Annotated in this window: 34 protein-coding genes (1 of these 34 running past the window's edge); 19 read left to right on the top strand and 15 right to left on the bottom strand. The window is 44.5% G+C overall.

Annotation, left to right across the window (positions count from 1 at the left end; all coding sequences use genetic code 11):
* Both WR49_RS01805 and WR49_RS01800 read left to right on the top strand, forming a co-directional pair.
* Positions 1-1,059, top strand: partial view of a M4 family metallopeptidase gene (locus WR49_RS01805; protein WP_046222865.1) — the 3' portion only. The gene continues 765 nt to the left of window position 1, outside the view; only the last 1,059 of its 1,824 coding nucleotides appear in the window; the start codon falls outside the window, past its left edge; the stop codon is at positions 1,057-1,059.
* Between the two features lie 488 nt (positions 1,060-1,547).
* Positions 1,548-2,783, top strand: a complete 1,236-nt coding sequence (locus WR49_RS01800; protein ID WP_046222864.1) for a DUF3103 domain-containing protein — start codon at positions 1,548-1,550, stop codon at positions 2,781-2,783.
* A 179-nt stretch (positions 2,784-2,962) separates the two neighbouring features.
* Here WR49_RS01800 and tnaA read toward each other — a convergent pair whose 3' ends face one another.
* The 3 genes from tnaA to WR49_RS01785 all read right to left on the bottom strand — a co-directional run bounded on the left by tnaA (position 2,963) and on the right by WR49_RS01785 (position 7,947).
* Complete coding sequence (gene tnaA / locus WR49_RS01795) at positions 2,963-4,435, bottom strand: tryptophanase (protein WP_017055208.1); 1,473 nt, start codon at positions 4,433-4,435, stop codon at positions 2,963-2,965.
* A 727-nt stretch (positions 4,436-5,162) separates the two neighbouring features.
* Complete coding sequence (locus WR49_RS01790; RefSeq protein WP_046222863.1) at positions 5,163-6,848, bottom strand: GTPase family protein; 1,686 nt, start codon at positions 6,846-6,848, stop codon at positions 5,163-5,165.
* Positions 6,835-7,947, bottom strand: coding sequence for a YcjF family protein (locus WR49_RS01785; protein ID WP_046222862.1), 1,113 nt, complete (start codon positions 7,945-7,947; stop codon positions 6,835-6,837). Before WR49_RS01785 ends, WR49_RS01790 begins: the two co-directional genes overlap by 14 nt.
* A gap of 326 nt (positions 7,948-8,273) precedes the next feature.
* Here WR49_RS01785 and WR49_RS01780 point away from each other — a divergent pair, with 326 nt between their 5' ends.
* Positions 8,274-8,783 carry a peptide-methionine (S)-S-oxide reductase gene (locus tag WR49_RS01780; RefSeq protein ID WP_046222861.1) on the top strand — a complete coding sequence of 170 codons (510 nt, stop codon included), beginning with the start codon at positions 8,274-8,276 and terminating at the stop codon, positions 8,781-8,783.
* Between the two features lie 267 nt (positions 8,784-9,050).
* Here the strand turns inward: WR49_RS01780 and WR49_RS01775 are convergent, their stop codons facing one another.
* The 3 genes from WR49_RS01775 to speA all read right to left on the bottom strand — a co-directional run bounded on the left by WR49_RS01775 (position 9,051) and on the right by speA (position 30,133).
* Complete coding sequence (locus tag WR49_RS01775) at positions 9,051-26,639, bottom strand: retention module-containing protein (protein ID WP_046222860.1); 17,589 nt, start codon at positions 26,637-26,639, stop codon at positions 9,051-9,053.
* 660 nt (positions 26,640-27,299) lie between these two features.
* Positions 27,300-28,226 (bottom strand): agmatinase, encoded by a 927-nt coding sequence (gene speB, locus WR49_RS01770; protein WP_046222859.1) that lies wholly within the window; start codon positions 28,224-28,226, stop codon positions 27,300-27,302.
* Positions 28,226-30,133 (bottom strand): biosynthetic arginine decarboxylase, encoded by a 1,908-nt coding sequence (speA, locus tag WR49_RS01765; RefSeq protein WP_046222898.1) that lies wholly within the window; start codon positions 30,131-30,133, stop codon positions 28,226-28,228. Before speA ends, speB begins: the two co-directional genes overlap by 1 nt.
* Positions 30,134-30,694: 561 nt before the next feature.
* Between speA and WR49_RS01760 the strand changes: the two genes are divergently transcribed.
* From WR49_RS01760 to WR49_RS01745, 4 genes are all read left to right on the top strand, one after another.
* Entirely contained in the window at positions 30,695-32,131 is a 1,437-nt protein-coding gene (locus WR49_RS01760; RefSeq protein WP_046222858.1) for a coniferyl aldehyde dehydrogenase, read from the top strand.
* Entirely contained in the window at positions 32,128-32,706 is a 579-nt protein-coding gene (locus WR49_RS01755) for a TetR/AcrR family transcriptional regulator (RefSeq protein WP_046222857.1), read from the top strand. Before WR49_RS01760 ends, WR49_RS01755 begins: the two co-directional genes overlap by 4 nt.
* 488 nt (positions 32,707-33,194) lie before the next feature.
* Positions 33,195-34,769, top strand: coding sequence for an ABC-F family ATP-binding cassette domain-containing protein (locus WR49_RS01750; protein WP_046222856.1), 1,575 nt, complete (start codon positions 33,195-33,197; stop codon positions 34,767-34,769).
* Between the two features lie 114 nt (positions 34,770-34,883).
* Positions 34,884-36,122 (top strand): leucine-rich repeat-containing protein kinase family protein, encoded by a 1,239-nt coding sequence (locus tag WR49_RS01745; protein WP_046222855.1) that lies wholly within the window; start codon positions 34,884-34,886, stop codon positions 36,120-36,122.
* A 30-nt stretch (positions 36,123-36,152) separates the two neighbouring features.
* On the opposite strand, the gene WR49_RS21275 is transcribed toward WR49_RS01745, so the two are convergent.
* The 6 genes from WR49_RS21275 to thrS form a co-directional block, all read right to left on the bottom strand.
* The gene (locus tag WR49_RS21275) at positions 36,153-36,305 is read right to left on the bottom strand and encodes a hypothetical protein (RefSeq protein ID WP_156155654.1); all 153 of its coding nucleotides are present in this window, start codon (positions 36,303-36,305) and stop codon (positions 36,153-36,155) included.
* A gap of 49 nt (positions 36,306-36,354) precedes the next feature.
* Positions 36,355-36,669: a N(4)-acetylcytidine aminohydrolase gene (gene yqfB / locus WR49_RS01740; protein WP_017055195.1), complete on the bottom strand. Its 315-nt coding sequence runs from the start codon at positions 36,667-36,669 to the stop codon at positions 36,355-36,357.
* A gap of 212 nt (positions 36,670-36,881) precedes the next feature.
* The gene (gene rplT / locus WR49_RS01735) at positions 36,882-37,235 is read right to left on the bottom strand and encodes a 50S ribosomal protein L20 (protein WP_004733517.1); all 354 of its coding nucleotides are present in this window, start codon (positions 37,233-37,235) and stop codon (positions 36,882-36,884) included.
* A gap of 42 nt (positions 37,236-37,277) precedes the next feature.
* Positions 37,278-37,472 carry a 50S ribosomal protein L35 gene (rpmI, locus tag WR49_RS01730; RefSeq protein WP_004738430.1) on the bottom strand — a complete coding sequence of 65 codons (195 nt, stop codon included), beginning with the start codon at positions 37,470-37,472 and terminating at the stop codon, positions 37,278-37,280.
* 104 nt (positions 37,473-37,576) lie between these two features.
* Positions 37,577-38,128 carry a translation initiation factor IF-3 gene (infC, locus tag WR49_RS01725; RefSeq protein WP_077680304.1) on the bottom strand — a complete coding sequence of 184 codons (552 nt, stop codon included), beginning with the start codon at positions 38,126-38,128 and terminating at the stop codon, positions 37,577-37,579.
* A gap of 2 nt (positions 38,129-38,130) precedes the next feature.
* Entirely contained in the window at positions 38,131-40,059 is a 1,929-nt protein-coding gene (thrS, locus tag WR49_RS01720) for a threonine--tRNA ligase (RefSeq protein WP_017055194.1), read from the bottom strand.
* A 361-nt stretch (positions 40,060-40,420) separates the two neighbouring features.
* Here thrS and WR49_RS01715 point away from each other — a divergent pair, with 361 nt between their 5' ends.
* Positions 40,421-41,407 carry a DUF3187 family protein gene (locus WR49_RS01715; RefSeq protein WP_046222854.1) on the top strand — a complete coding sequence of 329 codons (987 nt, stop codon included), beginning with the start codon at positions 40,421-40,423 and terminating at the stop codon, positions 41,405-41,407.
* Between the two features lie 79 nt (positions 41,408-41,486).
* On the opposite strand, the gene WR49_RS01710 is transcribed toward WR49_RS01715, so the two are convergent.
* A complete protein-coding gene (locus tag WR49_RS01710; protein ID WP_046222853.1) occupies positions 41,487-42,230 on the bottom strand; it encodes a sporulation protein in 744 nt (247 codons plus the stop codon).
* 180 nt (positions 42,231-42,410) lie between these two features.
* Here WR49_RS01710 and hutC point away from each other — a divergent pair, with 180 nt between their 5' ends.
* The 6 genes from hutC to WR49_RS01680 all read left to right on the top strand — a co-directional run bounded on the left by hutC (position 42,411) and on the right by WR49_RS01680 (position 49,751).
* Positions 42,411-43,124: a histidine utilization repressor gene (hutC, locus tag WR49_RS01705; protein WP_046222852.1), complete on the top strand. Its 714-nt coding sequence runs from the start codon at positions 42,411-42,413 to the stop codon at positions 43,122-43,124.
* A gap of 113 nt (positions 43,125-43,237) precedes the next feature.
* Positions 43,238-44,488 carry an imidazolonepropionase gene (hutI, locus tag WR49_RS01700; protein WP_046222851.1) on the top strand — a complete coding sequence of 417 codons (1,251 nt, stop codon included), beginning with the start codon at positions 43,238-43,240 and terminating at the stop codon, positions 44,486-44,488.
* A complete protein-coding gene (gene hutG, locus WR49_RS01695; RefSeq protein ID WP_046222850.1) occupies positions 44,475-45,521 on the top strand; it encodes a formimidoylglutamase in 1,047 nt (348 codons plus the stop codon). Before hutI ends, hutG begins: the two co-directional genes overlap by 14 nt.
* A 48-nt stretch (positions 45,522-45,569) precedes the next feature.
* Positions 45,570-47,261 carry a urocanate hydratase gene (hutU, locus tag WR49_RS01690; RefSeq protein WP_046222849.1) on the top strand — a complete coding sequence of 564 codons (1,692 nt, stop codon included), beginning with the start codon at positions 45,570-45,572 and terminating at the stop codon, positions 47,259-47,261.
* A gap of 14 nt (positions 47,262-47,275) precedes the next feature.
* Entirely contained in the window at positions 47,276-48,808 is a 1,533-nt protein-coding gene (gene hutH / locus WR49_RS01685; protein WP_017055187.1) for a histidine ammonia-lyase, read from the top strand.
* Between the two features lie 217 nt (positions 48,809-49,025).
* A complete protein-coding gene (locus WR49_RS01680) occupies positions 49,026-49,751 on the top strand; it encodes a DUF3581 domain-containing protein (RefSeq protein WP_017055186.1) in 726 nt (241 codons plus the stop codon).
* A gap of 131 nt (positions 49,752-49,882) precedes the next feature.
* On the opposite strand, the gene WR49_RS01675 is transcribed toward WR49_RS01680, so the two are convergent.
* Together WR49_RS01675 and ydiJ are read right to left on the bottom strand one after the other, a co-directional pair.
* On the bottom strand, positions 49,883-50,344 hold the full coding sequence (locus WR49_RS01675; RefSeq protein ID WP_046222848.1) for a methyltransferase family protein: 462 nt from the start codon (positions 50,342-50,344) through the stop codon (positions 49,883-49,885).
* A gap of 66 nt (positions 50,345-50,410) precedes the next feature.
* Positions 50,411-53,446, bottom strand: a complete 3,036-nt coding sequence (gene ydiJ, locus WR49_RS01670) for a D-2-hydroxyglutarate dehydrogenase YdiJ (protein WP_046222847.1) — start codon at positions 53,444-53,446, stop codon at positions 50,411-50,413.
* 220 nt (positions 53,447-53,666) lie between these two features.
* Between ydiJ and WR49_RS01665 the strand changes: the two genes are divergently transcribed.
* The 5 genes from WR49_RS01665 (at position 53,667) to WR49_RS01645 (ending at position 57,618) form a co-directional block, all read left to right on the top strand.
* Positions 53,667-54,350, top strand: a complete 684-nt coding sequence (locus tag WR49_RS01665) for a DUF3334 family protein (protein WP_046222846.1) — start codon at positions 53,667-53,669, stop codon at positions 54,348-54,350.
* Between the two features lie 203 nt (positions 54,351-54,553).
* Positions 54,554-55,243, top strand: a complete 690-nt coding sequence (locus tag WR49_RS01660) for a DUF2786 domain-containing protein (RefSeq protein WP_017055181.1) — start codon at positions 54,554-54,556, stop codon at positions 55,241-55,243.
* A 112-nt stretch (positions 55,244-55,355) separates the two neighbouring features.
* Positions 55,356-56,024: an OmpA family protein gene (locus tag WR49_RS01655; RefSeq protein ID WP_017055180.1), complete on the top strand. Its 669-nt coding sequence runs from the start codon at positions 55,356-55,358 to the stop codon at positions 56,022-56,024.
* A 154-nt stretch (positions 56,025-56,178) separates the two neighbouring features.
* On the top strand, positions 56,179-57,261 hold the full coding sequence (locus WR49_RS01650) for a tetratricopeptide repeat protein (RefSeq protein ID WP_046222897.1): 1,083 nt from the start codon (positions 56,179-56,181) through the stop codon (positions 57,259-57,261).
* Positions 57,262-57,429: 168 nt separating this feature from the next.
* On the top strand, positions 57,430-57,618 hold the full coding sequence (locus WR49_RS01645) for a hypothetical protein (RefSeq protein ID WP_004733419.1): 189 nt from the start codon (positions 57,430-57,432) through the stop codon (positions 57,616-57,618).
* Positions 57,619-57,671: the final 53 nt, after the last annotated feature.

Here is a 57,671-nt window from a genome sequence, read left to right as displayed (position 1 = left end):
TGTAGCGACAGCACCAATTACAATGACTATAAATACGTTAACGGCGCCTACTCACCTCTTAACGACGCTCATTATTTCGGTAATGTTGTATTTGATATGTACAAAGATTGGATGAACACGTCTCCCTTAACTTTCCAGCTTACCATGAGAGTGCACTACGGCTCTGATTACGAAAATGCTTTTTGGAACGGTACATCAATGACATTTGGGGATGGTAAAAATACCTTCTATCCGTTAGTCGATATCAACGTGAGTGCCCACGAAGTCAGTCACGGCTTTACTGAACAGAACTCTGGCTTGGTATATAAAAATATGTCGGGAGGGATTAACGAAGCGTTCTCAGACATTGCAGGCGAAGCTGCTGAATACTATCTGCGTGGAAATGTTGACTGGGTTGTCGGTAGCGATATCTTCAAATCAGAAGGTGGGCTACGTTACTTTGATCAACCGTCAAAAGATGGCCGATCTATAGATCACGCTTCTCAATACTACGATGGTTTGAACGTTCATTTATCTAGCGGGGTTTATAACCGTGCCTTTTACCTGTTAGCGAACAAATCTGGCTGGGATGTGCGTAAGGGCTTCGAGGTATTTACGGTTGCAAACCAACTTTATTGGACGGCAAACAGTACCTTTGACGCTGGGGCTTGTGGTGTTGCAAAAGCCGCCGCAGACATGGGTTACGAAGTTTCAGATGTTGAAGCCGCTTTTAGTACTGTCGGTGTCAATGCAAGTTGTGGAACGACGCCTCCAACTGGCAATATCTTAACCAAAGGCACTCCGATTGCGAACCTAAGCGGGAGCCAAAACTCTCAAACCTTCTACACTTTCACCGTTGAGTCAGCATCAAACATAACAGTTTCAATGTCTGGTGGTTCAGGCGACGCGGATCTTTACGTTAAATCGGGAAGCAAGCCGACGACTTCAAGTTACGACTGCCGCCCTTACCGTCCAGGAAACACAGAACAGTGTAATGTGAGTGCACAACCTGATGTAACGTATCATGTGTTATTGCGTGGGTACTCGAACTATTCTGGCCTAACATTGCGTTTAGATTGAGGTTAAAACGTACCGTTGAAGGTCGCAACCAATAACAAAGCCTACTCACATGAGTAGGCTTCATTGCTTATTAAGCAGTTAGATTTATCTAGAGACTTGGTACTTAAATCCAAGACCAACAACAGTCAGTATGTATAAGCGTTGCCGTGCGCTTATAAACATAAAAGGGTTAGCCAAGCGCTAGCCCTTTTTCTTATCTGACTTATACAAGCCAACAGATACCCTCATACCTAAGCGCGCTCTAAATCCCTACAAACCCAGGATATACAGTTAATAATTTTGTTAATTAACTAATGATTGGTTTATAAGTTTGGATATGGCAAGTCAGCACTCACTTAATATTTTATAAATTGTTTAAATTGAGATCCTGTGCTGAACAACGGAATAAAATAAGTTGTCTAACTTTTAAACACATTCATCTTGCTGATAGGTTAATCCTTATAGGGCAAATGCTCTATTAATGATAAAAATTAAAATAAGGATTATTTATGAGACCATCTATTTCTATCAGTATGGTGCTTGCAACGACAGTGGTTGGCTTCCAGTCCTATGCAAACAATATCGACACAATAGACGCACGCTCTCTTTCAGAGAGCTCCTCAGCACAAAAGCAATCTTTGGCGTTGCAAATCAGCGAGCGTTATTCCGATCTTGAGCTTTCTTTAAAGGCTCAAATTTCACAAAAGAGTCTATCCACACCAATAGACAAACTGAACTCTTCTCAGCCCTACTCCGCATTCTCTAACAAGATGCAGAAAGCGGATCTTGGCTATCGCAAGATGAAAGGGATCAATAATTTCAGTGACTCTGTGTTAGAGATTCGCATGGCTGATGAAGCGATGATTGAAGCTTGGAAGAATGGCGAGAACCCGCTGTTTGCATTTGAACCATCAGGCGATGATTCGAATTGGCAATACATTGAAGCGTATGACGTGTACGGACAAGTTCATCAATTAGACGTGTACCAAATGCCAAACGTTCCTGTGTTTGTCGTTGATAGCAATGGTGCTGAAGAACTCAAAGCAGGCCTAATGGCGATGCAGGCCGAGATGAACAAGCTAGGTACTGCAACCCAAATCAATTCTGGATCCAAAAACACTGGCGATAATGAAGACAGTAAAGGGAGTAAAAACAGTAAGTTCCAAAAACAAACGTTTATGGGCAAAGCTAAACGCTCAATGACGATGTCGGAACCTGAGCCGTTGAACACCACGCAGTTAACGAAAATCCATTTGGCTGTCGACCAAGAACCGTGGATCTCTGGCAAAGCTGAAATCTATGCTATCGTCACTGGGGTCGATTCGAGTCGTGTAGAACCACAGATTGATCTCGTTGAGATGCCTTATCTGGATTACGACAAGCAGACCTACTACCCAAATCAAACCGTTATCTTCTGGCCTCGTTACCGTTGGGGAGCAGCAGACATGATTTTGATGGAGCACGATGACGGCACCGACTACAAAGAGCTAGCAAAACTGCTGGTTGAAGCCGCAGAAGAGATACTGAAAATGATTCCTGATCCTGAAGTTCAAGGGTATGCGATCATCCCTCAGATCACTGGCAAGATTATCGATGTGATTCCTGATGGTGTACTCGTGAATGACGATGACTTCGTTGACGTATTCTACACTTTGATGCAAAACACTTCTTATGTTGATCATCCTGGCGCTGGCGGGAATGCTGTCGCGTCGTTCGCACCTGTAATAATTTCACCAACAGAATAATACTTTTTCACGTTGAGGCCTTCATTGTCGTAGCCTTAATGAGTTATTAACTTACACTTCAGCGTATATGCCCTATGTAAATATACATTCGGTATATACGCTTTCTTACCCAGTAAATAGACAAATAAAAAAGGCCCCCAAAAGAGCCTTTCTATTCTGAACTGTTAAATTATTTTATTTTAAAATTCTTCTTCGAGCGTTGGTTCATCCTTAGCTTCTGTTTGCTTCTCCTTGATTTCAACTTCTTTCAAACGAGCAGTAAAGTGTCTTAATACTGTTGGCTCATAGGTAAAATCTAAGCCTTTTACTTGCCCACCATTCCCTTTCACTTTTTCAAACGCTTCAATGATGAAATCCATGTGGGTTTGTGTGTATGTCGCTCTAGGAATGGTAAGACGCAGTAACTCAGCTGGACATGGGTGTTGCTCTCCAGTAGCCGGATCACGTCCTTGCAATAATGAACCAATTTCAACCGCTCTTATGCCCGCCACCTTGTACAACTCGCACGCCAAAGCATGAGCTGGGAACTGACTAGCCGGAATATGAGGGAGCAGTTTACCCGCATCGACAAACGCCGCATGACCGCCCGCTTGCTGACACACCACACCTATCGCTTCCAAGCCATCAACCAGGTATTGGACCTGACCGATGCGATACTCCAACCAATCTTGACGCATTCCATCATACAGGCCAACAGCAAGACGCTCCATCGCGCCACCTTCTAAGCCCCCATAGGTTGGGAAACCTTCTTGAACCACACACAGTGTTCGACATTCTGTGTAAACATCCATGAAGGAATCATCTTTGAAGCATAACAAGCCACCCATTTGTACCATGGCATCTTTCTTGGCAGACATGGCTAAACCATCTGCATATTTGTATGATTCACGTGTGATCTGTTCAATTGTCCAATCTTGATAACCCGCTTCGCGCTGTTGAATAAAGTAAGCATTTTCAGCGTAGCGCGCAGAGTCCATGATCACGGGAATGTCGTACTTTTGAGCGATTTCATAAACGGCTTTTAGATTGGCGATAGACACTGGCTGTCCACCCGCAGAGTTGCAGGTAATTGTGCTTACAATGTATGGAACGTTTGCTGCGCCCGCATCTAAGATAGCTTCTTCCAACTTCACTACATCGAAATTGCCTTTGAAATCAGCATTAACCGAGGTATCAAATGCTTCCTTGGTGTAAACGTTTTTCGCGACACAGCAATTTACCTGGGTGTGACCCTGGGTGGTGTCAAAGAAGTAGTTAGACAAAGCGACCATTTTACCGCGATCAAGCCCTTTCTCCATTTCACGCTTCTTGATAAGAACAGGAATGTAAATCTGTTCTGCGCCACGCCCTTGGTGTGTTGGAATAGTCAGCTCGTAGCCGAAAATATCTTTCACCGCATTCGACAATGCATAGTAACTGCGACTGCCGCTGTAAGCTTCATCACCCATCAACATTGCAGCTTGCATGCGTTGAGTAATAGACCCAGTACCGCTATCGGTCAGCAAATCGATGAACACATCATCACTGTCGAGCAAAAATGGGTTCATACCCGCTTCGACAATGGCTTGTTCACGATAGGCGCGAGTTGTTCTTTTTACTGGCTCTACAACGCGAATACGAAACGGTTCTGGTAGATGTTTGAAGTTTTCCATAATAGTCCCTTTCAACAAATTCAGCCTTAAAGCGAAAAATCTGAATTCATTATTTTAGATGTCACGAGTCATCACCATTAATTTATTTTTACGCACGATCACTCTCGTGGTAATTACGATAAAAATTAATAGCTAAAAATAGATTATTTAATCAATGATGTATTGATTAGGTCCCAATTAATAATAACTAAAAGATAAAGAACCACATGCACAAAACACAAAGAGCGAACGCATGAGTTACGACATTTCTTTAAGACAAAATTAACAGGATTGGGCAAAGCTCAAGGCTCTGCTGGCGCGTGACGCCTAGAGAATACTACTCTGAAGAAAGGTGGAACGAGAGCTGATGATCTAAGGTATACCAAGCTAACAAGGTTAGCCATGTTGTTGATTGCCATTTCAGGTACATGTTCACAATATATCCCTACGTTGAAATCAAGATGAACCGAACGTTAAATATAGTATGATTCTTTTATAAAGACAGATTAAAAAAGTATAAATGTGATCAACCTTTAGAATAGTGATAAAATACGATAACGCATTATATAAACTGTGAATGCCATCGGCTCATATACTATTAAACTAGTTCGGAGAGCTAAATAATATATACTCCCTATTACATTCAATAACCTATAGTAGACTGCGGATGCTACTGAACTCTAACAAGAATGCGTATTAATAAAGCGCAAGCACCTCACTAGAACGTCATTGTAAATTCAGTCCTTAGTTACTTTTTCTTAACCGCTTGCTTGATTGCCATTTCAGCCAATTTTGGTGTCGCTGCTTTCAATGCGCTTGGTGCCACCTTCTTACCGGCATTTACCGCTTGATTCAGTTGACCTTTGACCGATCTCCCTCTTTTGATTGCTTCTAAACGCTGGCGATTTCTCTGAACATTGTTCGCATCGGCTATGCCTTCGATTAGCGTTCGCTTCAGAGCCTCTAATCCAAACTCCACCTTTTCTGGCGCGATAGCGAGTGGTAATACGATATCGGTTTGCAACAACATATGGTTATATTCGAGTGCTTGAGCGATGGTTTTAGCTTTTGTCGATGTAGGATTGCCCAAATCATAAGGAGGCTGCCAGTCATTAACCGGTTTTAATCTATCCACTTGATTCACCACCGATATTACAATAGGTCTCTTACGAGAAATGTTTTTAGGGTCGTCATAGAAAGCATCAAATTTATCTTTCAATTGCTTATCCAATTCACGTGCAGACTGATTGGCTTTAAGCACCCATAGCACAACATCTGCTTGAGTCATCTCCTTAAGCATCAGGACTTCGGTTTTGGCGTTACCATCCAACCCCTGAAGGTCAACAACTCTAACATCATTGTCGTCCACAAACGCGTTGTAGACTGTTGAAGCATCTGTTGATGGTAGAACATCAACTTCGGCGACCAACTCTTGTTTAAGAGCATTAATCAGTGAGGATTTCCCCGAGCTTGTTTGACCCACCAGCACAATTCTTACGGGTTCTAATTCTGGAGCAAAACGCTGTTCGTCCAGTTCAGAAACCTCCGATGTTCTTAATGCTTCATCTTCAATGCTGAAACGTCCGCTATAAAGATCAATTGCCACGGCTGCAACCTCATCTAACAAGGCTTGTTTTGCAGCATACTGCATATCATCGACCACACCTTTGGTCATTGACGATGTTGCTTGCTCTCGGCCTAAATCCGAAACGACTTTCAAAGGGTTCAGGTACAGATTTTTAAGGTGATTTCCCCAGATAGCCGCTTTGACGATCTTCAGCCCTAGCTCGCCATATCGATCATAGGCTTCGTATCCCGCTTTAATATAGGAGACCTTCAGGTACTCAATACCCGGTATATGCTCCCGCACCACCAATTTGTATCTCCGACTGACTTCTTCAAAAAGCTTTAGCCCTTCGGGAATTGAAAAATCGAGTGGTTTTTTATCAAACTTTTCAGCGACGAATTCAAGTATCTCTAAACCAGTTTGATCGAGATTACCCCACTCTACATCGACCATTATTTGTTGGCGTACATAGTGTTTTGATTCATTCCAGATCGACAACTCCTTTTGAGACCAATCAAGAGAAGCCTTAACCAACGCATCGTTAATATCAATATTGTCATGCTTTATCTCTGATTCAGAATCCCCCATGCTATTTTGCTCAGTATTTGAGGGAGACTTGTGAATGACAGACTGTCTATACAAAGCTTGACGTGAAGAACGACTAGAAACATATAAAGGAATAGTAAAAAACAAAGTACTCACAACAATGACAATCGACATTTCCAGTAAGTAACCGTATTTAATCGCCAAGAAAATACCAAAGCCCATCATAATAATACTTGGGAGTACGGCCGAAATCAGAGCAATACCCCAGCGTCCACTCGATAAAACGGCCAGTAATCGAAATAGGTTTCTAATTTTCTTCATAACCCGATGCTGCCTTACCTTTCTTCAGGGATTCTTTGTAGATCTTTTGCATCTCTTGTTCAGAGACTTCTTCGCCTTTGTTTTTATGATAGAAGTAAAAACAAGCCGCTCGACCTAAACCATAACTGGTGCCAAAACTCATAGCTGCAGCAGCAACGGCTCCAACCGTCTGACCATAAACCGGAATCAGCTTTATCAATTGTCGAGAGCCCAGCTTCATTCCGTATTGCAAAGCAAAGCTACTTCCCAACGTACCTATCAACTCACTGAATACTCTCTTGTTCCATTCAACTCCATACTGGTTCGCCAAGCTATGAAGCATTTTTGCTTGAATCGCAGGCACGGACACTAAGCCAACACCCGGAATCAAATCACTGGTCGCAGCACTTCCCGCGTACCAAAGTACCTCATTTTCTACGTGGTCGAAGTTGGCCTCTTCTTGCGTGGAATGCTCTTTGTCGACCACCATCATTCCGACAACAGGCAGGATATTCGCCAACTGTTCAATCAAGGCATCATAATTGTAGATTAAGCCAATGTTGTTGCTCGAGTCATCAGTTTCGAAATCGACCGATATCGATTCAAAGCCCTTCCCCCAAACCCTTTCCACTTGATTGGAATTAAATTGAACTTGTCTTGCGCGGTCTGTTTCACTGGAACAAAGTACTGCTGTATGAACAAGCAACAAGTGCTTAATTTTCTTTTGCTTCTTAATCTGTTTCAAAGCAGCAAACACAGCAGACTGTTCTGGCTCATCGGCTTTCATCACAACCACCAGCGCGTTACCAGCCAGACCTATCTCTTCCAGATCGTCTTTCGGATCGTAATCTGCCTCACCCAGACCTCTGGTATCAAGAAACCGCATCACAGGTTTGTCCTGAGGAAACTCATAAGACATCGCCGTCATGGTACATGGCGCAAAACCATTGCCCACTTCAACCGAAGAATCACCCGTGACTGCTTGAATAAACGATGATTTACCAGCGCCCGTTTTTCCCAACAGCCATAATGTCGGCAGATGCTTACGCTGATATTCATGGGCCGGAGTCAAATCGGGATTTTTACTCGGATTAATGAAGTCTTTTATTTGATCAAACATAGTTAGGCTAACTCTCACTTGTTTTGAGATTCGGGTTGGTGACAAAGCGCTAGGACTTATATAATCACTCTATCGCATTACACTTGCGTTGAAACATTCATGCTAATTTACAATGTTTAGGCGCTAATCTAGATATAAGAACCCATTCTATGCAGGCGATCGTTTTTGGGTGCACGGCTCTATCACGCATTAAAGCATACTCTAATCTATTGATATAATTAAAGCTTAGTAGCCTAGACCATCAATTAGCCACGAACAGTGGTCAACTAACAGTTATAAATAGTCGCTAGCGACCACGAACAAACACTAAGAGTTCAAAGAGAAGTATGGAACAGATTTATTTAGCTGGCGGTTGCTTATGGGGCGTACAGGAGTTTATCAAGTATGTGCCCGGCGTGATCAGCACAGAAGCAGGTCGTGCAAATGGCAGCTCCCAGCCAACAGAGAACAAAACATCAAAAAGCGATAACGCCCAAAACGCTTATGATGGCTACGCAGAGTGTGTGCAGATTGAATTTGACCCGAGCATCACGTCAGTCACAATTTTGATGGAACATCTGTTCGAGATCATTGACCCTTACAGCGTCAATAAACAAGGTGTCGATGTGGGCGAAAAGTATCGCACCGGTGTTTACAGCACCGACGCTCAACACTTAGCGGAAGCCAAGCGCTACATTGCATCTCGTGGTGACGCAGGCCAAATCGTGATCGAAATACTACCGTTAACCAAATACATCGCCAGTGACGATATCCACCAGCATCACCTAAGTCACTTTCCTGAAGATCATCACTTATGTCATATCCCTTGGGATCTGCTGCATAAATACAAATCCTAGCTTTGAGATTAAGTTTAGTTTAGATCGCTACTTTATCTTTTGCCTTCTAGCTTAAAAAGTACCCATCAAAAAACCTCAACAATTATATTTTGTTGAGGTTTTCGTTTTTTCCAGCTAATTCATCGAATCATGATCCACACTACTAACACTTATACTAGCTAGTGCAGTTACATAAAAACAAGATATCCAAACAAGCTAGGTAACATCGTTACAATGAAACCACTAAGTTCATATTTACTCAGTAAGCACCTCACCCGTTTTGATAAGCTACCCATGAGTAATAACGTTCTGTTGCACTAGCGCATCCAAAATATCCGAAGGCATGGTACCACCTAAGGTTAGCTGAGGAGCAAGATCTTCAACAACAATCACTTGTTCCGTGGTGCCTAAATTATCAGACTTGATCGTAAGTTCAATATCATCCCCTTCGACTTTCGCGTCGATCTGTTGCAGTAGCGCCGTCATGTCTGGAGATGTGTTCTTCAACTCTGGTAGTACTTCACGCAAGTCAATCTGGTCTCCTTCAGATAGGCTGAAATCGGTGATGGTATCTTCAACGCCATCTTCGATATTAAGCCATACGAACGAATCCATTCCATTGCCACCCGTAAGGATATCAAAACCACCTCCGCCAATAAGTGTGTCGTTACCGTCACCACCAATAAGAGTGTCATCACCCGATCCACCTTCCAGTCGGTCATCTCCAGAACCCGCAATTAGGTCAGTCGCATTTGTGCCAGCTAACAACTGAACATCATCGGTTTCAGAAGCTAGGTTAATATCGGCCGCGTCAGACACAATGTTCAGGTTAAGGTCTATTGAAGCCGATGTCGCCGTATCGTTGTTGTCAGTCTCTTCAGAAACCGCTTCAACTTTAAGCGTGTAGTTACCTGGAGTTTGAGTAAGCCCGACCGCTTGCAAGCTTTCAATTGCATCCGCCGTTGCAATCCAAACACCGCCGCCAAGATCCGTTACAGAACCAGCAGCACTGGTAATTTGAGCGCCAGCAGGTACATCACTGATATGCAACGTGAGCTCTTCTGTAATGTCCGTTAAGGCCGCGATAATCCCAACCAAAGGAATACCACTCGCACTGACAGACTGACTCGCAGTAATGTTTCTCACGTAGTTAGTCGCAGTATCGATAGACAAGGTTGGCGCGTTCGCAACTGGCGTAACCGCGATATTGTAAACCACAGGTGCCGCCTCTATCGCGATACCTGAAGGGTTACCACTGTCTTTAGCGACCACTTCTAAACCAATGCTATTGGTTGGAGACAGGCTCGCATCAAGGTAAACCCCACTAGGGCTAGTTGGTGTATCAATCAGCGCATTCAGATCGCTCAGAGTACCAACTAAGATGACTGTACCGGTGTTATTACCGTTGACCATCACCGTCGTCATTGCTGGAAGTGATACATTCAATGTGCCGTAATCGACCGTCAGCGTGACTGTCATTAGGTCATTGGCATATGAATCAACATAATCAGGATCACTGACATTGATGCCACTCAATAACTGACCTGCATCCTCATCAATCATAGAGGTGACACTGTCACCATTAATAACAGGTGTATCGTTCACTCCATCGACAATCGCTGTAATCTCAGCCGTATCCGTTAGGAAGTCATTAGTGCCGTTCGTTGTACCGTCATCTTCAACGGTGTAAGTGAACTTAACGTTACCGTTGTATTCATCAGCAGCCGTATATATCCAGTAAGGGCCTGTAATCGTAGCGTCATCAGCACCACCTACGTTCTCAAAGCGCTGTAACTGGCCTTGACCTTCATCGAGCACCAGATTAGTCACGGTAATCGAATCGTTTTCCGGATCGCTCGTCGCGGCAATTAAGTCACCCTCTTTGATGATCAATTGACCTTCTTCAAGCATGGTACCCAAATCAATATCCGATGCCGTTGGTTGGTCGTTAACTTCAGTCACCACAAGACTAATTTCAGCGTTATCAGTTAGGAAGTCATCCACACCGTTGGTGGTACCATCATCAATAATCGAATAACCAAATTTCACATCGCCATTAAAATCATTAGCTGCAGTGAATATCCAGAACGGTCCAGTAATCGCAGGATCATCTGCACCGCCAGTATTTTCAAAGCGTGTTAGCTGACCTTGTCCTTGAGTCAGGGTCACACCCGTGACGGTGAGGTTGTGGTTTTCAAGATCAGAGCTTGCTGCAATTAAGTCACCTTCAACGATAACAAGCTGGCCTTCCTCGGCAATCGAACCTAAATCAACGTCTGTCGCGGCAGGAGCATCGTTCACTTCCGTCACCTTAACGGTGAACGTAGTTTGATTAATTTGAGCAGTACTCGGATCACCCGCGTCAATCAGACCGTTATTACCGCCGTCATCGAGGGTCGCATTGATCGTGACTAAACCACTCTGGTTGAGGTAGTTCTGGTCTGGATCTGGCTTGAACGTCACTGCTCCATTGGTCAATGCAGTATTGATGTCCGCTTCTTTACCCGTAATCACCAATGAGCCGTCAGGTTGCAATACAAACGTCACGTCAGGAGAGCTGGTAAACTCAAACACACCCTGTGCTCCCGGCAGTGTTTGATCGACTTGCAACGTAAGAACATACGGAGCATCTGGATTATCAAAGTTAGCATCAACGTCGTAGATACTAAAATTGTCGATGGCAACACTAATGTCTTCAGATGTTTCAATATTCGTTACGTTTACAAAGATAGGTTGATCGTTAATAGGATCGATCACCAGATCAACATCGAAGCTGGTTGGCATACCCAAATACTCGGTGTTATCTGCGTCAGTATCAACAGAGCGAACGGTAATCTGCAGCGGGCCATTGATGCCTAATACATTACCCGTATCACTATTGTGTTCACCTGAATTGAATACGATCTTATCAAGTGACTGCGCAGCAACATCCAGTGTCCAGATCTGCGTAACTGGATCGTAACTAGCCAACGTGGTGCCGTCTGGATAATAGATAGAAGCATCTTGAGGGACGCCTGCCACTTCGACTCTAAGTGTCTCTGGCGCATTCTCGGTATAAGTGCCGCTGCCCGTTGCAGATAGCTCTTTATCCAAAATCGTCGCATTGATCTCAATATCAATGTTTTGTCCTTCATTGCCTACAACGGAATCTGTTGGATTGGTATCTACATCATCACCAACAGGCACCACATGCAGTTTGAAACTCGGCAAGTTCGCCGCCGCAGTCGGTACACCAAGCAAAGATTCTTGAGTAAAGACTTCCACACCAAACTCAGCAGTACCACTGAAGTTTTTAGGTGGTAATATCGATAACTCACTAAGGTCGAACGAAAGCCCCAAAGCTTGAGGAAGCTTAACACTCCATTCCCCGTTGCCGTTATTCTTGACTGTATATCCAGACCCTGCATCTGCGTTCATCAAAAACCCATCTGGCACACCCGTAAACTTAATCGAAACGAACTGCTCAGAGCCATCGAGGTCGGTCAAAGCTATCGATACAGGTCCGGTCCCTGCTAATGAAATTAACTGATCTTCATTACCTGTTATTTCAATGATATCTGGGTTACTACCTGGCCCCGTGACCTGCACATCATCGACAACGGGGACAACATCAAAGCTCACGCTGGTATTAAATGAATCTGTGTCTGCTGCCGTACCTACCGGTGAGGCAGGATCATTATAAGTTGCGGTATCGGTCACTGTACCGCTGACATTGACTTGTACCTGATTTACATCATTCCCTGTAGGGTAGTTTGTTACTGCCCTAAAGAGCACATTATCTAATGCACCTGCCGCGATTTCAGCCTGATTAAACGTGACAGATGTACCTAATGAGGTACCTGTATTGTCATAAAACGCACCTATAGAAGGGTCGTCCAGCGTTAAGGTAACGGACGTAAACTCTTCTTGACCGCCTTCAACGCCGGAAACCTGATCTGAAATGGTTGAATTGAAGTCAAGCTGGATATAGGTATCTTCATAACCGACCGTATCTTGTCCACTCTGCCCATCGGTATCGACAGGGTTAAACGAATCGTCAAGCGAACCAACGACAGTAACGTCAATATCTGGGTTACCTTCAACATCAGGAGCAACTTTTATAACCACATCGGTCACCAAAGTTTTCTCATCCCCTGAGAGCATATCTTTAGTCACAATGGTGATTGGTAATCTAAAGTCGCCAGAGTAGTCAGCTGGCAAGTTAAGAAACAAACCAGAGAAGTCGGTCGAGCCCCCTTGATCGACGGTAGTCTGGAATACATATTTCCCGTTAACAAAGTCGAGGTCGCTGCTTCCCGATAAACTAATTGGGAAGGTGACTTCGTTCGCCGATCCTGGATTAATGGTCACACTGTCATCAATAATTATGGTCACTTGATCAGTTGAGTCGTCTTCGCCCGAGAACGTAATTAAACCATTCAATGCCGTCCCCAGATCTAACTGGGTGTCCTCAATCGCATCAACAACACTGTCTGGTGTAATATCAATATCGGCTGCGACCTTAGTGCTCCCTGCCACCACTTGAGGGAATGACAGAGTGACTTCTCCGTCCCTACGAGCGGCCGTAGATGACTCAACCTCAGCACCATCACCTCGGTCTATCACAGTGCTAAAGATGTCCATCTTGATGTCATTGAACCCTCCAGCCCCGCTGTTTCCTGAAGGAAGAACAAGGCCGTTCGGTGCACTTATGCTAAATATGTCTTCATTCGTTACAACCCAGCGCCCATTGCCTTCATAAGCAGCGCCAATAACGAGCAGTTGATTGAGTACAGCATCTGATAGAGCCGAGTCGTCCACATTTGTTAATTGAATAACTAACTGATCCACTTCTTCGATAGCGGACGAAACATCTGTTTCTTGATATCGAATGACGAACTCATCCGTAACCGATGTATTATCGCTATTGGTAGTGAACTTAAGCACGCCAGTGTTTGCATCAGCAACTACGGTTGCTAGTGCTCCAGTTCCCAGCACATCATCGACGATAAGCTTGTTGCTAGCATCTTGCGGCTCAACGACTGGACGTACGACAACATCAATCGAGCCCGTGATTGTCGCGGTAGCGATGCCCTGACCAGGATCAGTCGCATCAACATACTCATGATCTCGCTCTTCGATCATGGCAACCGTATTAAGCGTAAAGTCGGTGCTCGAGTCTTGTTCGGGTGTGATCTGAATAAAATTATTGTTCAGTGCAATTTGAGTAAACTCTTCTGCCGTCTGTCCACTCTTCGGCGTAATGGTTAAAGTGCCTGCTGAAGCATCGTAAACCCAAGTTACATCGCCATTAACCACAACACTTTCAACATCTGTCGGAATGGCACTGATCACAATAGAAGTGAAATGCTCATCATCATCAATATAATCAGTACCCTCTGGGTGCCAATCAATACTGATCGCCGTATCTTCATCGCCATTAGTGACTGTGCTGTACGTCGCTGAGGTATCGATTCTAGGTTCGACTAACACTCGCACTTCTTGGTCAAACGTAAGCGTATGACCGTCATTCTCAGTCACGATCACTTTACCCTGAATATGAATGTTCTCGGTTGAAGAATCGACAGGTCTGATGCGGATTCCTGAGGTTTTACCTGCGTCAGTGATGTTCGCTTCGTAGATAGGTTTAGAAAGATCGGGGCTACCACCCGGACCGGTTTCGTAACCGACAAAGTTAAGGTCAATAATGGTACCGTCACCGTCTTCCAGAATAACGCCATCAGGAATACCCGAGAGGATAACGGTTATGGATTCTGAACCGTCGTCAGGTAATGGGGTTTGATCTACTGCTGCAAGATCAGGTCTTCTCTCTCCCGACAACACGGTGAAATCAAGCTCGGCGTAGCTGTCTCCATTCTGGCTCTCTTGGATCGTGGTTTGAACACCAGATGTTGTGCCATCGGTGATTGCTGTCCAAGCCGTACCGTTTGTACCGCCATAAGGAATATCTGCAACCCCTTTAACCTCAACGTTAACCGTTTTAGTTCCTAGGATTTCTTCATCAACTTGTGCACCAGTAGAGAGGTTCGCAGTGTCTTTAACCACACCGGTTACATCAAAAGTAAAATCGACATTGCTGTGTTTAGTCGGAACAATCTCTACGTTGGCTAAGTCGGAATACGCCACTTCCTGATAATCAATACCGTTAATGGTGATTGTAGGAACTGGGGTCGTAGTTCCAAGGAAATAAAGCACCGCCCCTTCGGTAATATTACTGATACGAACAAATAGCTCTTCTGAACCATCAGTGTCCACTGAGCCGTTCATTGTGATGACTTCGTCTAGCGTGAAGGCATCTTTGTTGTCCAGAGGACCTAGATAGTCTGGGTCATCAATATTGTCTTCGTTAATACGAATCCTGTTAACACTGAACGACCCAGGATCCGCATCGGCAGTCACATCAATGATAATATTTTGCTCAACAGAGCGAGCGGTCGTTTTGTCTAACCCGCCGTTCGCTGAATCATCATATGGGTTCCGTGTCTCTTCCGTAATTGCCGTTGCTTTGAACTCAATTAGCCCAGAGAAGTTATCGATTGGGTTGACGACAGTGCTATTGATATCGCCAGCTGCAATAATATAAACACCATTAACGGGCGTTAACAGATCGCCATTTTGATCCAACAGCTCAAACTTCCCATCACCTTGAACGGCTTCTAGCTCATAGGTAATCGTCTCAGTATTACTGTTATCTTGCGATTCAGCATTCAGCTGCAACGTAACGTTATCTTCATCTTCATTCACTTGATACTGATAAGTACTGTTGGCGTCATCCCACGTTGCAATATCCGCTACCGCTTCAATTTCAATTCTGAAGTTTGAGTTTACTGTGTGGTCAAGCGTGCCATTGTTATCAATTTCGAGTTCATAACGAACGCGCCCACCAGTTTCATTTGAACTAGCGTTCTGATCAGGGACGAAGAATAGATTGTCTATCGTCGCGATAGTTTGTCTTGGTTCATTCGGATTTGGAGCAAAGCTTTGCTCAAGTTGAGGAGGACCAAATATAATGCTCCCATTTGGTTCAGGTACTAGCTCATGGTAAGAGGTACCGTCAAAGTAATAGAACGTACCTTGGTGACTATCATCTCCGTTCGGGCTTTTTATCGTTAACTGACCTATAGATTCATTGTTATCTTGGTCGTATAGGTTAACTTGCAGTGCAACTTGTGCAGGCGCATTAGGCAGACCACTTTGGTTATCTTGAACATTCTCAAGATCTGGTTCATCACCCGTTGCATAAGGTATGGTTGAGTCTCTACCCGCATCCTCGAAGGTCGTCACTTTCAGAGCGATTCTTGTAGAGTCCCTATCAGTAATCGTTATATCTAACGGTGTTTCAGAGGTATCTAAATCGCCATCCGTCGCAATCACATTAATCGAGAAATCGATGGTGTCTAGGCCGTCATGATCGAGATAGCCGTTAGCTCTAAATTCAACCTCGCCATTTGAGTTGATACGCAAGCGCCCTAGCTCACGGGTGTCCACGCCACCACTACCATCATCGGTTTGTTCGTAAACTCGTACCTGTTGGCTACCGCTATTTAAATCCAAACTGCTGCTGTACGGCCCGCTGTTTCCTGTACGGAAAACAATATCTGCACCATTACTGGTAATGCCCTCAATTCGACTCAGTACCGCGCCATCCGCGCCGACATCCGTGGCATTAGCAAACATGTCAACTTTGGAATTACCATAGCCCTGGCCTTCAATTCGTGTGATCGATTGAGTTGTCACCAATGGAACATCATCAGCCACCGTGATTTTCAGATCGATCGCGTTTGATTGGTCTTGATCAAAATCTTCTGCAACAACAGAAAAGTTAAGGTCAATCGCGTTTTCATCCGCACCATCAGGGTGCTTAAGGGGTTTAAACAATTCAAACTGATAGCTGTTATCCGAGGTATCGAAAATAATCTCAAACACCGCTTCATTACTCGTTGTTGTTTGAGCAACGTAAGTAAATGTTGTGCCGCTTTGTGAAACAGCTAGCCACTCTAAACTTTCTCCATCAGAGGTTAAGCCAGCCAGCACCAAATCTTCATCAACCAGTTCATACTTCACAACACCATCGGCACCTTCATCAACCGTAAACAGTCCATTAATAATGGTGTCTTCAGATTGATCGGAACCAATACCAGTAAGATCGTCTTCATCGACAACCGTTTCACCGGTTGGCGCACTCATTACTGGCGCATCGTCTAGCACCTCGATTGGCAATACGTATTGGTTAGAATCATCACCATCGCCATCAACTGCAACGACATCGAACGGTATTGTAAGTGTATCGAGGTTGCTCGGTGTCGTGGCGTGATTGAGAGGACCAAGCAAGGTAAACGTGTAAGCACCATCATCAGTCAGCACTAATGTGAAAATTGGCGTTCCGCCTGGGTCAGTTGCACCTTGGTAGGTGGTCGTGTTAGCAGCACCTGTGATCTCAGTGATCTTAATACCTTCATTGCCAGACGATAGCGTCGCTTCTAGAGTTGAGATATTGCGTAGTTCGTAAACCTCAACTTGGTCGGCACCTTCGGTGGTAACAAACGAACCCGTCGCTTGTGCCAGAGTACCCAAATCATCTTCATCAACCACAAACGTACTTGCGACAGATGTGTCAGTAATGGTTGGCACATCATCAGTAATGGTCACTGTTAGCGGTTTCACAGCTGAGTCAGTGTTGTCTTTGTCGACAGCGATCACTGGCAAGGTAAATATTTGATCGTTATTACCCTGTACTGGCAGGTGATCTAACTCTTCCAGTAAGGTGAATGTGTACTCTCCTAGAACCAGACTGCTAAAGGTGATGGTGAAAATATCCGTTTGGACACCCCCACTTTCTACGAAACCAATATAGTTCCCACTGTTGGCAGGATCTTCTTTTAGCTGAACCACCAAACCATCTGCCTTCAGATCGCCAGACGTGTTGAATTGAGTGGTATCAATACGGAAGTGGCTCACATCGTCACTTCCAGCTGTGAAAGTAATGGTTTCAGTTTGGCTAACAGGTAAACCCGGTGAAGAACCATCAATCAGATTTGCTTCTTCCAACGCGACAGTCGGTACGGTGTCGATAGTTGGTGGCGCGCCATCGGCAATAGTTAACGTCACGGTAGACGTCACGATATCGCCATCTTTATCTTCAGATGTCACCGTAATGGTCTTGACGATATCGCCACCAGAGTGGTCTAGATTGCGATTAGGTTCAAAACGCACATCACCTTCAAGCGTGATAAACAAAGAACCTTCTGCAAATACAAACTTTTGCTCTCCTGTATTACTTTGTACCAGAGACGATTCAGGTTGGCTGCCATAGGTAAACTTAGTGATTGTGGCACCATCCGCACTTTGTGCTGGCATCACATCAAACGTTGTTGTGGTCGGCGTCCCAGTGCTTGGTTCAGTGATGCTAAGGGCACCAGACTGCATTAACTGGACATCATCGGTGATGATTACTGAAAGCGGTTTAGACGCTGAAATATCGCCATCAGTATCTTGCGCATAAACGGAAAGATCAAAACTCAGATCGTTGTTTCCTAAGCCATCAACGTGATCCAAACGCTCCAGCAGCGTAAAGGTATACTGGCTAGGATTAGTATCATCAAAATCTAGGGTGAATATGATTTTCTCACCACCCGAACCATCCGTCGTAAACGCAATGTAGTCGCCAGAACCCGCAGGCTCCTCACGTAAACTCAATTCAAGGCCATCAGACTTCAACACGCCGTTGGTATTGAACAGCCCAACTTCGACGACTATTTTTCCAATGTCATCACTGCTCGCTAGCGAGGTGATAGTCTGAGTCACACTGACAGGCGTTCCGCTAGGTGTCGAACCATCCGCAAGCAAGCTTTCCGACAAGCTGACACTTGGCACAACGTTGATTGTTGGTCCATCGCCATCAACAATCGTAAGCGTGACTGTTGATGAAAAGGTATCTTTATCAAAGTCAGAAGACGTAAACACAATCGACTTAACAATGTCACCCGCTGAATGGTCTAGATTTCGGTTTGGTTCGAACCTTACATCACCGCTTAGCGTGACAAACAGTGAGCCTTCAGTGAAGGTAAACTCTTGCTCGCCATTGTTAGTTTGATCCAAGGTGATCGCTGAACCGCCACCAAAAGTAAACTGAGTAATGGTCGCCCCATCAGCACTTGGTGTAGGCATTACATCAACAGTAGCAGTGGTTGGTGTGCCAGAATTCGGTTCTGTGATGCTTAAAGTGCCATCTTGCATCTGTTGAATGTCATCTTGTATCGTTACCATGACATCGCGTTTAACCGAATCATCACCATCGGTATCAACGGCGTAAACAGGCAGGTTGAAGTTGAGGCTGTTATTAAGATCACCATCAAGGTGATCTAACGCCTCAATCAAAGTGAAGGTGAACTGCCCTTTATTAACGCTATCAAAGCTAATCGTGAAGACATCGGTTACATTACCTGCCCCATCATCGGTATAGCCAATGTAATCACCTGGAGAAGACGGATCTTCTTTTAACTGAACAACAAGACCATTTGATTTGAGTAGGTCGCCAGGATTGAACTCGTTGGTTGCAATTCTAAAGTGGCTTAAATCATCACTACCCACGGTATAAGTGATCGTTTGTGTCGAGCTAACCGCTGAACCACTCGGCATAGAACCATCAGCAAGACCAACTTCCGATAGGTTAATATCTGGCACTACATCGATAACCGGATCAATTCCGTCTTTGATCGTCAACGTGACATCCGCGGTATCGGTATCGTTATCAAAATCACTGGTCGTCACGACTATCGTTCTCACGATATCGCCAGATGAATGGTCTAGATTTCTGCTTGGTTCAAAGCGCACCTCACCTTCAATCGTGATGTACAGTAAGCCATCGGTTACGGTAAAAACTTGTTCTGTAGACACAGTTGGGTCTAACGTAACAGCCGTGCCACCATCGTAGATAAACTGAGTCACTTTCGCGCCATCAGCACTCTGTGTCGGCATAACGTCGATTGTTGACGTGGTTGGCGTACCTGCTGCTATATCAGCAAGTGAAGGCTCAGTGATACTTAGCACCCCATCTTGAACGCCTTGCACATCATCGGTGATCACCACGGTCATTGGCGACATTGCTGAATCATCACCATCGGTATCAACCGCTAAAACAGGGATATTAAAACTTAGAGTATTGTTTTGTAATCCATCTGCATGGTCTAACGCTTCAAGCAGTGTGAACGTGTATTGCCCTAGATTGGTTGTCGAGAAACTGATCGTGAAGACGTTGGTTTCTACGTTAGAACCGTCCTTGACGAAGCCAATGTAATTACCAGAATTCGCTGGCTGCTCTTTTATCTCAACCTCTAAGCCATTGGACTTTAAAGCTCCAGACGTATTGAACTGTGCTGGGTCAATTCTGAAGTGACTCACATCGTCACTACCCTCTGTGTAGGTAATAACTTGAGTCATCGTCACTGGATTACCGGTTGGCGAAGAACCGTCAGCGAGATCCACTTCTGAGAGCGTAATTCCAGGGACTAAATCGATCGTTGGAAGATCACCATCGGTAATCTTCAATGTCACGGTAGATGAGACGATATCACCATCAAGGTCAGTAGATGTAACAACAATCGTCTTGGTAATATCACCACTCGTGTGATCTTGATTTCGTACAGGCTCGAATCGTATCTCACCTTCTGTGGTAATAAATACAGAACCTTCAGTGAACACAAACTCTTGCTCGCCATTCACATTGAGATCAAGGCTTTCTGCACTGTTTCCATCAAACACAAATGAAGTGATTTTTGCTCCATCTGCGCTCTGATTTGGCATCACGTCCAGAGTATTCGATGTTTCGACTACTCCAGCAGGCTCACGACTGGTTATTGTACCGCCTTGCATCAACTGCACATCATCACCAATAGTCACGCCAAGCTGAGAGACTAACGAATCGTCACCGTCACTATCCACCGCATACACAGGCAGATCAAAACTCAGGTCGTTGTTGCCACGTGCATCTTGATGATCCAAGGCTTCGATTAAGGTAAAGGTGTATTCACCTAAGGTTGTCCCAGAAAAACTCAACGTAAATACTGTAGTTACCGCATTCGACGAGCTGGTTGTAAATCCGATATAGTTGCCCGACCCTTGCGGATCTTCACGTAATTCAACAGCTAAACCATTCGATGTAAGTGCATCGTTGGTATTGAATTCAGCTGGTTCAAGGCGGAAGCGAACCACATCATCACTTTGATTGGTGAAGGTGATCGTCTCGGTTTGACTTACTGCGCTGCCACTTGGGGCTGAACCATCCGTCAGGTTCGTTTCAGATAAGCTAACCGTTGGAATAACATCAATAGTTGGAATATCACCATCAGTGATCGTTAACGTAACGGTTGAAGTGACTGAGTCTTTGTCGAAATCGCTTGAGTTCACCACTATCGACTTAACAATGTCGCCTGCCGTATGGTCAAGATCTCGATTAGGCTCAAAGCGAACTTCACCTTCGAGGGTAATGTACAGTTTACCTTCTGCGAAAATAAACTGCTGTTCGCCTGCAATATTTTGATCGAGGGTGTTTACAACGCCATCATAAGTGAACTGAGTGATGGTCGCGCCGTCAGCACTTTGGTCTGGCATGACATCAAAAGTAGCCGTGGTCGGTGTACCAGCCGCTAAATCAGCGACGGTCGGCTCGGTAATATTGAGCGCACCACCTTGCATGATTTGAACATCATCATCAATCGTTACATTAAGCTGCGATACCAGTGAATCATCACCATCACTGTCTACCGCATAAACAGGCAGATCAAAGCTCAGATCATTGTTCGCTAGGCCATCAACATGGTCTAGCGCTTCAAGTAGAGTGAAAGTGTATTCACCTAACGTGGTTGAAGAGAAGCTAACGGTAAACACGGGGACTTCAGCGCTCGAACCGTTGGTAATAAAGCCTATGTAAGTGCCCGGATTAGCAGAATCTTCTTTTATCTCGACCGCAAACCCATTCGATTTCAGTACACCACCGACATTAAACTCGGTTGGTTCAATGCGGAAACTCGTCACATCATCACTTTGGTTAGTGAAAGTAATCGTCTCGGTTTGACTTACTGCGCTACCGCTCGGGCTAGAGCCATCGCTAAGGTTAGTTTCAGATAGAGTAACGCTTGGCACTGCATCGATGGTTGGGATATCACCATCGGTAATCGTCAGCGTAACCGTTGCTGTCACTGGATCGTTATCGAAGTCACTTGAAGTCACCACAATCGACTTCACGATGTCTTCGCTCGTTGTGTGGTCTAAATTACGATTTGGCTCAAAACGCACGTCACCTTGAAGAGTGATGAATAACTCTCCTTCCGTAAAGCTGAACTTTTGCTCGCCATTGTCAGCTTGATCAAGTGTTCGAAGTTGACCATCGTAGGTGAACTGAGTGATTGTCGCGCCGTCAGCACTTTGCGTTGGCATCACATCGATGGTATTGGTCGTTACAGTGCCACCAGCCAAATCAGCAACATTCGGTTCAACGATATCTAATGTGCCGTTTTGCATGATTTGAACATCATCACCGATAGTCACATTGAGTTGAGACACCAACGAATCATCACCATCTTTATCAACAGCGTAAACCGGCAGGTCAAAGCTTAGGTTATTATTTCCTAGCCCATCAACGTGATCTAACGCTTCCAACAGTGTGAAGGTGTATTGACCGATATTGGTATCCGAAAAACTAATCGTGAACACGTTCGTTTCAACATTAGGCGCCGTCGTCACAAAGCCGATGTAGCCACCCGGCGTACTTGGGTCGACTTTCAACTCAACCGTCAGTCCATTCGATTTTAGAAGGCCACCAATATTGAACTCAGTAGGTTCAATACGGAAACTCGTCACATCATCACTTTGATTGGTGAAGGTAATCGTCTCAGTTTGACTGACCGCACTGCCACTTGGAGCAGAGCCATCACTCAGGTTGCTTTCAGATAACGTAACACTTGGTACATTATCAATCGTTGGAATATCGCCATCGGTAATGGTCAGCGTAACCGTTGAAGAAACAAGATCGTTATCAGAATCGCTTGAAGTCACCACTATTGATTTAACAATGTCTCCACCAGTGTGGTCAAGATTGCGATTAGACTCGAAACGCACGTCGCCTTGTAGGGTGATATACAGCGAACCCTCAGCAACATCAAACTTCTGTTCACCCGTATCGCTTTGGTCAAGTGTTAGTACCGCTCCACCATCGTAGGTAAACTGAGTAATGGTCGTTCCATCAGCGCCTTCTTCATCAAGAACATTAACCGTTGTCGTGGTCGGCGTAGCTGCCGCTAAATCCGAGACCGTTGGCTCTTCAATATTGAGTGAGCTATTGACCATCACTTGAACGTCATCGGTGATCGTCACCGCCAACGGAGACATCAGAGAGTCGTCACCGTCGCTATCGACGGCATAAACTGGCAAGTTAAATGTTAGGTCGTTATTGCCTTGAATCGGCGTGTGGTCAATCGCTTCGAGAAGCGTAAAGGTGTATTCACCCAAATTGGTACTGCTGAAATCAAGAGTGAAAACGGTAGTTTCAGTATTCGAAATATCAGTCGTGAAACCGATATAATTACCCGACCCCGCAGGTTCTTCCCTAAGCTCGATAACCAGACCATCGGACGTAAGAGAATCGCCAACGTTAAATTCACTAGGCTCTAAACGGAATTTCTCAACATCGTCACTTTGGTTGGTGAAAGTGATCGTCTCGGTTTGACTAACCGCGCTACCACTCGGGTTCGAACCATCACTCAGATTCGTTTCAGATAAGCTAACCGTTGGAATAACATCAATGGTTGGGATATCGCCATCGGTGATCGTCAATGTAACCGTTGAAGTCACCGAATCTTTATCGAAGTCGCTTGAGGTCACCACAATCGACTTCACGATATCTTCGCTCGTGGTATGGTCGAGATCGCGGTTGGGCTCGAAACGCATTTCGCCTTCAAGGGTGATGAACAAGCTACCTTCCGCGAAGTTAAATTGCTGCTCGCCTGAAATGCTTTGATCGAGTGTGTTTACGACACCGTCATAAGTGAACTGAGTGATGGTCGCACCATCTGCACTTTGATCAGGCATTACATCAATGGTGTTGGTCGTTACAGTGCCAGCAGCCAAATCTGCGACGGTTGGCTCGATGATATCTAACGTGCCGTCTTGCATGATTTGAACGTCATCACCAATAGTTACATTAAGCTGCGATACCAATGAGTCATCGCCATCGCTGTCTACCGCATAAACTGGAAGATCAAAGCTTAGATCGTTTTTATCTAGGCCATCCACATGGTCTAGCGCTTCAAGTAAGGTAAAGGTGTATTCACCTAACGCAGTAGCAGAGAAATTAATGGTGAATACAGGAACTTCAGAGCCCGAACCATCGGTAATAAAACCGATATAAGTGCCCGGATTAGCAGAGTCTTCTTTTATCTCAACCGCAAACCCATTCGATTTCAGTGTCCCACCGACATTGAATTCAGTTGGTTCAATACGAAATTTAGCTACATCATCACTACCAGCTGTAAAGGTAATCGTCTCGGTAGCGCTGACCGCACTTCCGCTTGGAGAAGATCCATCAGCAAGGTTGGCTTCTGAGAGAGTAACAGGCGGGATCAAATCAATGATTGGGGCTTGGCCGTCAGTGATACTTAGCTCAAGCGTTGAAGTGTCAGTGTCTCCATCACCATCTTCAGCTAAAAATGAGAACTGTTTTACAATGGTTTCACTGTTTGTGTGGTCAATATCGCGCGCAACTTCAAAGCTAAAATCGCCATTTAGTGAGATGGTTACGACACCCTCAGTAAAACTGAATGTTTGAGCAGCATCTGGCAGCAAGCTCTGATCTAGTGAGTAATCAACACCATCATAGTTAAAAGATTGAATTGTTGAGCCATCAGCGCCTTCAAAATTAAATAGGTTGTACGAAACAACCGTATCACCAGTCAACGTTGGTTCATCGACAGAGACAACGTTATCCACTAATTCAACAACATCATCTTTTACATTAACGAGAATTTCTGCGGCTTCTGGTGTACTCGAACCGCCAGATAGTGCAGAACGATCCCCATCCGCATCTACCGCATAAATTGGCAGTGCAAAAGTTAATAACGCATCTTCAGCGCCTTGATGAGACAGTTCTTCATAGAGGTTAAATTCATAGTTACTCAATGATGGGCTATCAATTTTTACGTCAAAGACCGTAATTCTTGTGCCGTTTACCTCAACATAGCCTTCATAAGTACGTACGCCATTAGTTTCATCAACCAATTCGAGTAACACAACCTCACCGTTAGATATCAGTGTGCCACTAGTATTAAACTCTGCAGGTTCAAGTTCATGATGATCGATAATGTCACTATCAAAAGTCTCTGAGGTAACACTGCCACTACCTGATACTGTCGCTGTTCCCTCCTGAGAACCGCCAACAATACCAGCTTCATCAACATCGATACTGTCGACATTGGTAATAACTGGGCTATCGCCATCAGTGATAACAATGTTGATGTTATTGGTTACAACATCTTGGTCGAAATCGGTAATCGTGATCGGTAAATCGAACGTCAGTGAATCGGAGCCCACTTGTTCTATTGGATTAAACTGCTCGAATTTATAAGTACCATCGGTATCTAGTGAGATGGTGAGAACAACCTCACCTCGACCTTGGATGGACAGAGTAATCGTTGTTCCATCGTCAGACAGTCTCGCAAGCGTGTTTTGATTGTCACTGAGCAACCCATCAAACTGGTCGAGTGCGCTTGCATCAAATACGGCTGATTGAAGATTATCACTACCAATATTCGAGAACGTTCCTTCAATTGCCGCACTGCTAGTTTCAACGTTAGTGATATTGACACTTTCAGCTGACGGATCTATCCCATCAACCACGGCAACTTGCGCATTAATTGGTGTTGCTAATGGGTTTCCGGCGGTGTCTTCACCTTGAATATCAAAAGTGATGTTAATTTGATCGCCTGTATAGGAAACCTGACCGCCACCAACAGACGTTACGTGATCAATTGGTTGAGAAATCGTTGTGGTCAATGAAAGCTCAGCGTTGTTTCCAACACTAACAACATCGATGTCGATGCGTAATACTTCATCGGTGCCTTGAACACCAATGATAGAGTTCGTCGCCGCATCATAAGTAAACGTAACGGGTTGACCACTTGAAGTAATATCACTGTTTAGCTCTGTGAGTAGCGAAGCGAGAGACAGTGCTTCTGGAACAAAAGAATCAGGGGAGAGCGCTAAACTACCAGCAATAATCGTTTCGGTAGTTGTAATAGATTGGGGGTAGGTATTGCCAGAAATGGAGCCTTCGGTGAGCACTTCACTGATTGATTGACCTCCCGATGAACGGGTTATTGTTCTGAACTCTTCTCGGTCTTCATCAACCGTTTGTTCTGCTAGACCTGCGGTCTCAAAAAATGTCGACGGATGAGTTTCGGTGTAGTTGTAGTCAATCGTCACAAAGCCAGCGTTTGCAGAACCTAATCCGCCACCCGCAGCCGTTGCTTCTAAGATTTGGGTCGGATCGGCACCACCTAAAATGGCTTCTTGGATAGCAGCAAATTCATCATCATCAAAATCTCCTGCATCGGCTTGCTGTAAGTCAAAATTAACTTCTCCAGCGATAGGAGCATCAGCCCACACTAAGTCTTGATCAACACAGCCAACACAATTACTTGCCACCTCAGTGACACCGTTTGGGTTACCTAATAACAGCTCTGCTTGGTTTGCAGTGATAACAATCTCGTTTTCACGAATAATATCGCCAACTGAAATTTTTCGTGCGCTTCCATCAGACTTAACCGCAATGACTTCTCCACTCACTGCCTCTACAACTGCAGCTTGGCGCGAAACTTCAATACCCATATATCCCCCGAGGTCACAAAATGCTGTATTGCCCAACATCGTGAAAATGATAGTAATAACGGTTTCAGGCTTAAATTATATTCAGAACTTATTCTCTGCATTAACAATCAATTACGTAGACTGATGTATGTGATGAGTCAGTTCCGTTTCGCCTGTTTTTTTTATAGTTTACTTAACCTTAAGCCTAGTCTTCCTTATCCGAAATGTCATGTCTGTGCGAAGTGACTTCTTTTCACAAATCTAGGCATTCACTTTAGTTTGTTCATGGACTAAGCAAAAGTTTATAGGGTGTTGATTAATATGCAATAAAACGCACACCTTAATTACACCTCAAATTTTTATAAATATATACAGTAATAAAGTTGATAAATCATTAGGATTTATGGGCGATTGATAGGGTCGATATATACCTAAACCCCAAAGAAGAACTAAATCCCATATTTGAGACAAGGTGCAGCATAAAGCTGATGAGAAACTGTTCAAACACCGCATATGGCGTCAATTGCATATACAACCGTTAGAGTATTAAATGGATATGCAGGGACAATGAGTAGAAGTTGCAAATGGATATTTCGAGGTATCCAAAAAAGCCCACTAAGTTGAACCTTAGTGGGCTTTAAAATCAGTATATAGCGTTATGCTGTTAGCAATGACACACAACTATTTAGCAAGGCGGTTCGCCGTCCAAACGTAAAGCAGCTCGAGAGCAATCGTCGCACCAGCCAATGCTGTAATTTCGCTTTGGTCATAGGCAGGAGACACTTCTACAACGTCCATACCAACCATGTTGATACCTTGCAAGCCACGGATAATTTTCAGAACTTTATCTGAATTCAAACCGCCGCATACCGGAGTACCTGTACCCGGAGCAAAGGCAGGATCCAGACAATCGATATCAAACGTTAGGTAAACTGGCTTATCACCGACAATGCCTTTTACTTGAGCAATGATCTCGTCTACGCTCATGTCGTTCGCTTGCATCGCGTTAATAACGTTAAAGCCGTGTCCTTCCTGCTTGTACTCTGTACGAATACCAATTTGCACTGAATGTTCAGGCGAAATTAAGCCTTCATTTGGCGCATGGTAGAACATAGTACCGTGATCGTAATGACTGCCCTGACTGTAAGTGTCAGTGTGCGCGTCGAAGTGAATCAGAGCCATCTCGCCATATTTCTTACCATACGCTCTTAGCAAAGGCAGTGTAATGAAGTGATCGCCACCTAAACCTAACAAAGTTTTACCACTATTCAGAATCGCATCAGCAGCCGCTTCTAAGCGCTGAGTTAGGTCTTCTGCATCACCACAATCGAATACAAGATCGCCAGCATCAATTACCGAGGTGTGTTCAAATACATTGAAGTCCCAAGGGAATTTTTTGCCTTCCCACGCCAAGTTAACTGACGCACGACGAATCGCATCCGGTCCCATACGAGCCCCCGGTCGACCAGACGTCGCCATATCTAACGGCGCACCCAACACAACCACATCAGCATCGTTATCGATTGGGTTTTGTACCAAAGGACGACGCATAAACGTCATCGCATTGGAATACAGCGAGTAATCTGGTTTCGTAAATAGATCGTTCATTAAAAATCCTCAAGATAGGTGTAACCCATCAAGCCTTGCTCTAACTCTTCAAGTACACTCTGCTGTTCTTGCACTGGTACTTTAGTCGTTACCAATTCTTTGTAGTTCTGACGAATTAGGTCCATATCGATATGAACATAACGCATCATATCTTCAACCGTGTCGCCTTCGTTGACGTAGTCTATGTTTGCTTCTCCGCTCTCATCAACATTCACCACGACACTGTGCGTATCACCAAATAGGTTATGCATATCACCCAAGATCTCTTGGTATGCGCCTACTAAGAAGAAGCCCATCAGGTAAGGTTCGTCTGGGTTCCATGCTGAAACTGGCAACGTTGTTTCAATGCCCTGGCCATCAACATACTGGTCAATCGTACCGTCGGAGTCACAAGTGATGTCCAGCACCACTGCACGACGCTCATCCGCATTGTCTAAACCGCTCAATGGCAATACAGGGAACACCTGATCAATACCCCAAGCGTCTGGCAACGATTGGAACAACGAGAAGTTCACGAAAAACTTATCAGCCAAACGCTCGCTCAACTCATCCAAAATAGGACGGTGGTAACGGTTCTTAGTGCTCATTCGAGAGCTAAGTTCGTAGTTAATACGTAAAGACATCTGCTCTGCCCAAGCACGATGCTGAAGGTTCAGCATGCCTGTCGCAAATTGGTTGTGTGCTTCTGCGATATCACTTTGCGTGTCGTTGTAGATCTCAATCAGCGCACGGTCATCATTACCTGCATCTAACTCCAAGAAGTTCTTCCACATGTTGTTTAGCAACAGTGGTGCATCTGCTTCTGGCGCCGTCATGTCTTCTGGCGAGTAGCTTTCGGTACCAATCACGTTAGTCACTAGCACTGCATGGTGCGCAGTCAGTGAACGACCAGATTCCGAAATAATCACAGGCTGTGGTTGATTGTAGAGTTTACAAATATCCCCTACTGTCATCACGATGTTGCGAGCGTACTCAAGCAAACCGTAGTTCATTGAGTTTGAAGATTGACTGCGTGTGCCGTCGTAATCGACCGCCAAACCACCACCCACATCTAGGTACTTCAGTTGAGCACCAATGTCACGCAGTTCACAGTAAAAACGAGCCGCTTCACTCACACCATTTCGCACATCACGAATATTCGCCATTTGTGAGCCAAGGTGGAAGTGTACTAGCTCTAGAACATCCAGTTGATCTTCTGCTTTCAAGCGTTCAATAACGGTCAATACTTGTGATGCAGACAAACCGAATTTCGACTTCTCACCACCACTTGCTTGCCATTTACCTGCACCTTGAGAAGCAAGACGAATACGTAAACCCAAACGAGGTTTTACGCCAAGTGCTTTCGCTTCAGAAAGAACAAGATCAAGCTCTGACAACTTCTCTAGAACGATAAATACTTTGTGGCCTAGCTTTTCGCCAATCAGCGCAAGACGGATGTATTCTCTGTCTTTGTAACCGTTACACACGATCACAGAGCTCGCTTTTTGAGCCAGCGCCAATACTGCCAATAGCTCAGGTTTGCTGCCCGCCTCTAGTCCTAGCTGCTTCTGCTCTAATTGAGCTTGGCTCGCTAAGATCTCATCAACCACTTCTTTTTGTTGGTTAACTTTAATCGGATAAACAAGTAGGTAACGATTGTCGTACTGATATTCGTCGATCGCTTGGTTGAATGCGTTACAGATATTGTGCACACGTTGATGCACTATTTGAGGAAAACGCACAAGAGCAGGCAAGCCAATATTTCGCTGCTCTAACTGTTTTACGATCTGACTTAGCGGAACTTGATGATCGGTTTCGCTCGGTGAAACATACACCTCACCGTTGTCATCAATTCCATAAAAACCTTGGCTCCAGTGCTTTACATTATACTCAGCACGGATGCGTTCCAAATTAACCGAATTTTCCAATTCTAGAGACCTCACACTATAGGGCCATCGACAGAAGATACCTCTTTGGAATAGCGAGGTATAACCCAACAAAAAGCGTTCAAAAACGATTTGTTGGCTGCATTAACCGATATTATTAAGAGCGAGTCCAACCATTGATATTTGTGGTGACGATTACGTTTTTTTATCGACGATCTGACTTAAAGTGACAGGTAAGGAATTACAAGGTTTTAGGGTAAAAAACAGGCTGAAGCGCATTAAATATAAAGCAATTTCTCACATTAAATTAGGGATACAAAATGTGCAGGAACCATAAGATTTTTAGTAAATTGGGTGAGGTTAAGTCAGAGTTGTGACAAATATAAGCACTTCACAATCTGAACTCTCGCTATCACCAACACAGCTTGTACCCCGCGATTCAATGCCGATTAACACTTCATTCTTCCAACTAAAAGTCGCTCACTTCAATGTTGTAACCGCTCAATAATTGAACTTTTCTCGCACATATCTTGTATTCGGTTCGATCTTCTTGTAATTTTAACTGACCAACCAATCGGTCAGCTTTCGAATTTAGGGGATACTATGAGCCATAATCTAGACCTTGAACCAAACACGTCGAGCACCAACGACATGGTTCAAATGTTCAACCGACAAAAAGATCACTACCGCAATAACGTTAATCCTACGCTTGAGCAGAGAAGAGAAAACCTCTCAGTACTAAAAGCGTTGTTAATGCGCTATCAAGAGCAATTGATTGAGGCAGTATCTGAAGATTATGGCCATCGAGCAAAGCACGACAGCTTGATTGCTGATATCACCCCTTCTCTTCACCAGATCAATTACAGCGCGAAGAACCTTAAGAAGTGGTTGAAGCCATCACGCCGCAAAGCTGGTTTGATGCTAACGCCAGCTAAGATCACGGTTCATTATCAGCCAGTGGGCGTTGTGGGTATCATTGTTCCTTGGAACTTCCCAGTCATGCTCTCTTTAGGCCCTCTGATCACAGCGTTAGCAGCCGGCAACACGTCGATGCTCAAGATGTCGGAGTTTACTCCAGCAACCAACCGAGTTTTAAAAGCGATGTTGGCCGAAGGCTTTAGTGAAGATCAGGTTGCGATTATCGAAGGCGAAGCTGACGTTTCCGCTAAATTTAGCCAACTGCCGTTTGACCATATCCTTTTCACAGGCTCAACCGCTGTGGGTAAACACGTTATGAGAGCAGCGGCTAACAACTTAACACCAGTTACCCTGGAGTTAGGCGGCAAATCTCCAACCATCATTGCCCCTGATTTTGATGTAGCTGACGCTGTTGAACGTATCCTGTTTGCAAAAAGCTTAAACGCTGGCCAAATATGTGTAGCGCCTGATTACATCTTATTGCCGCGAGAAAAAACGGACGAGTTCATCACAGCTTATAAGCGTTATTTCAAGAAGCTTTATAAAGCCGGTATTGAGAGCAAAGACTTAACCTCAGTGATCAACATGCGCCAATACAATCGCTTGAAAGGTGTCATTGAAGACGCACAAGCCAAAGGCGCGGTTATTCACACGGTAACCGAACAAGCACAGGACGATGTAAACCACAGAATGACGCCGCACCTTCTCACCGAAGTGAACGATGAGATGCTCGCGATGCAAGAAGAGCTGTTTGGTCCTGTTCTGCCTATCGTGCCTTATGATTCCATCGAAGAAGCAATCAGCTACATTACAGAGAGAGAACGCCCACTGGCTCTGTACCTAATGAGCCATAATAAAGAAACCCAAGACAAGTTTTTATCAGACACACACTCTGGCGGCGTGTGTATTAATGATTCTTTGGTGCATGTGGCTGCAGAAGACGCGCCATTCGGTGGCATCGGCCCTTCAGGCATGGGACACTATCACGGCATTGAGGGCTTCAAGACCTTTAGCCATGCCAAAACCGTTCTAAGCAGAGGAAAAATCAACTTCACCAAGTTAATGCATCCTCCTTACAACAACCCAATCAAGAAACTGATGTTCAAAGTACTCAATAGATGATCACCAAAAGACAAAAAATCCTAGATGCTGCACTCCTGCTCTTCTCTCAACAAGGGCTAGAGGGCACATCTACCGGACAAATAGCGAAAACAGCTGGTGTGGCGAAAGCGACGTTGTTCCACCACTTCGAAAACAAATCTCTATTGATTGATGAACTGTTTCGCGAGCTGAAGCTAGAGCTATTCTCGACCCTTCAACTGCACACTGATGTGGCAATAGAAGATCGCTACCAAGCTTTTAAGTTCATGTGGATCACAGGAATTGAATGGGCATTAGAAAATCCGGTTGCGATGAAGTTCTTTACCAATGTTCATTTCGACCCAACGACCCAAACTCGAGAAGTAATTGTTTCACAGATGTTCGCATCGCTAGACGAGATCATTTTGAAAGGGCAAGAGGATGGTGAATTGATGGTGTTAGACATTAACCTTGTTAGGCACTTCATCCATAGCCACTTTCTGATTTGTGCAAACTGGCTGATTGAACAAAGCGAGTCTCCACCAGAACAAACATCGGAGTACATCAACGATAGCTTTGATATGTGTTGGCGAGCCGTTGGCGGACAAACCAAGTAGCTTTAAGCCCAAAGATATAAGTTCTAGACTCAATTTATTTCCAATAATGCTCACTAAAGCGCCACACAGGCGCTTTAATTATTTGAACACAATTTAATCACCTCAGCATATTGACTCAGAGTACGTTCTTTCAGTACCATCCCACCATCATTTCAAAAGAGAATAACGCCATAATGAAGTACTAACATCCTGACATCCGATTTATTTTTATAAAAATCATTTGGACACTCGGGGGTTAGTGGGCGTTACTTCGTCATCTATTTTCGCGACAAATCAAGCTCTTAAAGATCCGTTTTTTGACAAACAAACATCTTTAAGTTCAATACCTCAAAGACAGAAATCAGATCAACACCCTATTTCCTATCTTTGATTGGCATGCTAAGTAAGTAACGTCTTTGGCGGTCTATACATAGAATTCTGTGTAGGGTTCTATATAGAATAAGCGCCTCACCCCTTTTACTCGTTTACACGTAAAGGGAGGTATTTCTATGCCTACTATATTAGCCAACAATCTCTCATTCCAACTCGATACAGGTGAGTGGCTATTCAAAGACATCACCTTTAATTTGAGTACACGCCTCACCGGCCTAGTCGGAAGAAACGGGGCTGGAAAATCATTGTTACTTTCATTGCTAGTGGGACAAAAACAGCCCACAACAGGCAGTGTTTCACTCCAAGGTTCAATCGGCTTTTACTCTCAATTACCATCAACGCTACTGGATACCAACATCACCATCGCTGACTTCTTAGGGCTCACCGAAAAGTTAGATGCATTAAAAGCGATAGAGCAAGGTAGCTGCGAACTGCAGCACTTCAATATCGTTGGAGATGATTGGGATTTAGAGACACGTACCCAGCAGTTGCTAGGTACACTCAAAATCACTAGTGATTTGAACACGCTTTGTTGCTCTTTGAGTGGTGGGCAACTTGCCCTGTTACAGCTTCATCGGCTATTCGTATCAAATAACGACATACTGATCCTCGATGAGCCTTCGAACCATTTGGATAACGATGGACGCAATTGGGTACTCGAACAGTGCCAGATGTTTGCAGGAAAAATACTTATCGTCAGCCATGATCGAAGCTTATTGAGACAAATGGACGGGATCTACCATCTCAATAGCTTGGGCGTACGTTTCTATAAAGGAAATTATGATGATTACTTCAAACAAGTGTCTAGTCAAAGCGACGCGCTAGAGAAACAGATTGCGCATCATCAGTCCGAAAAGAAACGACTCGAACGTCAAGCTCAAACCAACAAGGAAAAGGCGCAGCAGCGAGAATCTCAGGGAAACCGACTCAGAAAGTCAGGTAGCCAACCCAAGATATTATTGGATGCGATGAAAGATAAAGCAGGTCAAAGCCAAGCCGCGTCTGCGACAAGCCAAAGGAACCTCATTGACCAAAACCAACATAAACTTCAGTCGCTTAAAGAACAGAAGGAGCGGATGAAACCACAAGCGTTATACCTACAACAAGCGAATACTACTAAAAAACACTCACTATTAACCGTTGAAGAGTGTCGCCTAAATTTTGGTTCTGGTGCTCCTATTAGCTTCTCTCTATCACAAGGGGAACGATGCTATCTAACCGGGGCTAACGGGTGTGGAAAATCGACACTGTTAAAAGCCATTCATGGCCAACACTCGAACTATATCGGATCCATTAAGCGCTTAGGGGCGACCGTATACTTGGATCAACACTTTGGCCTGTTAGACACCAACGACACTATGTTCGATAGCTTGATGACACACAGCTTTGGGTTAACAGAAAGCGACGCACGAACCTTGCTCGCTGGAATGGGGTTCAGGCGAGACTCCGTATACCGAAAAGTGGCTCATTTAAGTGGTGGTGAAAAAATGAAACTGGCGATGTTAATCGTTAGCCATAAGCAAGATACCCCGCTTCTATTACTCGATGAACCGGACAACCACCTAGACATCGACTCAAAGCAAATATTGGCGTCCGCTTTACGTGGATACAAAGGCGCATTTATCTTGGTCAGTCATGATGCTGATTTTATTGAGGAGGTCGGCGTCAGCCAAAACCATATACGACTTTAACCTTCGTAGATTCGTTCACTGAGATTAGTTAAGCGAGCATCGTTCCGGTGCTCGCCTTTCTTGATTGAGACAAGTAAACTACGCGCCTCGAACATCTATTCATAAGGCTAAGGTTTGCATACTCTAGAACAATTAAAATCAGGGCAACTAAACGGTATTAAGCGCTTAAAACTGTCAGAAGGTCTCACAGAGTTTCCTTTAGAAATCATAGAGCTTGCCGATTCGCTTGAGATTCTAGACCTTTCAGGTAATCAGCTGTCAGACCTACCAGCCGAGTTATCAAAGCTAACTAACCTGCGTATTATCTTCGCGTCGAATAACCTGTTCACGCATCTTCCTGATGTTCTTGGGTCACTTCCTAAGCTTGAAATGATCGGTTTCAAGACTAACCAAATCAAAACCGTAAGCGAAGTATCTCTGCCACCTCAATTACGCTGGTTGATCCTTACCGACAACGCCATCGAAGTTCTACCGAACTCACTGGGTGAAAGGCCAAGACTGCAAAAGCTGGCACTCGCAGGCAACCAGCTTCGCGCTTTACCTGAGAGTATGGAAAAGCTATCCAACCTCGAACTGGTCCGCTTGTCTGCAAACCGACTGACTGAATTCCCTGAGTTCCTTATTAAACTACCAAAGCTGGCTTGGTTAGCCTTTGCGGGTAATCCATTTTGCAAACACCCTAGCAGCTTAGATAGCGTGCCTGCGGTTAGCTCTCAAAGCTATTCACTGAATCAAGTACTTGGCCAAGGCGCGTCAGGCGTGATCTCTCATGCGAGTTGGCTAAATAGCGACTTTGATTTCCCACAAGAAGTAGCGGTTAAAGTGTTTAAAGGCGAAGTCACCAGTGACGGTTACCCACATGATGAGCTAGAAGCGTGCCTTCAAGCTGGCCACCATAACAACTTGGTAAAATCCATTGCTCAAGTTGAGGAACCGGACTACCTAGCTTTGGTGATGGAACTCATTCCAAGCAGCTACTACAACCTAGGTCTGCCACCGACACTCGAGACTTGCACACGTGATACTTTCCCAGAAGGTTTTGAACTTCCGCTCTCGCAAATCGACAACATTGTGACTCAGATAATCGATGTATTTAATCACCTGCATGACAACAAGGTTTGTCACGGTGACTTGTATGCGCACAACACCCTAGTCAATGAACAAGGCCAAATGATCTTTGGTGATTTTGGAGCGGCGACCATCTATGGTTACTTGAATGAAGAGCAGCAGCAAGGCATTCGACGTATCGAAGCTCGCGCTCTCAAGTACTTTATTGATGACCTACTAACGGTTTGTGCCAAGCAAGATGTGGGCAGTGAACAGCACTCTCGCCTAACAAACTTTGAAGCGTAAACGCAGCAGATAAACCGAGTTTAAAGAATGCTAACGCTCGGTTGCACGCCAAACTAAAAACGCTTCGCTGTCGTAAAGATCGATGTCGAGCTCGGTACGAGGAATTAACGGCTGGTCAGTTTGCTCACGACAATAAAGTTGAAGCAAGATTTGCTGCTTAGTGTCGCTCGATAACTCAGTCATTAATCCTTCCTATTCATCCAGAACTGCACTAAAGGTGCGTTGTTAGCGATTAAACTAGCTCGTAAGAGACAACGTAAAGCTGAGAAATACCTGGGTAGATATCTTGAATCACATCTTTCAGCACTTGCAGCGTCATGTTCTCTTGTTGTGCATGGAACTCACCCAGCTCATCGAACAGAATTGGTTCTACGCTGATGATCTTAAGATTACAGAACACGCGCCCTTCTTCTAACGTTGAGACTTCAACAACGCTGCCCGGTTGGTAATCACGCTCTGATTCATCGCGAATAGTAATGGTCTTTTTGCCAGAAAGGATGTCAGCTTCAAAACGTCCAAAGAACGTCATAGTAGTTGGTGCGGTCATTTATATCGGTCGCTTAACATTTAAAGGTTAGGTAGATGTTTATATACCAGAATGCCAGATCAAGCGAATAAAAATTAGATGCGGAAGTTCATCTCGTCATTCCCAAGACTGACGAAGGAAGGAAGGAGGGAATCTCTAAGGAGCCAAATTACAGGCAATAAAAAAGGAGAACCGAAGTTCTCCTTTTCTTAAACCTTTAAGCTAACTCTAAATTATAGAGATGCTTTCGCTTTTTCAACTAGAACAGCAAATGCTGCTTTGTCGAATACTGCGATGTCAGCAAGAATCTTACGGTCGATCTCGATAGATGCTTTCTTAAGGCCATTGATGAAACGGCTGTAAGATAGACCATTTTGACGAGATGCCGCGTTGATACGTGCAATCCAAAGTTGACGGAATTGACGTTTCTTGTTGCGACGGTCACGGTAAGCGTATTGACCAGCTTTGGTAACTGCTTGGAAAGCTACGCGGTAAACACGTGAACGTGCTCCGTAGTAACCTTTAGCTTGTTTTAGAACTTTCTTATGACGTGCACGAGCTTGTACACCACGTTTTACGCGAGGCATTATGCTTCTCCTAAACTAAACGAATTTATAAACTAAAAAGAATTAAGCGTATGGCATCATACGTAGAACTTGAGCAACTTCACATTTAGGAAGGATCGAGTTCGGACGTAGCTGACGCTTGTTCTTAGTAGTACGCTTAGTCAGGATGTGACGTTTACCAGCGTGCTTAAACTTAATACCACCAGCAGTTTTCTGGAAACGCTTAGCAGCACCTTTGTTGGTTTTCATCTTAGGCATGATGAATAACTCCGCATTGTTGAGTTGTTAATAACATAGTAATTAGGGCGAATAAAACCCCGCAACCTGAGGCTGCAGGGTTTAATTACTTGCAAAGCCGTTAATTACTTCTTTTTAGGGGCCAACACCATGATCATCTGGCGACCTTCAATTCTCGTTGGGAAAGATTCGACAACTGCAAATTCTTCAGTATCTACTTTCAAACGATTAAGAACGTCAACACCGATTTCTTGGTGAGCCATTTCGCGGCCACGGAAGCGAATTGTTACCTTCACTTTGTTGCCGTCTTCTAGGAAACCAGTCAGGTTGCGTAGTTTTACCTGATAGTCTCCAATATCAGTTCCAGGTCGGAATTTAATTTCCTTGATCTGAACCTGCTTTTGCTTTTTCTTCTGCTCTTTCGCAGCTTTGCTCTTCTCGAAGAGGAACTTACCGTAGTCCATCACACGACAAACTGGCGGCTCGGCGTTAGGGCTAATCTCCACAAGATCCATACCAGCTTCATTTGCAGCTTCCATCGCTTCCGCGATTGTTACTACACCAACAGCTTCGCCGTCTGCGCCAGTTAGACGCACTTCACGAACGCCACGAATGTCACCGTTTAAACGGTGCTGGTTTTGTTTGGCCGGTTGTTGGCCACGTCTTCCGCCTTTAATAGCTATTCCTCCAGATTGAGCTTACGGCTTGAAACTTCGGCTTGGATGTATGAAATAAAGTCATCCACTTTAAACTTGCCAAGGTCCTTACCTTTACGTGTACGTACTGCAATTTCGCCGGCTTCCATTTCTTGGTCACCACACACAAGCATGAACGGTACACGTTTCAAAGTATGTTCGCGGATTTTAAAGCCAATCTTCTCATTTCTCAAGTCTGCTTTGACTCTAAATCCACTTTTTTGCAGTTTTTTCGTAATTTCTTGTACATATTCAGACTGTTTGTCTGTAATACCCATTACAACTGCTTGTTCTGGCGCCAACCACGTAGGGAAGAAGCCAGCGTATTCTTCAATAAGAATACCAATGAAGCGTTCTAGTGAACCTAAAATCGCGCGGTGGATCATAACTGGCGTGTGACGCTCGTTATCTTCACCTACGTAAGTAGCACCTAAACGTTCTGGTAATGCAAAATCGAGCTGCACTGTACCACATTGCCATGCACGGTCCAAACAATCATGCAAAGTAAATTCAATCTTAGGTCCGTAGAACGCACCCTCGCCTTCTTGAATCTCGTATGCAATCTCCATTGACTCTAGCGCTTGCTTAAGATCGGCCTCTGCACGGTCCCACATTTCGTCTGAACCGACACGCTGTTCTGGACGAGTAGATAGCTTAACAACAATGTTTTCGAAACCGAAAGTTGTATAAGTATCGTAAACCATTTCAATACAAGCTTTAACTTCTTGTTGAACTTGGTCTTCAGTACAGAATACGTGAGCATCATCTTGAGTGAATCCACGAACACGCATGATGCCATGAAGTGCGCCAGACGGCTCGTTACGGTGACATGAGCCGAACTCAGCCATACGTAGCGGTAGATCACGGTAAGATTTCAAACCTTGGTTGAAGATTTGAACGTGACCAGGACAGTTCATTGGCTTAATAGCGTATTCACGGTTCTCTGAAGAAGTTGTGAACATCGCGTCTGCGTACTTATCCCAGTGACCAGAGCGTTCCCAAAGAACACGGTCCATCATTAATGGGCCTTTTACTTCTTGGTAATCATACTCAGTCAGTTTCTGACGAATAAATACTTCTAGCTCACGGAAGATAGTCCAACCGTTGTGATGCCAAAACACCATGCCTGGTGCTTCTTGCTGCATGTGGAATAGATCAAGCGCTTTACCGATTTTACGGTGGTCACGTTTAGCCGCTTCTTCTAGGCGCACAAGGTGAGCTTTAAGTGCCTTCTTGTCTTGGAATGCAGTGCCGTAGATACGTTGAAGCATCTTGTTATCACTGTTACCACGCCAGTATGCACCTGCTACATTAAGTAGCGTGAAATGCTGGCAGAAGCTCATGTTAGGTACGTGTGGGCCACGACACATATCGATGTATTCTTCGTGATGGTACAGGCCAGGACGGTCGTCTTTAGAAACATTCTCGTCCAAGATTTCAATTTTGTAAGTCTCGCCGCGAGCTTCGAATGCGTCACGCGCTTCCTGCCAGCTAACTTTCTTCTTAACAACCTGATACTTGGTCTTCGCTAGCTCTTTCATACGCTTTTCAATCTTTTCTAGATCTTCTTGCGTTAGAGAGTGCTCAAGGTCGATATCGTAGTAGAAACCGTTATCGATAGTAGGACCGATCGCCATTTTCGCTTCTGGAAAAAGCTGCTTAATCGCGTGACCTAAAAGGTGAGCACAAGAGTGACGAACGATTTCAAGGCCATCGACTTCATCTTTAGCTGTGATGATTTCTAGGCTTGCATCATTTTCGATAAGATCACAAGCATCAACACGCTCGCCGTCTACACGACCAGCAATGGTTGCTTTAGCAAGACCAGGACCGATTGATAGGGCAACATCTAGAGTTGATACAGGGTTGTCAAATTGACGCTGACTACCGTCAGGAAGAGTAATAATTGGCATTATTTGTCCTTTACAGTGGTGTTGCACACCAAGCAACACATGAAAATGTTTAATATATGTTTTTCAATCAACGAGTATGTTGATCGTAGATATATGCATAATAAAGATACCCACATAGAAGCAAATACAGATGCCCCATTTGTACGTATCTGAGCATTTTAACGAAATAATATGAAATGACAATGATGGAGGGAACCTCCCGACTCTCCTATTGACGTCGTTATGCCAAAAAGTGACTTCCCATTCCCTTGAACCACCTTTCGAATCGAACTGTTCTAGCTTACCTATTTCGACTCAACTCTTACAAATTAGTCATTTAGAGCTAAGCTCTATAAAGCAACTAGATACAGATGAGGCACATATGGAGAAGCTAGCTACTTTTATATCAATCACACCTCGTTTACTGTTAACAATAGCCATAGGAGTTACTGCACCAGAAACGGCATGGGCCAACAAAGATTACGGCCCCTTAATCAGTTATGCCCAAGCACCATTGCAGTCCGTTCGCCTGACTCCAACACTTCGTTCTGGCTTCCCACTCGAAGAGAATAAGGTTGAAGTGTTTACCGCTTTAACTGCCGCGAGCATCTGGGCCGACTCCCCCGACTATCACTTCGACTATTATCAAAACCAACTTCAGACAGGACTGCGGTGGCAATTAACCACAAGGTGGCAAGTAGAATTCAATTACCGTTGGCTTTATGCAGCCAATAATCACCTCGACAAAATCACCATCAATTTTCATGACCTATTTAGCATCGACCAAGCAGGGCGAGACCAGAAAGAGCGACACCAATTCGACATCTATGCACCAAACCACGACATCAATATTCGTGACTTCTCCGGTGACACGCTAACCAATGCTTTCACGTTCTACACCCAATACCAAATCATAGATCTAGAAAACCACGGCTTATCTTTTGGCGTCTCCCTCTATCATAACAACGTCAGCCACGGTGCATTTAAGGGAAACAGCACCGAACAAAGCGCTCAACTCAACTATGCATACCAACTCGGCATCAATACCTTCTATACCAGCCTAGGGTTAGCGAATCAGTCCAGTAGAGAAGCGGAGAATAGCTTTTCACATAAGAAGATGACATGGTCATGGATGGGCGGCTATCAACTCTCATTATTTGAAAACCATGAGTTACACCTTGAATATCGATGGTATGAAGGCGCAGAAGACGGTGAAACTGAATTTTCGGAAGCCGCGAATGAAATTATGCTTGGGTATCGCTATCTCATGCAGCGTTCAGCTATCGAGATATCCATTATCGAAAACATCTTCAACATGGATAACTCCACCGACGTCGCCTTCCAATTGGCCTATCGTCATCAGTGGTAAACACATTTCAGGTCGAGACAGCAGAATCAAAAAAGCCGAACGAGTTCGTTCGGCTTAATTTTGTCGGCACTGTTGGCAACTACGCACTCATAATTCGTGAGACTGCATTGCGAATGTCTGAATCAGCCGTGTTTGCAGGCAAGCTGAATGAGATGTATTGGTCGCCACGGAAACTCATTGAACGGTCGATTTCTGCTAGGCAGTGAACCATTGAACCTTCTACGATGAATGACAGCTCGATCTCTTTGTTATTCATAAAACCACCGCTGCGAAATTCAATCTCTTGGTAACAGCCCGAACGCGAAGCAAAGCTGTTGCCTTTTAAGAAGCCCTTCTCTACGTCTGCTTTCACCATGGCCATGCCCGATGCTTCAACACCTTGAATGATTTTAGCGACTGTTAGCAGTGGATGAACGGAGATAAAATCGCGATCTTTAGGGTCAATCGCAAAGCCGATATCTAGGTTTGTTTCAACCCACACATGGCATTGGTTCATTTGTGCGTTCAACGCAGTCACTGGTGTTTCATCATTTAACTTAAGGCGGAATGGGACCAACTTGGTTTCACCCGGTTGAATAACGAAAGACTCTACAGCTCGAATACGACCCAGTGAAAAGGTTTCGTAACTGGTGCTATCTTCGGTTTCGACTTTTACTTCTGTATTGAGAACCAAGTTGATCCGGTCGATTTGTTGCTCAACGTCGCCACCAATGATATGAACATTGCCAGACAACTCGCCACCTTGGAAAACTTCAATATTATCTAAGACGGTATCAACCTTTGCTGCACCGATGCCCAACGAGGCTTTTATTTTCTTAAACATATTGTTTCCTTTTTAATCATTTGATTTTCTGATAATTATTGCGCGACAATTTGCGACACTTACCTCATAGAATCAAGTAATTCGCACTATCTATGTCGAATAGCATCACATAGTCCGAGGAAATGTTGAAATCATTAAGAAATTCGCTACTCTATTTGTATAGTCAAATAAGGTTTCATTATGTCAAAAGCACCGCTCTACCTGCAAATAAAACAATTCATAGACGAGAAAATCACTAGCGGTTATTGGCCAGTTGGTTATCAGATCACCACCGAACTTGAACTCACAGAACAGTTTAATGTGAGTAGAATGACAGTTAATAAAGCCATTCGAGACCTCGTTTCTGAAGGGAAATTAATCAGAAAACCAAGGCTGGGAACTTTTGTTTGTGAGCCAAATGAAAAAGCCCAATCTCCCTTGCTTGATATCAATAACATCGCGCAAGAGATCAAAGACCGAGGCCAAAAGTATACAAGCAAAGTCATCAAACACGAAAGCAGCAAGGCCGATGAAAGCACCGCCACACGGTTAGGTGTTATGATTCACGAAGAAGTTTTTTATAGTGAAATCATACATTTTGCAGATGGATCACCAATTCAGCTAGAGGCTCGATGGGTTAACTCTCTAGCCGCACCTAAATACCTTGAACAGGATTTTTCGACATCAACACCTAATGAATACCTTTCAAAAAGTTGCCCATTGAGTGCTATTGAGCATACTGTTGAAGCCATTATTCCAGACTCAAAAATTAGAACTTCGCTCAAACTTCTAGAATCAGAACCTTGCCTTCTTTTGAATCGAAGAACATGGAGCAAAGAGCGTCTAATCAGCTTTGCATTGCTCTACCATCCTGGTTCTAAGTACAAATTAAGCTCCAAGATAATTCTAGATTAAAGAACATTACCCTGAACTCTGATCACATTTTTGCAACATAAACTTGATTCAAGTAAACGTTTAGCCTATTTATTTGTATATACATTTAATGTTCAGCAAAGATCTAGGTGATTATGAATTTGATCCTCAAAAACGCACGAGTGGTCTCCATGAGCTCGGGAGCCGATGGTTATCAGCCCTCTTCCCCTCAAGATATCGTTATCGAAAACGGTAAGATCGTGTCCATCTCTTGTTCAAACAACGAGGCGCTTGCTTCTGAGTTACAACAAATCAGTGTTGGTAGTTCTTTGGGTTACATCACCTATGATTGCAAGAACAAGCTAGTAACACCTGGGTTAATTGATTGCCACACTCATCTCATATTTGCGGGTAATCGCGCCAACGAGTTTGAGCAGCGTTTGAATGGTGTGTCTTACACCGACATCGCCAAGCAAGGCGGCGGAATTCTGGCGACAGTCACTGCAACACGCGCAGCACAAGAGTCTGAGCTGGTTGAAATGGCGCTACCTAGACTCGATGGTCTCCTAAGAAGTGGCGTAACCAGCATCGAAGTAAAATCGGGCTATGGTTTAACGCTTGATGATGAACTCAAAATGTTACGCGCAGCTAAAGCGTTAGAAAATCATCGCCGTATTAAGATCACCACCACTCTCCTTGCAGCACATGCTGTGCCGCCCGAATATAAAGAACAACCGGATAGTTATATCGATCTGGTTTGCCAAGAGATCATTCCTAAAGCCGCAGAACAAGGGTTAGCCGATGCGGTTGATGTGTTCTGCGAATCTATCGGCTTCAACCTAGAACAAACCGAACGTGTATTTGCAGCAGCCAAAGAGCATGGGCTCGAGATTAAAGGCCACACAGAACAGCTTTCTAATATGGGTGGCAGTGCGCTTGCAGCAAAATACGGCGCACTCTCTGTTGACCATGTTGAGTACCTTGATGAAGCCGGAGTAAAAGCGCTGGCGGAATCAGGCACTGCTGCGACGTTACTACCTGGTGCTTTTTATTTCTTGAAAGAGACCCAACAGCCGCCAATTGCATTACTACGTAAACATAATATCCCTATGGCGATTGCTACCGACTTAAACCCCGGCACTTCCCCTTTTGCCGACCTAACACTAATGATGAACATGAGCTGTACGTTATTTGGAACAACGCCTGAAGAGGCACTGCGCGGTGTGACTTGCCATGCTGCTTCCGCCATCGGCGACTCACAAAACAAAGGTAAAATCGAAATCGGTTATGCCGCAGATTTAGCTATTTGGAATATCGAACATCCAGCCGACCTTAGTTATCAAGTCGGTGTTCCTCATCTGCATAAACGCATCGTTGATGGCGAGGTGTGCCATGACTCAATCTAAGTCCAACAACACCCAATATAACGCAACAACCGTACATAACTTTGAGTGGGCGGGACGTAATGATCTCGAAGATGGTGCAATGGGTACGCGTGTTCACCACATCACTAGCCAAATCCAAAATAGTGATTTAAGTAACGAACCGACTAAGAATGCTATCGCCTTAGTTGGCTTTGCCAGCGATGTTGGAGTGGCAAGAAATAAAGGGCGAGTGGGCGCAAAGCAAGCACCTAATCTTATTCGCAAAGCTCTCGCGAATATGGCTTGGCACAACGACACACACATTGCTGATCTTGGCGATGTTGAATGCAATGATGGTCAATTAGAAGTCAGCCAAAAACAGTGCGCTTCTGTGATTGCCAATGCTCTATCAACTAACAAAGTGATTACCCTTGGCGGTGGTCACGAAGTGGCTTGGGCGTCGTTCCAAGGTCTCGCTGAGCATTTACATAAAGCTGAACGCCTTCACAAAGATCAGCCTGAATGCAAACCTAAGATAGGCATCGTTAACTTTGATGCTCACTTTGATCTTCGCGAATTCGAAAGCGACATCGCCGACGTTAAACCCAGCTCAGGCACGCCTTTTAACCAGATCAGTGATTACTGCCACAAGTATCAGTGGCCGTTTCATTACGCTTGTCTTGGTGTGAGCGCAGCCAGCAATACCAAAGCGCTGTTTAACAGAGCCGACCAACTGGGCGTTTGGTATGAACACGACCGCAACATGACCCAAATAAACCAAGTCGCTCAACTGGTTAAGTTACAAAAATTCATCGCTGAGTGTGATTACCTCTATCTCACTATAGACCTAGACGTATTCCCAGCAGCGACAGCACCGGGCGTAAGTGCACCCGCGGCAAGAGGCGTGAGCTATGAAGCACTCGCTCCTTTTTTAGAACAGATTTTCAAACACAGTGAAAAACTCATTATCGCGGACATTGCGGAATACAACCCAAACTATGACATTGATGGCCAAACCGCTCGTTTGGCAGCTCGTTTGTGTTGGGATATCGCCAATGCAATGGCCAACAACTAATCAAGTTATACCGACAGCTATATAACGTGAAACATAAGGAATTCCAGAATGATGGAACACAACAATGACCCTCGTCTCGACACGACTCGCGAAATTCGCGCACCGCATGGTACGGCTTTACGTGCTAAATCTTGGTTAACAGAAGCACCACTACGTATGTTGATGAACAACCTAGATCCAGATGTGGCAGAACACCCACATGCTCTGGTTGTGTACGGTGGTATTGGCCGTGCGGCTCGTGATTGGAAATGTTATGACAAGATTGTCGAAGTATTAGAACGTCTAGAAGATGACCAAACTCTACTTGTTCAATCAGGGAAACCTGTAGGCGTATTCCCGACCCACAAAAATGCACCTCGTGTACTTATTGCCAACTCCAACCTTGTTCCACATTGGGCAAACTGGGAACACTTCAACGAGCTCGATAAAGAAGGCTTGATGATGTATGGACAAATGACAGCAGGTAGCTGGATCTACATTGGCTCACAAGGCATTGTTCAAGGTACTTATGAAACGTTTGTTGCTATCGCGAAAAAGCACTTCCAAGGCGAAGCAAATGGTAAGTGGGTTCTAACGGGCGGTCTTGGCGGAATGGGTGGTGCTCAGCCTCTTGCTGCGACAATGGCTGGTTTCTCAATGATTGCGGTTGAGTGTGATGAATCTCGAATCGATTACCGTCTACGCACTGGCTATGTTGACAAGAAAGCCACCAGCTTAGATGAAGCAATGGCTATGATTAAAGAGTCAGACACGCCTATTTCTGTTGGTCTATTAGGTAACGCGGCAGATGTATTTCCAGAATTGGTTGAACGCAATATCACTCCCGATGTGGTTACTGATCAAACCTCTGCCCACGATCCACTGAACGGCTACTTGCCTCAAGGTTGGACGATGGAGAAAGCCGCACAAGAACGTTTGATTGATGAAGCAAAAGTCGTGAAGGCAGCTAAACAATCTATGGCTGTTCAAGTACAAGCAATGCTAGACCTTCAGTACCGCGGTGCTGCGACCGTAGATTACGGTAACAACATTCGCCAAATGGCACTGGAAGAAGGTGTCGAGAATGCATTTGATTTCCCAGGCTTCGTTCCTGCGTATATTCGTCCTCTGTTCTGTGAAGGCATCGGCCCATTCCGTTGGGCTGCCCTTTCTGGCGACCCTGAAGACATCTATAAAACAGACCAAAAAGTAAAAGAACTGGTCCCCGATAACCCACATCTGCACAACTGGCTGGATATGGCACGTGAACGCATCCAATTCCAAGGTCTGCCAGCTCGTATCTGTTGGGTTGGCTTAAAAGATCGTGAACGTTTGGGTCAAGCATTCAATGAAATGGTTAAAAATGGCGAACTGAAAGCACCAGTTGTTATCGGTCGTGACCACCTAGACTCAGGTTCAGTCGCAAGTCCTAACCGTGAAACAGAAGGCATGATGGATGGATCAGACGCTGTATCAGATTGGCCTCTGCTAAATGCTCTGCTAAATACAGCAGGCGGCGCAACTTGGGTTTCTCTGCACCACGGTGGTGGTGTTGGAATGGGCTTCTCACAACATTCGGGTATGGTGATTTGTTGCGACGGCAGTGAAGATGCATCGCAACGTATTGCTCGTGTACTTCACAATGATCCGGCAACCGGTGTTATGCGTCATGCAGATGCAGGCTACGATATAGCCAAGCAATGTGCTAAAGAACAAAAGCTTGATTTACCTATGCTTAACGACGAACTGCGTCATCTTTAATGTCTGGAGAAAACATGTTGAACTTATTAATTAAACCAGGACAGCTCGGCCTACCTGAACTTCGCAAAGTGAGTCGCAGCCCTGTGAGCTTGTCACTCGATCCAGCAGCAATTCCTGACATTGAAGCAAGTACACGCGTTGTAGAGCAAGTGATTGCAGAAGATCGCACTGTGTATGGCATCAATACAGGCTTTGGCTTGTTGGCAAACACCAAAATTGCGCCTGAAGATCTGGAAGTTCTACAAAAAAGTATCGTACTTTCTCATGCAGCTGGCATAGGCAAATTCATGTCTGATGAAACCGTGCGTTTGATGATGGTACTAAAAATTAATAGCTTGTCTCGTGGCTATTCAGGTATTCGACTGAAGGTAATTAATGCTCTAATCGATCTAGTGAATGCACAAGTTTATCCTTGTGTTCCACAAAAAGGCTCAGTAGGTGCCTCTGGTGACCTTGCTCCACTAGCGCACATGAGTACAGTGCTATTGGGTGAAGGCCAAGCACGACACAACGGCAAGGTAGTCACCGGCTTAGAAGCAATGAAAATCGCAGGTCTAGAACCAATAACACTAGCACCTAAAGAAGGTTTAGCTCTGTTAAATGGTACTCAAGCGTCCACAGCATTCGCATTAGAAGGCCTATTCGCTGCGGAAGATTTGTTCGCGTCTGCAACGGTATGTGGTGCTATGTCTGTTGAAGCCGCACTAGGTAGCCGTCGTCCGTTTGACCCTAGAGTCCATCGTGTTCGTGGTCACCGTGGCCAAATGGATGCAGCTCTGGCTTACCGTCATATGCTTGATCAAAATAGCGAGATTGGCGAGTCACATACTAGCTGTGAAAAAGTTCAAGACCCGTACTCACTACGCTGTCAGCCCCAAGTTATGGGGGCATGTTTACAACAAATCCGTAACTCTGCGGAAACCCTAAATGTTGAAGCGAACTCTGTATCCGATAACCCACTGGTTTTTGCTGAAGATGGCGACATCATTTCAGGCGGCAACTTCCATGCAGAACCAGTCGCAATGGCTGCGGATAATCTCGCTCTTGCGATTGCAGAGATAGGTAGCCTTTCAGAGCGAAGAATGGCACTGCTTATCGATAGCGCATTAAGTAAACTGCCACCTTTCTTAGTTGATAATGGTGGTGTGAACTCAGGTTTCATGATTGCTCAAGTGACCTCTGCTGCGCTGGCAAGTGAAAACAAAACACTTGCACACCCAGCTTCAATCGACAGTTTACCGACTTCGGCAAACCAGGAAGATCACGTATCAATGGCAACATTTGCGGGACGTCGTCTTCGATACATGGCTGAAAACACACGTGGCATATTGGCAGTCGAATACTTGGCCGCTGCACAAGGTCTAGACTTCAGAGCGCCGAACCTATCATCACCTCGTGTAGAAGAAGCGAAACAAATCCTTCGAGAAAAAGTCAGCTTCTATGACAAAGACCGCTACTTTTCACCAGATATTGAACAAGCAAACCTATTATTAAAGTTGTCAGCACACAACCACCTAATGCCTGAAGGTATTCTGTGTAGCTTCTAGGAGCTATTGAAAACTCTATAACACGTCACATATACAAGGGCTATTAATTAGCCCTTGTTGCATTGAGCCAAGACAAACCCTCCAACCAAAATCGTCACATACCATCCAACATTTCCATCTAATCCATTGATATTTATGAAAAGTTAACTGGATAGACCATTAGATAGAAGTTAGTTAGCTATAATCCACACCAGATTTGATGACTAATAGCGATACTATGTTTCTGACACCTTACTTTTCTACTGAAGACAATGAATTTCAGTTCACTCGTGAACAAGCTAGCCACTTTGCAAAAAAAGTAGCTGCTGACTTTAACCCAATTCACGATGAAGACAATAAGCGCTTTTGCGTACCTGGTGATCTTTTGTTTGCAGTACTTCTGCAAAAAGAAGGCATTAGCCAAAAAATGCGTTTTGATTTTTCAGGCATGGTTGGTAATGGTATTGCGCTAAGCGTTGACAAAAAATGTGAAAGAGAAAGCTCATTAGTTGATGAAAAAGGCAAAGAATACCTCCACATGTCATGTGAAGGTGAAAAGAGTCACGATCAAGCATTTATCGAGCACGTAGTAACAAACTACGTTAAGTTTTCAGGCATGAACTTCCCGCACATCATGGTGCCTCTAATGGAAGAACAGCAAATGATGATCAACTGCCAACGCCCTCTTGTGATTTATGAGAGCATGGAAGTTGAATTTGTTCGCCTAGACCTAACCAACCCAGAAGTTGAGTTTTCTGGTGCAACTTTTGATGTTGAAGGCAAACGCGGCATCGTAACCCTGAACTTCGATTTCAAAGAAAACGGTGAAGTAGTAGGTAAAGGCGTAAAACGCATGGTAGCAAGTGGCCTTAAGCCATACGACCAAGCTTCTGTCGACGACCTAGTAAACCGCTTCAATGAGCGTAAAGAGATGTTTCTAGCTCAGTTCGCAGCTGCCGCTTAATAAGCATCCTTATTTACACCGCTCGATGTAAATAAGCTCTAGAACAAGATCAATAAAGCCCAGCTTGATGCCTTCAAGCTGGGCTTTTTTATTTCGATTACTAAGCCACTAAGCCTGCACTCAAATCATCACTAAATCCAGCGTCTAACCTTTTGTTTATAATCAATATATTCCGCACCAAATAATTGCTCTAGTGCGCGCTCTTCCGGCTTGATCTGGAAATTATTCATGTAAATTACGAATACAAAACTTAATAAAACACTGAACAGGTTTTGGAAGAAATAGCCAAGGCAAAACAGTAGGATGAATAGCCCTAAATACATCGGGTTTCGCGTGTAACCAAAAATACCACTGTCCACGACTGCCGAGGCGGTTTCGACCTTGATCGGATTAACGGTGGTTTCCTGCTTTCGAAACTCCCATATACCAGATAATCCGACCACGCCACTCAGTGCAATTCCGATCACCAGAACAATGATCTTATAAGGCAATACTATTGCCCCTACACTCAGGTGCTGAGCACTAAAATAAGACGCGACGAATACTAGTATAAATAGAGCAACCGGTGGGACTTTCAACTCTAGAAATCTCATAGCTTTCCTTATTAACAATTCCATTGTTAGTTTAGAAAAAGCCCAGCAATTGCTGGGCTAAATGTATTAAAGAATTTTTGCGAGCGCTTGTAATGGGTGGGCAAGCTTCTCACCCTCAAAACGCTTCACTTGGCTTCGGCAGGAATACCCCGTCACTAAGCAACGCTCTTTCGGTAAGTCTTGGATCCTTGGCTTCCAACTTAGACCGTATATGTCTTTCGACATTTGTAGCTTATCGACTTCGTGCCCGAAGGTGCCCGCCATACCACAGCAACCGACAGGAACGCTGGTAAGTGCAGCGCCAAAGTGTTTGAAGATAGCGCCCCACTCTTTTTCAGCGTTCGGCATTTTGGTTTTCTCAGTACAGTGAGCAAACAAGTACCACATTTCCTCACTTGTAGAACGCGCTTCAAAGTCACCGAGCGATGGCATTAACCATTCATGCACAGTAAGCACATCAAAGTCGCCGCGCTTATCACCTAAGATCTCGACGTATTCATCGCGGTAACAAAGCACAAGAGCAGGATCGACACCCACTAAAGGAATACCAATATCCGCCACCATCGACAAGAAATCCGAAGTCGATTTGGCTTCACGAGCAAAACGACTTAAGAAGCCTTTGATGTGCAGTGCTTTACCATTTGGCTTAAACGGCAGTAATACTGGAGTTTTACCAAGCTTCTGAGCCAGAGTGACGAAGTCTTCAACGACTTCTGCATCATAAAAACTAGTAAACGGGTCTTGAACGATGAGCACATGCTGTTTCTTCTGTTCAGAAGACAAGCCTTCTAAATACTGTAGGTCGAAGAGTTGCAGCTCTTTACTTGCCAGACGACTTTTTAGCGTAGGCACAGACATCAGCGGTGCATCAACATAACCGACCGTTTTAGCTGTTGTCGTTTGGATCCACTTTTGACCCAATGCTGCGTTCACTACTTTTGGCGCTTTCGCCATCAGCGGCAGCATGGTTTCAATATTGGCGACTAAATAGTCTTTTGCTGGGCGCTGGTAACGCGAGTAGTAGATGTTTAAGAATCGAGAACGGAAACTTGGAACATCGACTTTAATCGGACATTGACTCGCACACGCTTTACACGCCAAACAACCGTTCATCGCTTCATGAACTTCATGCGAGAAGTCGTACTCATGGCGTTTGTTCATCGTGTTACGAACACGTTCCACCATGGTTTTAACCGGAGTATTGTCCTTCAGCGCTTCTTGCTCTAAATCAAGAATATCGACGCCTTGCTCCGTCAGCTGACGCAACCATTCTCTCACTAGGCCTGCACGGCCTTTTGGTGAGTGACGACGGTCTGCCGTGACTTTCATCGAAGGACACATTGGCGAGCTCGTATCGTAGTTGAAACACAAACCGTTACCGTTACACTCCATCGCTTGCTTAAAGCTATCGCGAACTTGTACGTCAATCTGACGATCATAAAAGCCACGTTTGGTATCAGTCACTTTTACCAATTCAGCATCACTGTCTAATGGCGTACAGATCTTGCCCGGGTTCATCTTGTTATGTGGGTCGAATGCGGCTTTAACACGTCTTAATTCGGTAAACAGCTCTTCACCAAAGAAGTCAGGACCATATTCAGAACGAAAGCCTTTACCGTGTTCACCCCACATTAAGCCGCCGTATTTCGCCACCAGCTTAACCACTTCATCAGAAACTTCGTGCATCAATGCTTCTTGCATCGGGTCACACAAATCTAAAGCAGGGCGAACGTGCAGTACGCCCGCGTCAACGTGACCAAACATGCCGTAGTTCAGCTCTTTTGAATCGAGTAACACTCTAAATTCAGAGATGAAGTCGGCCAAGTTTTCTGGTGGTACACAGGTATCTTCAGCAAAAGCGACCGGCTTAGCTCGGCCTTTCGCCGCACCTAACAGACCCACCGCTTTCTTACGCATGTTGTAGATTCGGCCAATGCTCGCTAAGTCGCTGCACACTTGGAAGCCAATCACACCCGCTTCTTCGGTTTCTACCATGGTTTCAAGTTGTGCAGTCAGCGCTTGAACTTGTTGTTCAACTTCCGCTTCATCTTGGCTAGCAAACTCAACCATGTTGATGCCAAGCATCTCTTTATTTGGCACATCCATCAGCAGGTCGCTCACGGTGTGCCAAACAATATCTTGCTTTGCAAGATTCAATACTCTTGAATCAACGGTTTCAACAGATAGTGCTTTCGCTTCAACCATGAACGGCGCATTACGCAACGCAGAGTCAAACGTGTTGTATTTCACGTTAACCAGTGTTCGAGCTTTTGGAATTGGCGTTAAATTTAGTTTTGCTTCAGTAATGAATGCGAGTGAACCTTCGGCACCGCATAAAACGCGAGTCAGGTCAAAGCTGTCATCTTGTTCGTTGATTGCATTCTTTAGATCGTAGCCTGTTAAAAAGCGATTCAACGGGGGGAATTTATTTAGGATTTGAGCACGTTTTTTACGACAAACAGCCTCAGTCACCGCAAGTGCATGGTGAGCAAATTCACCCTCAACGGGTAAGCCGTTTGATAAATCAGATTCTAGACATGAACCATCTGCGAACACTGCTTGCAGCGACAACACATGATCAGAGGTTTTCCCGTACTTGAGTGACCCTTGGCCAGAGGCATCGGTATTAACCATGCCACCTATAGTTGCTCGGTTACTCGTTGAAAGATCTGGAGAAAAAAAGTAACCGTAGGGACGCACAGCATCGTTCAATTGGTCTTTAACGACGCCAGACTGAACTCTTACCCAGCCTTCGTTTTCGTTAATCTCAAGAACCTTATTCATATATCGTGATAGGTCAACCACCACGCCTTTTGTTAATGACTGTCCGTTTGTGCCAGTACCACCGCCGCGAGGAGAAAAAGTCACTCGTTCGTAAGCGGATTTAGAACCTACTTTGCCGATCAATGCAACGTCGTGCGTTGTCTTAGGAAGAATGACAGCCTGTGGCAATTGCTGATAGACACTGTTATCAGTCGCCACGGCCAAACGGCTAGAATATTGAGATTCAATGTCGCCAGTAAAGCCCACTGTTTTTAAATCATCTAAAAAGCGTACGACTACTGGGTCCACATCAGCATTGAGTTGAAGTCTTGGTAACATTTGCTTCCTGCCCCTACTTCGCTGATCCTATCAGCATTGGGTTATTTGAGATTTTAGTAACTTTCTTTGAATTTCGTCACTTTACTACTATTAAGATCATATAAAAAGGTGCTCAAATAAGAATCTCAGTGCAAGAATAGAGAAATAATCACTTTTGTCTTAATTCAGTAGTAATATATTGAATAACATTTTGTTTAAGGCACTTCACGAGCACATCACAATGAAAAAAAACAAAACAGTCACAACTGAAGATATTCTTCTTAAGCTATGCCAATCAGTCTCCAGCGTACTCACTTCAGCGACGGCTTCTCAAGTGTCCTATTCAGCCATGGTTCAAAAAATCAATAAAACGAGTTTGAAACCTGACTTCGGCTGTTTCGTCTTATTTGACGGTGGTTTTTCCGGTCTTGTTGTTATCAATTTTACGTCAAAAGCGGCATTAGAGATCTATGCCAATTATATGCGTAACATGGGGATGCCTGAAGAAGAACTTGCTGTTCTCCATACTTCGGACGAAGTTGGTGATGTATTGGGAGAATTAATGAATCAATTAGTCGGCGACTTTACGAATAAAATCCGTAAAGAACTGCAAACTAACATCACGCAGAACCAACCTAAAATGCTGGCGCTTAACAAGCAAGTTAACCTTTCTGTAGACACCAACCTAGATCGTCCACAAGCGCGCCGTGTAACTTTCTCAACCGAAAAGAACAATATTTTCTATCTTGAATTAGCCATGGATAAGACAGAATTCATCCAATTGGAAGAATTTGAAATCGCTGAGGACGAATGTCCAGATAGCATTCTTGAAACTACTCAGAAAAATATGCAAGGAGCAAACAAATCCACTCAAAGCTCAGGCAACGATTCTGCAGCGGATCTACTCGATGAACTCGGGATCTAATTCCACAAAGCCCTAGTCGTTCTGATAAATAACCTCACTAACGCCATCAATACGCTGATGGCGTTTTTATTTTTCAAAAACAACTTTACCTCTACTTCACAACCAGACCTATAGGTTTATATGTGAGTTTTAACTTTCTGTTACCTGTCAAAACATGTAAAATGTCGGACTTTTAAAAATTTGCGGTAATGATTAAGTAGTCGATGGATAAGAAAAAAGCCCTAAAGAAAATTGCCAAGTGTCTTGAGCTTGGAAATTCTGCGAACGTCAATGAAGCTGCCAATGCGATAAAAATGGCTCACAGCTTGATGCTGAAATATGGTCTCGAAAAAGACGATATTGAATTTATCAAGATGGGAAAAACTCAATCCAGTCATCTGTTACCTGCAAATATCAGCTCTACACTGCTGCGTGTTATTCGTGGTATCAACACCAAATTTGGTGTTGAAGCCGTGTTACTGAATCACAAAGGCCTCAAGCGTGTTGAGTTCATTGGTGAAGCCGATCGCGCTATCTTCGCAGCTTTTGCGTTTGATATTGTTTACCGAGAACTGAATGAGCACACGGGCCAATTTAGAAATAGCTTCGCTGGCTCAGGAACCGGGTCATTAGAGGTTACACGTCGTGTGAACTCGTTTGTTTCAGGTTGGGTTGAAGGAGCGCTTGAGAAGCTACCTACTATTACCCCCGACGATGAATCAAACAACAAGATCAATAACTACATTGATAAAGAATTCAAAAATATCGACCGCGAAACTTTTAAGCAACAACTGAGAGAAGCGATGAAAAACCTCACCGCAGATTATGAAGTTGGCTTGAAGAAAGGTCGTAAATTGTCTGTAAATCGACCAGTTTCCGGTGCTCAGACACCTAAAAAGATCACTAAATCGTAGAGCGGCTTTACATTACCTCAACGTATTGATAAAAACACCAATAGCATTTGCAGAACTATGGTTGTCATTCACATCCATTCGTTTGACAGAGGTACATAATGGAGAAAGTACGTTGAAAAAAATCACTCTAGCCCTGGCGCTTACTGTCGCCTTAACAGGTTGTCAGGCAACGCAACGTCAAAACGCGACAACTGGCGAGTCTGAGACTAACTCAGCAACGCAAGGCGCCCTAATCGGTGCTATCGCAGGAGCCGTTGCAGGAGCTGTTACCGGTGACGATTCTAAAGATCGCCGCAAGCGGGCTTTAATTGGTGCTGCAGGCGGAGCTGCCGTTGGCGGAAGTGTTGGTTACTACTTTGACCAACAAGAAGCCGCACTTCGTGAAGAGCTAATGAACTCAGGAGTTCAAGTACAGCGTGTAGGTGAGAACCAACTTCTACTCCGTCTAGAGAACGGCATCGGTTTTGATTCCAGTTCTTACGCTTTGCAGTCTAGCATTCACAACACGCTGCGCGGCGTCGCTCGCATCTTAGTTGAATACCCAGACACTAGCCTAGTAATTGAAGGTCACACTGACAGCACTGGCAGTGAATCGACTAACCAAATACTTTCCGAGCGTCGCGCAGAATCCGTTCGTTCATTCTTGGTCTCTCAAAATGTAGCGGCAGGTCGTGCTATTGCTCGTGGTAACGGTGAGCGCTACCCTCTTTGTGACAACAAAACCTCTCAAGGTCGTGCTTGTAACCGTCGCGTAGAAATTCAAATCTTGCCACTTAAGTAGCACGATTAAGCCCAGCTCGTCTTTATCTATTGAATTAACCATTATATAGTTGCTTGTCAGTCGTGTTACTTATTCAAAGTAATACGACTAACCAACAATCATAAATGTATTCATATTGAACTATCGACTCTGGGCTTTTTACGAGACTTATCTTTTGCTTACCTTATCCAACTTGCTGCCGTCGTCATTTCTTAGAACTCTATTTCTAGCCCTCATCTTTTCCACTATACAGTTATCAATCACACATTTCGTTTATGCTGAAAGGAGTGGTGAGTTGTTACTAGAATCACAACCTCAAGATCCAGTTTCTCAATACCAGTTAGCTCAAGCTCATGAGTCGGGGATCGACCTCCCTCTTAGCACCAGCGACGCATTTTATTGGTATACGCAATCAGCAGATAATGGCAATTCAGATGCGCAATTTAGATTGGGAGAGTTGTACTTAGCAGGTACAGGCGTAGAACAAAGCAACAAGCTTGCTCTGAAATGGTTAATCAAAGCAGCGCTGCAAGGTAACCAACGAGCGCCAATCGAGATCGCCAAACTCTACGAGTCCTCACTTGAGAAAGCACAACTCCAACCATTAGATGCTGCACTGATATGGTATGAAGCAGCCTTACCAGACAATCCTGACGCACAAGATGGATACAACCGGGTTCTGGAAGCACAATTCAACCAACAACGCGCAAAGCAGATTTCTTCGATTGAGAAGCTCAATGACAGCATCGACTCTGAAATAGACACCAGTCAGGGGTTATCTCAGCAAGTACAATCTAACCAAGCCTCACGCTCTAACCTCTCCAGTTCTAACCAAACGTATTCAGACTATCTGATTGGCACAGCCTTAGCCGTGTTGATTTCAATTATCAGCATCATTGCGACGTTCGTTATCTCAAGAAGAAGACAAGCTCTAAAGTCGGGTGATTCGCGACAGCAACAACAATCATTTGAAGCGCGGCTTAGCTCGAAGGACCTGACGATTAAGCAGCAAAAAAGACAACTGCACGCGATGCTTACTGAACTAAAGAAACAGAAAAATTCAAAGGACATACAAAAAATACAAGTGGCTTGCGCTTTATTCGGATATACACCGAACTCTATTCCTGAACAGAGAAGTGTAAAAACTAGATACAAACAACTATCAAAAATATACCATCCTGACGCTAGCGGGTGCGACGAAGAAATGAAACGCTTGAACAATGCACTAAAAACCCTACTACAAAATGTTACAAAATAGTAAAAAATCACACTTATCAAATTTACAAAGTCACAAATATACCGATTTTATTAGTGTGGCAATCGATCCCCCTCTCAAAAACAGGTAACAAACTATTAACTAATAGGTCTTACTTGTGTCATAATTTGCGCCGAAAATACACCTGGCGTATACAGGTGAGGAGAGAATATGTTCACAATAGAAGGCGTTTGTGATTGGTGCAAAAAGCCAAGCCTAGTAAAAAAGCACGACTACCTAGATGGTAAGTGTCATCATGCATGTAAAGAGTGCAATGATATTGCAACCATTGATGTTCGCCAGTTCAATATTGGTGAAATGGAAATGAGAGCGAAACTCTCCCAAGCGACACTGAGATAAGCAACACCGTGAGATATAAGAAAGCGCCTAAGGCGCTTTTTTTGTATCTGGGG

It is taken from the genome of Vibrio sp. ECSMB14106, from assembly GCF_000972265.1.
In the GTDB taxonomy this organism is placed as follows: Bacteria; Pseudomonadota; Gammaproteobacteria; order Enterobacterales; family Vibrionaceae; genus Vibrio; species Vibrio kanaloae.
This window is presented reverse-complemented; position numbering and strand designations above follow the sequence as displayed.

Bases quoted from the DNA above. Each gene is read 5' to 3' on its own strand.
- WR49_RS01800 (WP_046222864.1), top strand. From the start codon at position 1,548: ATGAGACCATCTATTTCTATCAGTATGGTGCTTGCAACGACAGTGGTT.
- tnaA (WP_017055208.1), bottom strand. From the start codon at position 4,435: ATGGAAAACTTCAAACATCTACCAGAACCGTTTCGTATTCGCGTTGTA.
- WR49_RS01790 (WP_046222863.1), bottom strand. From the start codon at position 6,848: ATGAAGAAAATTAGAAACCTATTTCGATTACTGGCCGTTTTATCGAGT.
- WR49_RS01785 (WP_046222862.1), bottom strand. From the start codon at position 7,947: ATGTTTGATCAAATAAAAGACTTCATTAATCCGAGTAAAAATCCCGAT.
- WR49_RS01780 (WP_046222861.1), top strand. From the start codon at position 8,274: ATGGAACAGATTTATTTAGCTGGCGGTTGCTTATGGGGCGTACAGGAG.
- WR49_RS01775 (WP_046222860.1), bottom strand. From the start codon at position 26,639: ATGGGTATTGAAGTTTCGCGCCAAGCTGCAGTTGTAGAGGCAGTGAGT.
- speB (WP_046222859.1), bottom strand. From the start codon at position 28,226: ATGAACGATCTATTTACGAAACCAGATTACTCGCTGTATTCCAATGCG.
- WR49_RS01760 (WP_046222858.1), top strand. From the start codon at position 30,695: ATGAGCCATAATCTAGACCTTGAACCAAACACGTCGAGCACCAACGAC.
- WR49_RS01755 (WP_046222857.1), top strand. From the start codon at position 32,128: ATGATCACCAAAAGACAAAAAATCCTAGATGCTGCACTCCTGCTCTTC.
- WR49_RS01750 (WP_046222856.1), top strand. From the start codon at position 33,195: ATGCCTACTATATTAGCCAACAATCTCTCATTCCAACTCGATACAGGT.
- WR49_RS21275 (WP_156155654.1), bottom strand. From the start codon at position 36,305: ATGACTGAGTTATCGAGCGACACTAAGCAGCAAATCTTGCTTCAACTT.
- yqfB (WP_017055195.1), bottom strand. From the start codon at position 36,669: ATGACCGCACCAACTACTATGACGTTCTTTGGACGTTTTGAAGCTGAC.
- rplT (WP_004733517.1), bottom strand. From the start codon at position 37,235: ATGCCTCGCGTAAAACGTGGTGTACAAGCTCGTGCACGTCATAAGAAA.
- rpmI (WP_004738430.1), bottom strand. From the start codon at position 37,472: ATGCCTAAGATGAAAACCAACAAAGGTGCTGCTAAGCGTTTCCAGAAA.
- thrS (WP_017055194.1), bottom strand. From the start codon at position 40,059: ATGCCAATTATTACTCTTCCTGACGGTAGTCAGCGTCAATTTGACAAC.
- WR49_RS01715 (WP_046222854.1), top strand. From the start codon at position 40,421: ATGGAGAAGCTAGCTACTTTTATATCAATCACACCTCGTTTACTGTTA.
- WR49_RS01710 (WP_046222853.1), bottom strand. From the start codon at position 42,230: ATGTTTAAGAAAATAAAAGCCTCGTTGGGCATCGGTGCAGCAAAGGTT.
- hutC (WP_046222852.1), top strand. From the start codon at position 42,411: ATGTCAAAAGCACCGCTCTACCTGCAAATAAAACAATTCATAGACGAG.
- hutI (WP_046222851.1), top strand. From the start codon at position 43,238: ATGAATTTGATCCTCAAAAACGCACGAGTGGTCTCCATGAGCTCGGGA.
- hutG (WP_046222850.1), top strand. From the start codon at position 44,475: ATGACTCAATCTAAGTCCAACAACACCCAATATAACGCAACAACCGTA.
- hutU (WP_046222849.1), top strand. From the start codon at position 45,570: ATGATGGAACACAACAATGACCCTCGTCTCGACACGACTCGCGAAATT.
- hutH (WP_017055187.1), top strand. From the start codon at position 47,276: ATGTTGAACTTATTAATTAAACCAGGACAGCTCGGCCTACCTGAACTT.
- WR49_RS01680 (WP_017055186.1), top strand. From the start codon at position 49,026: ATGTTTCTGACACCTTACTTTTCTACTGAAGACAATGAATTTCAGTTC.
- WR49_RS01675 (WP_046222848.1), bottom strand. From the start codon at position 50,344: ATGAGATTTCTAGAGTTGAAAGTCCCACCGGTTGCTCTATTTATACTA.
- ydiJ (WP_046222847.1), bottom strand. From the start codon at position 53,446: ATGTTACCAAGACTTCAACTCAATGCTGATGTGGACCCAGTAGTCGTA.
- WR49_RS01665 (WP_046222846.1), top strand. From the start codon at position 53,667: ATGAAAAAAAACAAAACAGTCACAACTGAAGATATTCTTCTTAAGCTA.
- WR49_RS01660 (WP_017055181.1), top strand. From the start codon at position 54,554: ATGGATAAGAAAAAAGCCCTAAAGAAAATTGCCAAGTGTCTTGAGCTT.
- WR49_RS01645 (WP_004733419.1), top strand. From the start codon at position 57,430: ATGTTCACAATAGAAGGCGTTTGTGATTGGTGCAAAAAGCCAAGCCTA.